Source organism: Nostoc sp. (assembly GCF_036916655.1).
Classification (GTDB): domain Bacteria; phylum Cyanobacteriota; class Cyanobacteriia; order Cyanobacteriales; family Nostocaceae; genus Nostoc.
In genome coordinates, this window is the sequence record NZ_JBALFY010000027.1 from 1 (window position 1) to 50,849 (window position 50,849).

General features: G+C 39.5%; 34 protein-coding genes, 1 pseudogene and 1 CRISPR repeat array. Of the genes and pseudogenes, 12 read left to right on the plus strand and 23 right to left on the minus strand.

The window, feature by feature from the left end:
* Positions 1–167: 167 nt before the first annotated feature.
* The 4 genes from cas1 to V7L31_RS08655 all read right to left on the minus strand — a co-directional run bounded on the left by cas1 (position 168) and on the right by V7L31_RS08655 (position 4,725).
* On the minus strand, positions 168–1,220 hold the full coding sequence (gene cas1 / locus V7L31_RS08640) for a CRISPR-associated endonuclease Cas1 (RefSeq protein ID WP_334695835.1): 1,053 nt from the start codon (positions 1,218–1,220) through the stop codon (positions 168–170).
* Between the two features lie 41 nt (positions 1,221–1,261).
* Positions 1,262–1,585: a CRISPR direct-repeat array (repeat unit 37 nt; unit sequence GTTTCAATCCCTAATAGGGATTAAGTCAGATTGCAAG).
* 869 nt (positions 1,586–2,454) lie between these two features.
* Positions 2,455–3,033, minus strand: coding sequence for a Uma2 family endonuclease (locus V7L31_RS08645; protein ID WP_334695836.1), 579 nt, complete (start codon positions 3,031–3,033; stop codon positions 2,455–2,457).
* A 500-nt stretch (positions 3,034–3,533) separates the two neighbouring features.
* The gene (locus V7L31_RS08650) at positions 3,534–3,815 is read right to left on the minus strand and encodes a hypothetical protein (RefSeq protein ID WP_334695837.1); all 282 of its coding nucleotides are present in this window, start codon (positions 3,813–3,815) and stop codon (positions 3,534–3,536) included.
* Positions 3,816–3,870: 55 nt separating this feature from the next.
* Complete coding sequence (locus tag V7L31_RS08655) at positions 3,871–4,725, minus strand: IS5 family transposase (RefSeq protein WP_334695838.1); 855 nt, start codon at positions 4,723–4,725, stop codon at positions 3,871–3,873.
* Between the two features lie 698 nt (positions 4,726–5,423).
* Between V7L31_RS08655 and V7L31_RS08660 the strand changes: the two genes are divergently transcribed.
* The 7 genes from V7L31_RS08660 to V7L31_RS08690 all read left to right on the plus strand — a co-directional run bounded on the left by V7L31_RS08660 (position 5,424) and on the right by V7L31_RS08690 (position 19,970).
* On the plus strand, positions 5,424–6,791 hold the full coding sequence (locus V7L31_RS08660) for an AAA-like domain-containing protein (protein ID WP_334695839.1): 1,368 nt from the start codon (positions 5,424–5,426) through the stop codon (positions 6,789–6,791).
* Positions 6,792–7,028: 237 nt separating this feature from the next.
* Positions 7,029–7,931, plus strand: coding sequence for a hypothetical protein (locus V7L31_RS08665; protein ID WP_334695840.1), 903 nt, complete (start codon positions 7,029–7,031; stop codon positions 7,929–7,931).
* A gap of 212 nt (positions 7,932–8,143) precedes the next feature.
* Complete coding sequence (locus V7L31_RS08670) at positions 8,144–10,414, plus strand: TOMM precursor leader peptide-binding protein (protein ID WP_334695841.1); 2,271 nt, start codon at positions 8,144–8,146, stop codon at positions 10,412–10,414.
* 24 nt (positions 10,415–10,438) lie between these two features.
* Positions 10,439–11,539: an amidohydrolase family protein gene (locus V7L31_RS08675; RefSeq protein ID WP_334695842.1), complete on the plus strand. Its 1,101-nt coding sequence runs from the start codon at positions 10,439–10,441 to the stop codon at positions 11,537–11,539.
* A gap of 112 nt (positions 11,540–11,651) precedes the next feature.
* On the plus strand, positions 11,652–17,123 hold the full coding sequence (locus V7L31_RS08680) for a trifunctional serine/threonine-protein kinase/ATP-binding protein/sensor histidine kinase (protein ID WP_334695843.1): 5,472 nt from the start codon (positions 11,652–11,654) through the stop codon (positions 17,121–17,123).
* Positions 17,124–17,394: 271 nt separating this feature from the next.
* The gene (locus V7L31_RS08685; RefSeq protein ID WP_334695844.1) at positions 17,395–17,754 is read left to right on the plus strand and encodes a response regulator; all 360 of its coding nucleotides are present in this window, start codon (positions 17,395–17,397) and stop codon (positions 17,752–17,754) included.
* A gap of 23 nt (positions 17,755–17,777) precedes the next feature.
* Complete coding sequence (locus V7L31_RS08690) at positions 17,778–19,970, plus strand: AAA-like domain-containing protein (RefSeq protein ID WP_334695845.1); 2,193 nt, start codon at positions 17,778–17,780, stop codon at positions 19,968–19,970.
* A 151-nt stretch (positions 19,971–20,121) separates the two neighbouring features.
* Here V7L31_RS08690 and V7L31_RS08695 read toward each other — a convergent pair whose 3' ends face one another.
* The 3 genes from V7L31_RS08695 to V7L31_RS08705 form a co-directional block, all read right to left on the minus strand.
* Complete coding sequence (locus tag V7L31_RS08695; RefSeq protein ID WP_334695846.1) at positions 20,122–20,451, minus strand: hypothetical protein; 330 nt, start codon at positions 20,449–20,451, stop codon at positions 20,122–20,124.
* An 80-nt stretch (positions 20,452–20,531) separates the two neighbouring features.
* Complete coding sequence (locus V7L31_RS08700) at positions 20,532–23,990, minus strand: nSTAND1 domain-containing NTPase (RefSeq protein ID WP_334695847.1); 3,459 nt, start codon at positions 23,988–23,990, stop codon at positions 20,532–20,534.
* 141 nt (positions 23,991–24,131) lie between these two features.
* Positions 24,132–24,212 (minus strand): WD40 repeat domain-containing protein, encoded by an 81-nt coding sequence (locus tag V7L31_RS08705; protein ID WP_334695868.1) that lies wholly within the window; start codon positions 24,210–24,212, stop codon positions 24,132–24,134.
* A 108-nt stretch (positions 24,213–24,320) separates the two neighbouring features.
* On the opposite strand from V7L31_RS08705, the gene V7L31_RS08710 reads away from it, so the two are divergent.
* The gene (locus V7L31_RS08710) at positions 24,321–24,470 is read left to right on the plus strand and encodes a hypothetical protein (RefSeq protein ID WP_334695848.1); all 150 of its coding nucleotides are present in this window, start codon (positions 24,321–24,323) and stop codon (positions 24,468–24,470) included.
* A gap of 118 nt (positions 24,471–24,588) precedes the next feature.
* On the opposite strand, the gene V7L31_RS08715 is transcribed toward V7L31_RS08710, so the two are convergent.
* The 12 genes from V7L31_RS08715 to V7L31_RS08770 form a co-directional block, all read right to left on the minus strand.
* Positions 24,589–24,909 (minus strand): hypothetical protein, encoded by a 321-nt coding sequence (locus V7L31_RS08715; protein ID WP_334695849.1) that lies wholly within the window; start codon positions 24,907–24,909, stop codon positions 24,589–24,591.
* A 23-nt stretch (positions 24,910–24,932) separates the two neighbouring features.
* Positions 24,933–28,250, minus strand: coding sequence for an nSTAND1 domain-containing NTPase (locus V7L31_RS08720; protein WP_334695850.1), 3,318 nt, complete (start codon positions 28,248–28,250; stop codon positions 24,933–24,935).
* Positions 28,247–29,896 (minus strand): hypothetical protein, encoded by a 1,650-nt coding sequence (locus V7L31_RS08725; protein ID WP_334695851.1) that lies wholly within the window; start codon positions 29,894–29,896, stop codon positions 28,247–28,249. The genes V7L31_RS08720 and V7L31_RS08725 overlap by 4 nt, the downstream gene beginning before the upstream one ends.
* A gap of 30 nt (positions 29,897–29,926) precedes the next feature.
* Positions 29,927–31,243 carry a hypothetical protein gene (locus V7L31_RS08730; RefSeq protein WP_334695852.1) on the minus strand — a complete coding sequence of 439 codons (1,317 nt, stop codon included), beginning with the start codon at positions 31,241–31,243 and terminating at the stop codon, positions 29,927–29,929.
* Between the two features lie 113 nt (positions 31,244–31,356).
* Positions 31,357–31,539, minus strand: coding sequence for a hypothetical protein (locus V7L31_RS08735; protein WP_334695853.1), 183 nt, complete (start codon positions 31,537–31,539; stop codon positions 31,357–31,359).
* Positions 31,540–32,129: 590 nt separating this feature from the next.
* On the minus strand, positions 32,130–32,921 hold the full coding sequence (locus V7L31_RS08740) for a GH25 family lysozyme (protein ID WP_334695854.1): 792 nt from the start codon (positions 32,919–32,921) through the stop codon (positions 32,130–32,132).
* A 307-nt stretch (positions 32,922–33,228) separates the two neighbouring features.
* Positions 33,229–35,145, minus strand: a complete 1,917-nt coding sequence (locus tag V7L31_RS08745) for a peroxidase family protein (RefSeq protein ID WP_334695855.1) — start codon at positions 35,143–35,145, stop codon at positions 33,229–33,231.
* Positions 35,146–35,239: 94 nt separating this feature from the next.
* Positions 35,240–36,262 (minus strand): WD40 repeat domain-containing protein, encoded by a 1,023-nt coding sequence (locus tag V7L31_RS08750; protein ID WP_334695856.1) that lies wholly within the window; start codon positions 36,260–36,262, stop codon positions 35,240–35,242.
* A gap of 77 nt (positions 36,263–36,339) precedes the next feature.
* Positions 36,340–36,906: a ferric reductase-like transmembrane domain-containing protein gene (locus V7L31_RS08755; protein WP_334695857.1), complete on the minus strand. Its 567-nt coding sequence runs from the start codon at positions 36,904–36,906 to the stop codon at positions 36,340–36,342.
* Positions 36,907–37,186: 280 nt separating this feature from the next.
* Entirely contained in the window at positions 37,187–37,456 is a 270-nt protein-coding gene (locus V7L31_RS08760) for a hypothetical protein (protein ID WP_334695858.1), read from the minus strand.
* A 53-nt stretch (positions 37,457–37,509) separates the two neighbouring features.
* Positions 37,510–38,388 (minus strand): carbohydrate-binding protein, encoded by an 879-nt coding sequence (locus tag V7L31_RS08765; RefSeq protein ID WP_334695859.1) that lies wholly within the window; start codon positions 38,386–38,388, stop codon positions 37,510–37,512.
* Positions 38,389–38,574: 186 nt separating this feature from the next.
* Positions 38,575–38,838, minus strand: coding sequence for a hypothetical protein (locus tag V7L31_RS08770; RefSeq protein ID WP_334695860.1), 264 nt, complete (start codon positions 38,836–38,838; stop codon positions 38,575–38,577).
* Positions 38,839–39,632: 794 nt separating this feature from the next.
* Here V7L31_RS08770 and V7L31_RS08775 point away from each other — a divergent pair.
* Both V7L31_RS08775 and V7L31_RS08780 read left to right on the plus strand, forming a co-directional pair.
* Complete coding sequence (locus V7L31_RS08775; protein ID WP_334695861.1) at positions 39,633–42,020, plus strand: CHAT domain-containing protein; 2,388 nt, start codon at positions 39,633–39,635, stop codon at positions 42,018–42,020.
* Between the two features lie 17 nt (positions 42,021–42,037).
* Entirely contained in the window at positions 42,038–44,500 is a 2,463-nt protein-coding gene (locus V7L31_RS08780; protein WP_334695862.1) for an NACHT domain-containing protein, read from the plus strand.
* Between the two features lie 236 nt (positions 44,501–44,736).
* On the opposite strand, the gene V7L31_RS08785 is transcribed toward V7L31_RS08780, so the two are convergent.
* The 4 genes from V7L31_RS08785 to V7L31_RS08800 form a co-directional block, all read right to left on the minus strand.
* Positions 44,737–44,868 (minus strand): hypothetical protein, encoded by a 132-nt coding sequence (locus V7L31_RS08785; protein ID WP_334695863.1) that lies wholly within the window; start codon positions 44,866–44,868, stop codon positions 44,737–44,739.
* 152 nt (positions 44,869–45,020) lie between these two features.
* Complete coding sequence (locus V7L31_RS08790) at positions 45,021–46,193, minus strand: hypothetical protein (RefSeq protein ID WP_334695864.1); 1,173 nt, start codon at positions 46,191–46,193, stop codon at positions 45,021–45,023.
* A 106-nt stretch (positions 46,194–46,299) separates the two neighbouring features.
* A complete protein-coding gene (locus tag V7L31_RS08795; RefSeq protein ID WP_334695865.1) occupies positions 46,300–47,922 on the minus strand; it encodes a hypothetical protein in 1,623 nt (540 codons plus the stop codon).
* Between the two features lie 179 nt (positions 47,923–48,101).
* Positions 48,102–48,470 carry a helix-turn-helix domain-containing protein gene (locus tag V7L31_RS08800; RefSeq protein ID WP_334695866.1) on the minus strand — a complete coding sequence of 123 codons (369 nt, stop codon included), beginning with the start codon at positions 48,468–48,470 and terminating at the stop codon, positions 48,102–48,104.
* Positions 48,471–49,049: 579 nt separating this feature from the next.
* On the opposite strand from V7L31_RS08800, the gene V7L31_RS08805 reads away from it, so the two are divergent.
* Together V7L31_RS08805 and V7L31_RS08810 are read left to right on the plus strand one after the other, a co-directional pair.
* Positions 49,050–50,150: an RRXRR domain-containing protein gene (locus V7L31_RS08805; protein ID WP_334695867.1), complete on the plus strand. Its 1,101-nt coding sequence runs from the start codon at positions 49,050–49,052 to the stop codon at positions 50,148–50,150.
* Positions 50,151–50,489: 339 nt separating this feature from the next.
* Positions 50,490–50,849: pseudogene (locus tag V7L31_RS08810) on the plus strand (hypothetical protein); the annotation flags it as partial.

A 50,849-nucleotide genomic window follows, 5' to 3' on the forward strand; every position in this document is an offset into this window, starting at 1 on the left:
ATTCTAGTCAATTTTCTCAATCATTAGTTCGGATGTACTAAATAGATTCGTTTCTTTGGGGTGTGACAGTTCTGGGTGCGGAATGTGGGTTTTAATGTTGGTAGAGACTGCTTGACGTTTAGAGTTTGTGAGAGTTAGAGCTATCATCTGATTTTAATAATCCTTAATTATTTGAAGTCAGGAGAGTAATATTCTTGAATCTGTCCTTGTAAATACAAGATTAATTGTTTTGCTTGGATGTAGAACAGGTCTTCATAAGTACATTTAATTTTGATTTGGGGATAGCTGATTTCCGTAGCCATCTTGACTTGATAAGCACGGGTAATTGCTTGGGCTGCAACGAGCGGCAGTGTGTTTTCATTCCAGCATTTATTAAAATCCTTCGGTGTGACATAGCCACGATTCAAAACAGTCTTCACGCAGGCGATCGCTAGGATTTGGAATTCTGTAGTTAGATCGGTGATTAGTCCCTTGGTTTGGTGATGGGTTTGATGCCAGTAACCAAGGTTAGGGTTTAGCCCCACTGAGAAAACAGCATTTTTTATTGATTCTTCTAAAAGCTTCTCGCTAAAGTTAAGCATTCGGCAAACAGGGGAATTATCATGCCGCGAAGTAAATCTCCAATCTGGGTTTATGCACTGGGGAAGCATACGATAAAATATCAGCATTCCTTGACCAATCAACCCTTGTAATGAAGCAATAGAATCGTGGTTGGTAATGCAATTACTAAGATGTAAAATATCCTTGCAAGCTTGACTAATTTCTACAGCACCATCACGCCCAGAGCGTTGTAAAAATCGCCGGAGGCGACGGAGGCGACCCCAGGTTGCACCTTGCATAATCTCGACTCTCATGGCATCGCTCATCATAGCTTGGAACTGGATGATATCTGCCCTGATTTTGTAATCTGGTTCAATCCTTGCCAGAAATTCACCAGATTGAGAAAATAAAATTACTGGAATGCGCCATCGCAGAATTTTTGTGAGCGCTGACGATTTAATTTCTGGTTCGGTTCCGATAATCGCACGAATATCCGTCAATTTAAATATGCTTTCTTGTCTACCTACAGTTATTTGTAATACCGATGTATCTGGCTCTACAAGGTGAACTCTTGCCCCCGTATCTAAATATAAAGTCGTCCCCGATTGCTTTATTATTTCTGCCAGTTTTGGACTCGGCTTTGGCACATTTGTATAAGCTTGATATTTAGTTGTCGCCATTATTAGTTTCCCAGAACTGCCACCGTCAACTTTAGCATTGAGTTTCTATTCCCAATAGGGATTAAGTCAAATTGCAAGACTAAATTAGCTTTTTTTCTTAGCTGCCATTCCCGTTTCAATCCCTAATAGGGATTAAGTCAGATTGCAAGGCTTCCTATTGAGATTATTGCTCAAGCTGAGGCGGGGTTTCAATCCCTAATAGGGATTAAGTCAGATTGCAAGGGTGTTTTTTCCCATAAGTTTCCGTTTGATATTTTTGGGTTTCAATCCCTAATAGGGATTAAGTCAGATTGCAAGTCGATACCTTTCTTATCAACCAGGATTTTAAGTTTCAATCCCTAATAGGGATTAAGTCAGATTGCAAGGGGATACAGTCTCAAACTACTGTATTTATTAGGTTTTCAAGGTTCCGATGCGCGAATAGGTTAATCATAGCATGGAGAATTTAGATTGAGTAATAAAGAAATAGCTAAAACCTAGTCTGTGTAAGGTGCGCGGGTGCTTGAGCAACTATTTTGGCTAAAACTCTTGCACTAGACGCATTTGAAACCCCTCTTCCCATTTTTGGTTTTGAACACCTACCTACCCGCACATTCCGCGAGGAAAATGATCGTGTTATGTTCACCACTGAGCCGATGAACTTTTCATCTCATAACGATATAAATAGCCCTACCTTCTGAAGTTACACTACTCTTAAAATCGATTGCTGTACTGAAATATGCTAGCGGTTACAGCGCTTTTCTTGAAAGGGTTGCCGTAGGCATCGCTACTCATTCCACTTCACTAGCCCCCTATCAACAATCGCAATCCCCCACTGCGGAAACTTCGCCAGTAGTTTCTTAATCACAATCTGCTTTCGCCGGATCTCATTCCAACACGAGAGCAAGAAGTCAAACCCGGATTCTCGCCCGAATTCGCCGCTCGATTCAGTTTCTCTCTTCTTACAGGTCGCATATTTGACTGCACAACAATCGCCTCATGCGACCACTTTTCCGGGTGTGGTACAGGTACGGCAGAACTATCACCTTCATGATCTGCTTTGACTCCTATACCCGAAACTGAGTTTTCAGTCATCAACTCAGCAGAAAGACGACTCGGTTCTATTGTTTGATCTGCGATGGCAACGAGAACACCGCAGACATCGCAGAATTTAAAGAAAATTCATTTTGGGTAACGGGCGCGGCGGAACAATTTTATTTTCCTCATTTATTCTCTGTTTCAATCCCTAATTGAGTTATTCAAATTCAGGTGGCCATAGTTCGGCTATTGCTAATTCCCAACCTGGAAGTAACTCTGGTATTGTCAATTTCTGGTTATCTTTCAAAATAACAGGTTCCTGGTTAGGGCGATAAACTGTAACTAAAAGTTTGTCAGGATCAATGAGAATACCTACCGTAGAACCAAGTTCTAGGAATAGTTTAATTTTCTCTTCCAGTGGTTTGATACGGTCACTTTTAGATTTGACCTCAACCGTGATATCGGGGACTAACTGCACAAAATCACGCTGAGTTTTCTTGAGTCGTTCTGCCCGAACAAATGAAACATCTGGAGCGCGTAAGTTTCTTTTTTCCGGGTCGCCCGTAGTCTCATCGCTTTCAATGCTTGGTAGGATAAAGCCAGCGCTCGAACCAGTAACTCTGCCTAGCTTGCGAGGCATAACCCAAATATTAAGAAACGTTAACAGGCGAGAACCAATTTCGTCTGATTCATAATCGCATGGCCCCATAACGATGATGTTTCCCTCTACTAGCTCCATCTGCCAATCGGGATTCTGTGACTGTAATTGTTCTAAGTCTTTGATTGTCAGAGACATAAGGTATAACTCGCTTTCAAGCGCGATCTCTTTCTATGATAGGCGATCGCTACCCCTCCAAATCAACCAACACCCTATCAACAACCACAATCCCTACTGCGGAAACTTCACCAGCAATTTCTTGATCACAATCTGCAACGCCGGATCATCCCAGCACTCCAGCACTCCTGCAAAAACTTAAACCCCGGATTCTGCCCCGAATTCGTCGCAACCTTAAGTTTCTGCATACGCTCCGGTCGCATATTTGACCTCTTAACAATCGCCTCATGCGACCATTTTTCAATGACGTGCGCGGCGGAACCTTCACCCTCATCAACTGTTTTGACTTCTCCACCCGAAACCGAGTTTTCAACCAGCAACATAGCAAAAGCAGCACGACCAATGTCAATACTTGTCGGTTAAGGGGAAAAGGGGAAGGGGAAAGAAAAAACCTTTAACCTTTTCCCCAAACCCAATGCCGAGTTAAAAATGATTAACCGAGCAGTATTATTTACCAGTGCTTACTTTCCAAAATCTGACTTATTTGGACCAGGTAAAACATCAGGAGTGTAGATTGGTGCTTGAGCATTTACACGTCCAACAATTGCAGTCCCTACACCACATAGAATTAGTATTGCTTGCCCAGCATCGTCAACAGTGATTTCATGAGCCTTGATATCTTTAACCGCAAGTGGAACTAATGATGCTATTCCTGCCAAGACTGCCCCCCATAATGTTTTACTTGCAAAAATACTTTTGGCAGAAGGCTTGTTAGAGTAAATTGATTGCTTAGTGTTGTTCATAATGACCTATAAACTCTTGTAAATAGACCTCTTGCAAAAAAGCTTTATGATATGATTATTGATTTGCTAAGTGAAGGCAAATTGAGTATTTTTGAAGTTCGTAATTATAAATCCCAGCGATTAAGTGGCAGCGTAATCCAAAACGTTTTCTGCGATTACGGTAGCGCTGACTCAAAATCCGAAAAACTTTTAAACGCCGATTAACATGTTCAATCGCTACTCGGCGACTTGCTAAAGCACGGTTAGATTGCTTTTGTCCCTGAGTTAACTTACCTCCTTTAGGTTTCTTTTGAGGCAAGTGACTATTAGTATGTAATTTAGAAATTCCTTGGTAGCCACTATCTTCTAAGCTTTCGGTTTCAGAATGAAAACGAACCTTGCTGTCTACAAATAACTTGTAGTCATGTTTGCGACCAGAACCGTTGACAATACAACGAATTTCTTGGGTTGTTAGGTCAATTATCAATTGAGATTTGAGAGTATGTCGTTTTTGTTTACCACTATAAAAGCGTTTTTGTCCGTGTTTCGGACGTTCAATTTGGCTTTCTGTTACATCCATCACAGCCGTTTTCGGTTTCTGTGATGAGATCAACAAGGATTTTTTTCCTCCTAAACGAAACTTCCTGGAACTGATTAATGTGCTTTCAACCCAATGTACTATTCGGCAAACCGTTGATTCTGATATTTGCCAGTCACTAGCAATGTGAAAGTAAGTTCTATATTCTCTCCAATACTGTAAGCAAACTAAAGCTTGATCTTCCAAGCCAAGCTTGTTCGGATAACCTCGTGTTTGCTTTAGACTAGCTGTATCTTGCAATACCTTGACCATCTCATCAAACGTATGTCTTTGCACTCCAACCAAACGTTTGAACTGCCGATTCGATAACTTTTTTGTGAGTTCGTATCGCATAATTAGATCGATTCAACGGGCAAAACCCCCAATCATAACACAAAATAATTTTGCAAGAGGTCTAATATATGTTTTGCCAAGAAACATGAGATGAGTTGTGCTGCATTAATCACAGTTTTGTTATATGCGTGATTAAACAGTTATCAATCGACTACCTCATATCTTGCACCTCTACGTAAAACCCCAGCTAAAGTAAAAAGGTGCGCGTTAAAGCTACCTCCTTTTTATGGGTTTTTATCGTTAAATCAAGGATTTTAGTTTTTTACTGAGTAATAAAATTACATCAAATTTTCTTGGTGCAAGATGTGAGCTACTGGATATCCTAGTTTCTACACGAGTCTCTATTTACTTTTTACTTCTGTTTATAATATAAATAAATTTTATTCAAGATAAAATCTATAAATCTCATATTAATTTCATTAATACAAGCTTTCAACCTCATATAAAACATATTATTATAATCCTTTTCAATAAATGGCTATTTTGGGAATTCGCAAACGATATCCTTATCTCGGTAAAGCTCCTTATTGCTAGCTATTCCTCACTATCTTATTAATAGTTGAGAGTGGGGACTCCCACAAAACGTTGATCTGAGGAAAAATTTCTATATCTTTAGATCGATATCAGGTTTGTGCCAAAAAACGTATTTTGATTATGGCCAGGTCAATTTATAGGTCTGAGATAAGCTTTGATCCGCTATGAACCTTGATTCTCTGATTGAGATAGTTAACCGCAAGTTGCTAGAGAGCCATAATCGCCCTCTAAATTCTACAGAACTTCTGATTTTTCGGGGTATCTGGGAATATCAGACCTATGGCAAAATTGCTGAAGAAGGTGGCTATAGTGCTGGATACTTAACTAATGTAGTTGCCCCAGAGTTATGTAAACGACTCTCCGATCTGACTGGTCAACGCGTGACTAAAAAAAACTGTCGTATATTGTTGGAATCTTATGCTGCTGCACAAACAGTATCGGTAATACAGGCTCAAAAGTACCAATTCAAAGGAATATCCTTAGAAACTAGTCAAGAGTATTCACAGCGTTCATTTCCCTATCCTAATGGTGCAATTCCACTTGATTCCCTCATTTATGTGGAACGTTCTTCCATTGAAGATCAGGTTTATAAAGAAATTAGAAAGCCAGGGGCATTGGTGCGGATTAAAGCTCCCAAAGAAATGGGTAAAACCTCACTACTGCTGAGAATTATCGACTATGCGGAATCTCAAGGCTACCGTACCGTTAGCTTAAATCTAGAACAAACCGATCAAGCAATATTGAGCGATCTGAATCGTTTTTTGCGCTGGTTGTGTGCCAATGTGACTAGTCAGCTTCAGTTAGAGCCACAACTAGATGAATATTGGGATGAGGATATTGGTAGCAAAGTTAGCTGTAGTTTGTATATCAAAAAATATTTACTAGAGCAGATAGATTCTCCTTTAGTTTTAGCGTTGGATGAGGTAAACCAGATTTTTGAGTATCCCGAAGTCGCAAAAGATTTTTTACCTCTGCTGCGTTCTTGGTATGAAGAAGGTAAAAGATTACCTATCTGGCAAAAGCTACGCCTTATCATAGTTCACTCAACTGAAATTTATGTTCCTCTGCAACTTCAGCAGTCTCCTTTTAATGTCGGCTTACCAATTAAATTAACTAGCTTCAGTTTAGAACAGGTGCAACAGTTAGCCCAGCAATATGGAATTAACTGGACCGATGAAGATGAAGCTAGACAACTTATGGATCTGGTTGGTGGGCATCCCTCATTAGTGAACATAGCACTTTACCATCTCAATCGTGGAGAGGTAAGTCTTCCACAATTACTAGAAGCTGCTCCTACTTCAACTGGGGTTTATTTTCACCATTTACAACGTCATTGGGTAACTTTACAAGAGCAGCCTGAATTAGCAAGCGCTCTTGCTACTGCGATCGATTCTACTCAACCAATACCATTAGAACCTATCATTGCTTATAAGTTAAGTAGTATGGGGCTGATAAAGCTAGATAATAACCAAGCCACACCTAGTTGTCGGTTATATCAACAGTATTTTCAGTCTAAGCTTCTGATTAAATAGAAGCCAATATTAGTATTGTGCTTTATTCATATTTCTATCAAAGATATTTCAAAATAGAAACCTATTTTTCTCATATAAAAACTCATATTTATAATACAAAGACTTTGTAAAGCTCATGATAATTAACATTATTAAAAAATGTATATTTTTTGATGTTTTATATGTGTAAAATACAAATAACGATATCATTAATCGTAGTTAAGTCAATTTGATTTGATGAGTAATCACTAGACTGTTATGAACCTACCAAACTCCTACAATATTCTCATTCCTCAAAAAAGGCTTTCTCAACTAATTGCTCAATCATGGTTAGATGAAAAGCAAATTCCTTTAGCCAATAAAAGTTTTTTGGTTGAGCAAAAAATTTTGTCTGAAGATGAAGCTGCTGTTTTTCGTATATTTATAGTAGAAACAAATCAAGTTGAAATAGACGAGATAGATAAGAAAATTTTGATGCCGGATTATCGGCCAGATCCAGAAGTATTGAAAGATCCAGATATAATAAAGTGGCTTCATAACTGGATTGAAAGTAGCCCCAAAAATTCCCCTTGGATAGCACCACCACCACCAAAATCAGGAGTAAGTATAGATATATCTCGTCCAGGAAAAGTAGTAGTCTTCGACCCAACTCAGGAAGAAGAACTAATGAATGAAAATAGCAGCGAAATCAAAACTTTACAAGTTCCCTTACTACCAAGTGTAAAAGTTTTTCAGGGTGCTATTGACAGCATGGTAGTACATGAAGGAGAAGCCGTAGATGACCAAAAAGAAGCAATAGAAATAGAAATAGAACCCTTTAATACTCTCATTCCCAATAAAAGGCTATCTCAAATTATTGCCCAATCATGGCTAGAGAATAGGGAAATTAATATCGATAAAGAATTTCTTGTTAATAATGGGATTATTTCTGAATTTGAGGCTCAATTTCAGATTGATATTCATGTTGAGCGGGATCAGCCACCGCGTGAATATAAAGGAGGAATAACACCGCAAGCAAATGGTTATAAGATAAATGTACCATATCCTAAGCGGCCTAGTAGTGAAAATTTACCCGAAGATGTTTTAAGAGAATGGGTAGAAAACGACTCTAATTCTGCTCCTTGGACACCGACAAATGAATGGATTCCTTATACCTGCTGATGTTGACATATAGTGATTTTAGGATTTATCGTCCTAAAGTTATTTAAGGGAAATTAATAGGAGTAATGAGGGAATAAAAATTATTTCCTCATATTAAAATACTTTTTATATTTTAAAAAATCAAAAAATAAATATCTTAATATTATATTTTATCGTTTATTTTTAATCCAAAAATATCAAGTACTGCATTTAATAAACTTAGGTTAAGAAATATGTTGACTCGACCAAAATTAAAGTACAGCTTTGAATATTTCAATTTTCTAAATAAAAATGATGAAAATGTATTATTGCTTTCTGAAAGGAATGCTAATTTTATCAATGGATATATATATCAAATATTAATGCCATTAATTGATGGTAAAAATACAGTTGATGAAATTGTTGACTTACTGATCCAAGAAAACTTATCTCCTACTGAAATTTATTATGCTCTGATGTTAATGGAGAAGAGGGGATATATTATTGATGCTGATGAATCCTTGCCATCTAATATAGCAATTTTCTGCGAACATTTAAACATTAATCCACATACTGCTTACCAAAGATTACAAACAAATAGAATAACAATTAAATCTTTTAGTCCTCATCTTCCTGTTGATGAATTTAAAACTGCTCTTGAATCTCTGCATATCCAAGTAACGTCCGAAGTAGGTGATATAGAAATAGTCTTAAGTGATGATTATTTGCAAGATGCTTTAGAAAGTTTAAACGAGGAAGCTTTAAAGTTAACCAAACCTTGGATGTTGGTAAAACCTCTAGGCACAATAGTTTGGATAGGGCCTATATTTATTCCCGGTAAAACAGGTTGTTGGCAATGCCTAGCTCAACGTTTGCGAAACAACAAACCTGTGGAAAGATTTATCGAAAGACATCAAGGAATTTCTACACCTTTAACTCCTCCTCTTGCTTCGCTTACTGCTACCTGCCAAACGGCCATAGGAATGGCTGCTACTGAAATTTTTAAATGGATTGTCCAGGGGGAAAATAAACGCTTGGAGGGTATGCTAGTAACCCATGATACTATTAATTTAGAAATACAAAACCATGTTTTGGTAAAGCGCCCTCAATGTCCAAGCTGTGGTAATATAACTGGATTTAATGCCGAACCATATCCGATAGTTTTAGGACATCGGCAGAAAAATTTTACATTAGATGGGGGACACCGTTGTTTTTCCCCAGAAGAAACATTCAAGAAATACCAACACCATATTAGTCCTTTAACAGGAGTAATTAGAGGACTAGGTAAAATAGATCGAAATCCCGACACTTTAATCCATACTTATGTAGCTAGGCATCACTTTGCTACGATATTTGATGATTTAAATGCTTTACGCCAAAATATTAGCGGCAGAAGTGCGGGGAAAGGAAAAACTGACCAGCAAGCGAAGGTTAGTGCTTTGTGCGAAGCTATTGAACGATATTCTGGAGTGTTTCAAGGAAATGAAAGTAGGCGCAAAGGTAGTTACCAACAACTGATAGATCGAGCTATTCATCCTAATGCCTGTATGAATTTTAGTCAAGCACAATATACCGATCGCCACAACTGGAATGTAAATTGTTCTAGCTGGTTTCAAAAAATTCCCGAACCTTTTGATGAGGATAAAGAAGTTGACTGGACACCAGTCTGGTCTTTAACCCATCAAGAATTTAAGTATTTACCAACAGCTTACTGCTATTATGATTATCCTAACTTCTTAATGCCTGATTGTTGGGCTGACTCAAATGGCTGTGCTGCTGGTAATACTATAGAAGAGGCAATCCTCCAAGGATTTATGGAATTGGTGGAGCGTGATTGTGTTGCCTTATGGTGGTACAATCGCCTTAAAAAACCACAGCTAGATTTAGACAGTTTTAATGATCCTTATTTTCAAGCTCTGAAGAAATATTACCAAACAGTTCATCGAGAATTGTGGGTTTTAGATATTACTAACGATTTAAACATCCCAACTTTTGTTGCCATCAGCCGCAGAGTAGATAGAGCGCCAGAAGATATCATCCTTGGTTTTGGGACTCATTTCGATCCGCAGATTGCCATTAGCAGAGCTTTAAGTGAAATAAACCAAATTCTTCCTAATGTCTTATTTGCCAATGCTGATGGTAGCACTAAATATCCTGCTTCTTCAGATACCCTCGCTATTAAATGGTGGCAAACAGTAACTGTAGAAAAACAATCTTATCTGCTTCCAGATAAAAGTATCACACCCAAATTATGTAATAATTATCCCCAAAATTGGAGTGAAGATTTACTAGAAGATATCATATTGTGTCAGCAAATGGTTGAGAAAAATGGTATGGAAATGCTAGTTTTGGAACAAACTCGTGCTGACATTAAACTGAGGGTAGTTAAAGTCATTATTCCGGGAATGCGCCATTGGTGGAGACGTTTAGGTTCAGGACGGTTGTATGATGTTCCTGTAAAAATGGGTTGGTTAAAACAGCCATTGAATGAAAATCAACTTAATCCTTTTCCAGTGTGGATGTAACAATTAAAATTAATTTGCAGAATTATGGTAAAAGAATATTCAATCATTGATGCAGATTCCCATGTGTTTGAACCTTTTGATATGTGGGAAAATTATTTGGAACCTGCTTATAAGAGCTTTGCACCATCGCCTGATATGAAAATTCAGGGTGAAGATATATATTATAAAGCTTCTAGTGAAGTTGTAGCTCAATGGAATAAGCAGATTATGCAAGCTCATCCAATGGCTCAACTTAATGGTTTCACTAATGAGCTTCATGTTTTAGAAACAAAAAAGATGGGAGTTGATATTTCATTTATTTACCCAACACTTGGAATGTCAATCATAGCAATTGATACGATGGAACCTAGTTTAGCTGGTGCATTTACTCGCGCTTACAACAACTGGTTATACCAAGATTTTTGCAGTTACAATCCCAAAATCTTAAAAGGAGTAGGCATGATTAATCTTCATGCTCCTGAAGAAATGGTGTCAGAGTTGTACCGCATAGCAGAATTTAATTGCAAAGCAGTCTGTTTACGTCCCAACCCAGTTAAAGGACGATTACTGAGTAACCCTGCCTACGAACCTTTTTGGACAGAATGTGAAAAACTAGGAGTAGCAGTGAGCATTCACGAAGGAACTCATAGCCGTTTACCTACTGTTGGTGCAGACAGGTTCAATACTCGTTTTGCCTTGCGTTGTTGCTCTCATCCTATGGAGCAGATGATGGCAATGCTCGCTTTAATCGAAGGAGGAGTATTAGAACGTCACCCTCAGCTGAGGGTAGGTTTTTTAGAATCTGGCTGTGGTTGGTTAATTTACTGGCTATGGCGTTTGGATGAAGAGTTTGAATGCCATTACTGGGAAGTTAAAGATAACGTCAAGATAAAGCCTTCAGAATACTTTAAACGTCAATGTTTTATTGGTTATGAGCTAGGAGAACCTGGCGTTAAGCAGGTAATTGAGTATGTTGGTGCAGATAAGTTAATTTTTGGTTCTGACTACCCTCATGTTCATTGGGGTCAAAAAGAAGGGGGAACAGGATGTTTCGACATTCAGAAAGTTCTTCAGGAGCAGTTACCCAGAGAAACTGTTAAAAAAATTCTTTGGGATAATCCTGCTCACTTTTATGGTTTGCAATAACTTTTATTTATGGTTTTGCTCATCGTCTAATTAAGCTAATATTTTAGTAAATAGTTCTGACTCACTTTGATGAGTAATTAAAGCACTGCTTCAAAATTAGTAGTTATAAATTATGAATACCATTGCTGGCTGCCAAATTATAGCCAAAATATATGAAAGCTCTAATTCTTTAGTCTATAGAGCTATACATAGTCAGAATGGTCAGCCTGTAATATTGAAAATTCTTAAAGAAGATTACCCTATTCCGTCAGAACTCATTCGGTATAAGCAAGAATATGAAATTACCCATTCTCTAAATTTAGATGCGGTAATCAAAGCCTATGACTTACACAGATATAAAAATAGTTTAGTCATGCTTTTAGAGGATTTTGGTGGGGATTCTCTAAAAATATTAATGCTTAAAAAACAGTTTACATTAACTGAGTTTTTGACACTTGCCATCAAAACTATGGAAAGCTTGAGTACTATTCATACTGCCAATATTATCCATAAAGATATTAACCCATCGAATATTGTTTTTAATCCAAAAACTGGACAACTGAAAATTATTGACTTTGGCATTTCTAGCATTTTATCAAGAGAAAACCCGATAATTCGCAATCCCGAACACCTAGAAGGAACCCTAGCTTACATTTCACCAGAACAAACTGGCAGAATGAATCGGGTGATAGATTACCGGACTGACTTTTATTCTTTAGGAGTAACTTTTTATGAGTTACTTACTCAGCAATTACCTTTTCCAACAACCGAACCTATGGAGTTGGTACATTGCCATATAGCTCAATTACCTGTACCCCCTCATATTTTAGTAGGAGAAGAGCGCTGTCCTAAAATTATTTCAAATATCGTCATGCAATTAATGGCGAAAACTTCAGAAGAAAGATATCAAAGTACTTGGGGAATAATAGCAGATTTAAAAACTTGTTTTTCACAGCTAGAGAGTTTTGAACAGATTCAAGATTTTAGTTTAAGAAGCCAAGATATCTCACATAACTTTGAAATATCGCAAAAACTCTACGGTCGAAAAAGTGAAATAGAGCAGCTATTAGCAACTTTCGAGAGAGTTAGCCAAGGGTCTACAGAAATGATTGTTGTAGCTGGTTATTCTGGTAGCGGCAAGTCAGCTTTAGTAAATGAAATTCATAAACCAATTGTCCAGAAACATGGTTATTTTATCTCTGGTAAATTTGACCAATTTCAGCGAAATATTCCATACTCTTGTCTCATACAAGCATTTCAGGAATTGATTAGGCAGCTGCTTACAGAAAATCAGACACGACTGCACGCATGGAAAAAAAGATTATTAGCAGCACTTGAAGCTAATGGTCAAGTCATTATTGATGTTATTCCAGAAGTTGAATTAATTATCGGAAAACAGCCTTCATTGCCACAGTTAAGTCCAAATGAATCCCGAAATCGATTCAACTTAGTTTTGCAAAATTTTCTGGGTGTATTTACAAAAAAAGAACACCCTCTAGTCATATTTTTAGATGATTTACAATGGGTAGATTCTGCTTCTTTGAAGTTAATTGAACTATTCATAACTAATGTCGATAGCCAATACCTTTTGATGATTGGAGCATATCGAGACAATGAAGTCGGCCCCACTCATTTGTTGCTACAAACTTTGGGGACAATTCAAAATGCTAGTATTAATATAGATAAAATCTTGCTCCAACCATTAAACTTAGGAGATGTCAAAGAATTAATTGCCGATACACTTGGCTGCTCAATAGAAGAGTCAAAACTTTTAGCAGAACTAGTATTTAATAAAACTCATGGAAATCCCTTCTTTTTAAATCAGCTACTTCAGGCTTTATATACGCAAAAAGTTTTGTTATTTAATTTCAGTAATCGTCGTTGGCAATGGAGTATTGCAGAAATCGAAAAGTTAGAGATAACTGATAATGTAGTTGATCTAATGATCGGTAAAATTGAAAGATTAGATAGGAAAGTTCAAGAAGCTCTAAAGTTAGCTGCTTGTATTGGGAATCAATTTGATTTAAATGTACTTTCTATAGTCAGTAAAAAATCTCTTGTAGATACAGCTATTGAACTTTTACCAGCTATTCAAGAAGGCTTAATTATACCTCTTAGTGAAGGGTATAAAATTCCAATTCTTTGGCGAGAACAAGGGAGCGATCGCTCAAAAATATTTTCTGCTATTATACCTGAAATTCCATCTTCTATATCTTACAAATTTTTGCACGACCGAGTTCAGCAAGCTGCCTATACTTTAATTCCAAACGAGCAAAAGCAAGAAGTTCATTTTGAAGTAGGTCAACTTCTATTAGAGAATACTGCACAAGGCAAGTTAGAAGAAAATATATTTAATATTGTTAATCATCTAAATATTAGTTTATGTTTGATTACTACTCAAGCACAGAAAGATAGACTAGCTCACCTAAATTTAATTGCTGGTAGAAAAGCTAAAAATGCAGCTGCTTACGAAACAGCTATTAAATATATAAAAATTGGCTTAGAATTGTTGCCAAAAAACAGTTGGGATTTTCAGTATGAATTGACACTGCATCTTCATGTAGAAGCTGTAGAAATACAATATATGAATACTCAATTTGACGCGGCTGAAAATCTATCTAATATTGTTTTAGAAAGAGCTAAATTTGTTCTCGATAAAGTCAGAATTTATGAGTTAAGGATTCAATCCTATATTGCTAAGATTCAAATGCAATTAGCTATAGATACTGCACGCCAAGTTTTAGCACAACTAGGAATTGAGCTACCTCAAATACCAGATGTAAATCATATTCATAAAGCACAAGAAGCTATAAAATTACTATTGCAAGACACGCATATTGAGGATTTGTCTGATTTACCAACCATGACAAATCCATATAAACTTGCAGCTGTAAGAATTTTAATGATTGTTACTACTGCGACAATTATTAGTAATCCTCTTTTATTTTCCCTAATAACATTAACTGCGGTCAATCTTTGTATTAATTATGGTAATCCACCTCAAGCTACTAGTGTTTACACTTTTTATGGCAAGCTTTTGTGTGGAATTATGCAAGATATTGATACTGGGTATAGGTTTGGTCAATTAGCTTTAAACTTATTAGAAAAATTTAATATTAAAGAATTTAAGCCACTAGTATTACATTATACAAGTGGTTTTATTCGCCACTGGAAAGAATCAATCCGTGATGGTAACATAATCGACACATTGCAGGAAGCTATTAATATAGGGCTAGATACAGGACATATAGAATATACCTCTTACGCAGCTTCCGCATATTGTTTATTTTTAATGTTTAGCGGGTATAGGCTTGAAGAATTAAACCACAAATATCAACAATATATTGATTTAAATATTAAGCTGAAACAGCAATATACAATTTTTTACATGAAAAATTGTAGAACTCTTATTGGCAATTTAATCAGTACATCTCAAACTTTGAATATTGGAGTAATTGGAAATTCTCTCACAGAAGAGCAAAAATTGCTTGAGCAGTGGACTCAAAATAAAGCTGTATGGTTACTATTTAGTGCTTATTTAGTAAAAACAATTCTATCTTATCTTTTTCAAAGATATCACGAAGCAGTTAGTCATGCTATTTTAGCAAAAAATAATTCAGAAAGTTCTGCCTCTTATATAGTTGCAGTACAACATAATTTCTACTATTCTCTTGCTCTGCTTGCTTGTTGTTTTGATGTAGGAAATAATTCCCAAAATGATTTTTTAAAACAAGTATTATTAAATCAGGAAAAAATGAAAATCTGGGCTACTCATTGCCCAGAAAATTGTCAACATAAATATGAATTGATAGAAGCAGAGAAAGCACGAGTATTAGGAAATAAGTGGGAAGCTCAAGAATTTTATGAAAAAGCTATTCAAGGAGCTAAGAAACAAGGATTCATTCATGAAGAAGCTCTAGCTTATGAACGTGCGGCAGAATTCTATCTCTCTCTTGCCAGAGAGGAGATCGGGCAGTTATATATGAAGAACGCACACCATTGTTATGCTTACTGGGGAGCAACAGCTAAAATTAAAGACTTAGAGTCCAAATACTCACATTTTTTTGTGGGAGTAACAAAACGAATGGGTGCTGAAACTATTAATACTACTTCCTCTACTACTAACAGCCATACACAAGTGTTAGATATAACAACGGTTATTAAAGCATCCCAAACTCTAGCTGATGAAATTGTTCTCAGCAAGCTGCTCAAAAAATTGATGAATATCATCATTGAAAATGCAGGCGCTCAAAAAGGTTTATTGATCCTCGATAAAAATGGTAATTTAGTTATTGAAGCTGAAGGTTTAGTTAATGCTCAAGAAGTAACTACACTACAATCAATCCCAGTAGATTCTGTTGATGCTGACACTCGAAGACATCTTTTAGCAACTACAATCGTTAACTATGTTTTTAATACACATAAAAATGTAGTTTTAGATGATGCAGTTGTTGAAGGAGAATTTACTTGCGATCCATATATTATTACTACTCAAGCTAAATCAATTCTTTGTACTCCCTTGCTTTATCAAGGTAAACTGAGCGGTATTGTATATTTAGAGAATAATTTAACAACTGGTGCATTTACTCCAGAGCGTGTCGAAGTATTAAAAATACTCTCAGTTCAGGCTGCCATTTCTATTGAAAATTCTTATCTTTACGAGCAGTTAGAAGATTATAACCGGACTTTAGAACAAAAAGTAAAAGTAAGAACTCAGGAATTACAAGAAAAAAATGAAGAGTTGGCAAGTATCCTGCAAACATTAAAAGCAACACAAGCTCAGATTATTGCCCAAGAGAAATTAGCTTCGCTGGGAGCTTTAGCAGCTGGGATTGCCCATGAAATCAAGAACCCTTTAAATTTCGTGAACAATTTTGCTGAATTATCTATTGAATTAGCTCAGGAGCTAGGGGAAGAAATTGAACATCAAAAAGACTCTTTAGATTCTCAAAGCAAAGAATATATAGAAGAAATTTTAAACGATCTCAAACAGAATGCTCAAAAAATCTATGAGCATGGCAAAAGGTCAGATAATATTGTTAGTGGAATGCTCATGCACTCACGGGGGCAAACTGGCGAGCGTCAATCGGCAGAAATTAACGCTTTGGTGGCAGAAGCTATCGACCTGGCTTATCACGGAATGCGTGCCAAGGATGCTACTTTTAAGATAACTATACAAACAGACTACGATCTCCACCTCGGTAACATAAATGTTGTACCACAAAATATTAGTCGCGCTTTAATAAATATAATTAATAATGCTTGCTACGCAGCACAGCAAAAGAAAATGCGTTTGCAGGAAAAGGCAGATTTTATCGCTGATAAATTTTCACCAACTCTCTCTGTCAGTACCAACGATTTAGGCGAGCAAGTAGAAATACATATTCATGATAACGGTGAAGGTATTCCACCGCAGATAGTAGATAAAATTTTTAATCCTTTCTTTACTACTAAGCCTACTGGTGATGGCACAGGCTTAGGGCTATCTATAAGTCATGATATTATTGTCCAGCAGCATCAGGGGAAAATTAAAGTCAATACTGAAGTCAATAATTATACTGAATTAATCATCACTTTGCCTAAGATTAGCAGTGACAAGAAATAACTTTAAAACTGATAGGGTGCTTGTAGAGACAACTCAATTTATTTTTAGGCGATCACTCAAAAACTACGCAACTAATTAGGCTTATTTTATACTCTGTACAAAACAAAAAGAAAAAATTGTATGGCTGTATAACATTCTTTTGATTAATATTAGCCTCATATTTGCATAATATCTCTAGTTTTAACGATAATATTGTATAGGTGTAGTATTTCAGTATGCTTTTGAAGCATATTTAATTCAAATTATCAAGATAAAATTTTAAATGAAGATAATGGTTGTAGATGACGAGCAAGATGTCCAACTCTTGTTTAAACAAAAATTTAGGAAAGAACTTAAAGAAAACCAAATTAAATTGTATTTTGCTTTTTCAGCAGAAGAAGCGCTAGAATCTTTACAAAATAAGCTAACTGATTGCTTAAATCTAATTGTCACGGATATTAATATGCGTGGAATGAATGGTTTAGAAATGCTTAAACTTATTAAAGAAAAATATCCAGCTTTAAAAGTATTTATCATTACTGCTTATGATGACGAGGATAATTATTTAATTGCGAAAGATTATGGTGCTGATGGCTATATTACTAAGCCAATTGAATTTAATCAATTCAAGCAAAAAATACTTAATTTATAGATACGCTGAATCAGCTAAATGCTATGTTAGCTAAAATACTAGTTGTGGATGACGAGCCTGACTTAGAACTGTTGCTTTGCCAAAAGTTCAGAAAAAAAATTCGAGAAAAGGAATTTAACTTATTTTTTGCGTGTAACGGTATTGAGGCATTAGATAAACTACAAACAGAACCAGATATAGATATAGTCTTAACTGATATCTATATGCCTAAAATGGATGGGCTAACCTTAATAACTAAACTTAATGAGTTATATCCCACGATCAAAGCGGTAATTATTTCCGCTTATAGTGATATTGATAATATCAGAGCTGCGATGAATCGTGGTGCTTTTGACTTTTTAACTAAACCAATTAACTTTCAGGATTTAGAAATTACTACTTACAAAACTCTGCAATATGTGCAGAAAATGAAAGGTATTAAAGAACAGGAAACTTTAGCACAACAGGCTCAAACAGAGTTATTAACTCGTTTACAAAAAGAAGTTACGGTACGCCAGCAGACAGAAGAAGCATTACGCGCCAGCGAGGCCAAGCTAATTCAAATTTTAGAAGCAGTCCCAGTAGGTATTTTTGTAGTTGATGGCAATGGTCAAGCCTTCTATGCCAATCAAACCGCCCAGCAAATACTTGGTAAAGGAATTATAGCAGAAACTACAGCTTCTAAATTAAGTGAAATTTATCAAGTCTATGTATCACAGAGAGAACAGTTATATCCCACAGAAAAACACCCAATTTTACGAGCATTGAATGGTGAGAGTACCACCATTGATGATATGGAAATTCGTCAGGCTGATAATATCATTCCTTTGGAGGTATCAGCTACGCCAATTTTTGATGAAAAGGGAAAAATTATTTATGCCATAGCTGCTTTTCAAGATATCACACAACGTAAACGGTCAGAAGCAGAGCGGTCGCAATTAATTTGGGAGTTAGGAATTAAAAATTTAGCTTTGCAAAATACAAAAGAAGAATTAGCACAATCTAACCAAAATTTAGAACAAAAAGTTAATGAGCGCACGCAAGAATTAACACAAACATTGGCAATTCTCAAAGCTACACAAGCAGAACTTATATTTGAAAATGCACTGCTCAGAAATGCCGAACAAGCCTCTAATTTTGATTATCAAGTTGGGGGAAGCTTACCTATGGATGCACCAACTTACGTGGTGCGCTCCGCAGATCGTTATCTTTATAAAGCGTTACAAAATGGAGAGTTTTGTTATATTTTAAATGCTCGACAAATGGGCAAATCAAGCTTGATGGTACGCATGATACACCATTTTCAACAAGAAGGATTTAGCTGTGCAGCAATTGATATTACTCGTTTGGGTAGTGAAAATATTACTCCTACTCAATGGTATAAAGGATTAATAGTGGAATTATGGCATAATTTTGATTTGTTAGGTAAGGTTAATTTTAAAACTTGGTGGGATGAGCAAAAAGATTTATCACTTATTCAATGTTTAGCTCGGTTTATTGAAGATATATTACTCAAGCAGGTTAATAACAAAAATATTTTTATTTTTATTGATGAAATTGATAGTGTTTTAGCGTTAAATTTCCCTGTTAATGATTTTTTTGCGTTAATTCGTTTTTGTTATAATCAACGCAGCCTTAACCCCGAATATCGGCGTTTGACCTTTGCTGTATTTGGTGTAGCAACACCATCAGATTTAATTAATGATTATCAAAGAACACCATTTAATATTGGGAAGATAATTCAATTAAATGGCTTTCAATTACACGAAGCTCAACCTTTACTGCAAGGATTAACACCAAAAGTTAGCAATCCTCAGTTAGTGCTAAAAGAAGTATTAGCTTGGACAAATGGACAACCTTTTTTAACTCAAAAGCTTTGTAAAATTATCCGTGGTTATACATCGGAAATACCGTCAAAGTCCGAAGCAGTTTGGATGGAGAATATGGTGCAATCGCATATTATTGACAATTGGGAATCTCAAGATGAGCCAGAACATTTGCGAACAATCCGCGATCGCATCCTCAAGAATACTCTCTACCCTGTTGGATTACTAGAACTATATCAGCAAATTCTCCATCATAGGCAGGTGGGTGTTGTTGATAGTCCAGAAGAGAAGGAGTTGCTGTTGTCGGGGTTAGTAGTTAAGCAACAGGGTGTTTTGAAGGTTCATAATCGGATTTATGAACTTATATTTGATAGTAGTTGGGTTGAGGATTGTATTGGAAAATTTATTTGAAGAATGGTGACTTGCTTTACTAGGTATTATTTATATAGTTTCAATTTTTCAAAGCTGTTCTAAATTGCATTTACATAATCAAACAAAGCAATATCCTTTCTCCACAAGACTTCGATGAAATTTGATTATTCAATTTTTATATATTTTTTAATTATGCTGGTGGCTTTATCCAATTACTACCCTTAATTGATACTATATTTGCCTTATCAGAATCAATTTCTAACTTGAATAAACCTAGCTTGGGATTGTCATATTCTTTATAAAGTGGATTATGAAAAGCAACAGGAAATTCTTCTGGTTTAGAATCATCCGGTTTAAAAATTTTAACATTAACACCAGTATTATCATGGTCGATTTCTAATGAAATATCAACAATAATGCGAGCCTCACTACATGTTCGTTCTTCCTTGCCTTTGATTGGTACATTAGGCGCTTCTATCAATGGTAATAATTCTTTTTTTTCATTTTTATTTAAATCCATATTCACATCTCCTTTTTTTGAAATTATTCTAAGTTATTAATAATTAACAATAAGATCAAGATAAATTTTATATTAGCTTCTTAATTAGCAGCACAGCGTATCCCAATGTAAGGATCACCAATATCCCAATTTCCGCTTCCTCGCACAGTAATACGTTTTAGTCGAATTTTAATACTACCTCCTCGAATAATTACTTCTGATTCATTAGAACTAGAAGATGGTAAAACCCATTCCTGTACGTTACCAACTAAATCGTACACTTCTTCACTAGTAACATCGTCTGTCTTCTGATATATAGATTCAATACTTTTAGTCCTAATTCCTGAATCCACGTTTACATTTTTCTTTTCTATAGAATCTTTGCCCCAAGGCCATAATCTGCCTTCCGTACCGCGTGCTGCTCTTTCCCATTCGTCTTCAGATGGCAAGCGTCCCCCTAGCCATTCACAAAATTTCTTGGCTTGATTTGCTGTAATTCCTACAACTGGATAATCTAACGTTTTATTATTCTCGTAAAGCTCTGGGGCAGTAGCTGGTTTATCGCATCTTCCAGCTTCTACACACAAGCTATACTGGCGATTTGAAACTTCATACTTTTGAATTTTAAAATTTGGTAGATAAATATAATGTTCTGGTTGTTGTCCATCTCCTAGTTGTCGCTCATTTGTACCGATAACAGCACGACCTTGTGGAATAAATACCATCGGGTTCAGAGATGCAGCTTGCCAGCGTAAGAATAATGGACGCAGAAGTAAACCTGTAGTAAGTAGAGCCAGAATAGCCATCACACCAGATAGCAATTGCCAGCCGCGCCGTGCTTGTTTTTCTCGTTGTAGTTCTCGCTGTTGCCTTTGCTCTTGCTCTAAAGCCGATCGCTCTCTCAAATCCACACAAGCACTGATATAATTAGCCTCAAGCTGATTCAAAAATCCAGCTTTCTTTAATAACGCCTCAGCATCTTCTAACCTCCCACCTCGATGTACTAAATAATTTTCGTCTTTTTGTTCCTCCCACTCCAAAGCAGCTTGACGGATAGTTTCACGCAGTTGTAAATCAGTACGATTTTCATTCAACCAATCAATTAATTTTGGCCAGTAGCGGATTAAGGCTTCATGGGCAACTTCCACTTCTTCTTGATTTGTAGACTCATCTACACTCGTCACTACGAGTCGCGCACCTTCCCCAGCTAACCGCTGCACAAGATTTTTAGTTGTCGCCAACTCACCATTTACAGGTACTAACTCCTCTAACCCAACACGCCTTCGCGTATCCCGGCGTTGCTCACCTTGTACACCTTCTTCATCCAAGCGGGTTAGGCGCACAAATATATTCTTGATTTGCTCTCGTTCTTCTGGTTTTGAACGATTATAAACATCATCGGCAGTTTGAGAAATTGCCTTTTTCACACCGCCAATGACCTCATACTCTACACAACGCAGCCATCTGCCGTGTCGTCGTTTCCACAACTCTAGCAGTGCGTGTTGCAGCAGTGGCATAGCACCTGGCTCACCTTGGACATCATCTAAAATACTGTTACTCAAACCAGCTTCAAAACGTAACCCCACTTGAGTAGCTTGCATTTCCATTGCTTTCCGCAATTCTGAAACGTTCATCGGCGCAATTAATTTTTGCCTCGCTTCCATCAACTCTTTGAGTTTGTGGTAAATAGCACATTCTCCCCAAAAGTCTGCTCGCATCGTAATTACAACTTTCTGCTGCTGACTCAGACTTAACACTTGCTCGATAAAGGTGAGGCGTTGAGCTTCATCATTACAGAGGGTGAACAGTTCCTCAAACTGGTCAATTACTAGGATTATGGATTGACCTAACCCCCTAACCCCCTTCCCTTGAAGGGAAGGGGGAACATTCAAAGCCTCTGTCTCAGTAGGGGAGAGGTTTGGAGAGGGGTTTTCTAAATAAGGTGATAGACTTATTTGCAGTTGTTCGTTGGGATTGCTACTTGGGGTCATGTAAGCGATCGCCAAATCTGACTGCTGTTGCTGTAAAGCGGGAATCAGCCCAGCTAGTACCAATGAAGATTTGCCACTCCCAGAAGCTCCTAACACAGCTAAAAAGTTGTGTTCACTCAGCCTTTGTTGCAGTTGGGCAATTAATTCATCACGCCCAAAGAAGAACTCGCGGTTTTCTTGTCGGAACGGGTACAAGCCCAAAAAGGGACAGCGAGAATCATAGATCGGTGGTTGCCGATCTAATGCCAGGGCATGAAAGCTGATGTCTAAGGCTTCATCACAGAGATTGTTGACTTCAGTTAAAGCCTGCTCTCGTTCTTGATGCGCTTGCTTGCTCAAGGCGGCGACATCTGCGCCCATAATGTTTTTGAGCTTCTGTGCTTGCTCTTCAAATGGATGGGAGAGTACAGGCGATCGCTCTAACAGCAATTTTTCCAGACGTTCCAACCCATACTCAATTTCGGAGTTAGTCAGTTCCCGGTCGAGTTGGTCGCTGAATAGAGGTCTTGCACCTAAACGACTGAACAAAGCCGGGACAGTAATATCACCGCGCTCGGCTAGAGTCGCTGTAGCTTCATGCAGTGCTATATCAACCTCTCCCGATGCTTTAAGTTGCCGATAAAAGTTTTCTGCTAATATCTGGGCTGTTTTAATTGTTACCTTATCGGTCATTGCCACTACCGCAGGCATACCCAAATCCCGCACCAAGCGTTGGGCTAATCCTCCTAATGAGCCTTCTGTTTCGGGACTGGCACTTTCGCAAGCAGACAAAAAGGCAAAATGCGGTAATCCTCTAGCTCCCCGTAACGGTTCTAGCCGTTCTAGCAGGCGTGTTGCTGTTACTGGCTCAACTGTATTATCAGCTTTTGCCCAGTAGAGGACGGTTTCGCCATCATCTATCAACTTTCCGTGACAGACAAAATGCAGTATGGTGTACTGCTTTGTCCGGTCAGTGAGTTGAGAACACAGTGCATCTAGGGTCGGGGGAGCGATCGCACCTTCTACAGTTGCCAATACATCAGTCGGGATATTTCCTAAAGCAGTTCGCACACTGTCAACCGTAGCCTTGATATCAAAAGAAGCTAAATTATACCTTTTTACATCCGAAGGGCTGGCTACCAATACCAACGCTCGCAAATCACGCCGTCCAATTGGGGGAAAACGGCGATCGGTAATTGCAGGAATGTAGAAAGAAAAAGGCGATCGCTGTTCCAGAGCTAACAACTGCCAATCACCATCAATCGGGGCGCATAGCCTTTCCCAACGCCAAAATTTTAGTTCGCTGTCTGCGGCTTCAATAAACAGCAGAACCCGCAGTGAGTCTTCACTTTCGCGCAAAGCACTAACAAAAGCATCACGTATTTGACCCTGAAACAACGCTTTGCCCAAAACTTCGCCATAGTCTTTCGGTCTTGCTAACAAGCTAATTAATTGCTGAACATCCTCTGGAGTTATTACCAGAGTTCCTTCACTGCGAATTGGTAGCAGTTCACCTGGGCGACTGTGTTCTGCAACAATCGGCCAGCGATCGCCTGATTTACGTTGAATGGTAATCTCAAAGGTGTTCATTGCTGAAATAGTTTAATTTTTTTTGATGTTATCGCACAGATGGCGATCGCTTTTACTAACATTAGCACTGGGGTTGTTCAAATAGTCGTGCATCCAATCGCACCCGTAAGTAAGTAGCCGTTCAAGATTTAAATCTTCCTCCTAATTCCACAGAATCACAGTCCGATCAGAGCTTGCTGAAGCAATGGTTTTTTCATCAAGGCTTAACGCCACTGCATACACCTGATAGTTCTGCTACCTTCAGTAGCGCTAAAAGAAGTATTAGCATACACTAATGGTCAGCCTTTTTTAACTCAAACACTGTGTAAACTATTACATGGTTGTAAATCTGTGATTCCCGCCAACTCTAAAGCAGATTGGCTGGCAAACTTGGTGCGATCGCATAGGGTGAAGTCTCTTGGACTAATCTCCGTAGCTCCTTCACTCATTGACATCTATTGGGTTTTAGTCCGCGATCGCCCCCGTGGTCGATTAGTTTAGACCTAAATTAGACCTCTTGCAAAAGTCAAAAAATCAAGAATGTCATATTGAGCGGAACGCAGTGGAGAGAAGAATCTTACAAGATGTTTAGCTCCGCTCAATATGACAATTTAAGCATTTATGCAAGAGGTATATTCATACAATTCATACGATTTTTGCGACCTTGAAATGATAAAGTAGCTTCTTTACTATTATTTCTTTGAGAAGCAATAAATTTTATTTGGTACTTAGCATTATTCTTTTCTAAATTAGCAATATTTAAATGCTGTGGCTGCCCTGCACTTATATTTTGTAGGCTAGCTTTGATTGTTGAATTACTAACTTCAATAAGTTGAACTGTGACTTCTCCCTGATCTACTGTTATTTCGATGTAATCGATATCGGAGATATCAATATCACGATTCACTGTTTTTCCAAATTCTACGATAATGGAGGGCATTTTTTAGTTTCCTACAAAATTTGTTATTTTCTATTGATTAATGTATCATCTTTTTTTGATTTAGCACAACGGAAACCTGTGTCTTTAGAGACAGAATCTGGTGAAGCAATCTGACGAGAAGTATTTTTTTCTCCTACTATTCTTAAAGTTAATTCCTGGTTTGATGTTGAGACTTCAGAATCTATATGCCAGGGTTTTATAGATACTTGAAAATTTAATGGTTTAATAAAATAAGATGAAGTCCACTCCCAAAAGGGAGCAGATGAAAAACTTTGATAATTACGTGCAGCTTTTTCCCATTCTAACTCAGTTGGCAAGCGTCTTCCTAACCAATGACAATAGTCATTGGCTTGAAAAGCTGTAACTCCAACCACTACTACTTTGTCTAGATTATCTTTGTCAAGATATAATTGTGGCTGTTTTACTGGTTTAGAGCAAGCTCCATAACTAACACATAAACCATACTGATGATTAGACACTTGATGCTTTTCAATCTCAAAATCATCAAGATTTATTTGTCTTATTGATATTTCATTACCATGAGGATTCTCTGCCCCAAAGTTAAATTTACCTGCTGGAATCTTTACAGTTTCTCCTAAAGAAGATGCGTCTAACTGTAATTTTTCACGATGAGCAAAGGAGATGATGAAAGCGGCAGTAATGATAATCATAACACCAGCTAGGTATTGCCAACCAAGCCGTGCTTGTTTCTCTCGCTGTAGTTCTCGCTGTTGCATTTGCTCTCGTTCTAAAACCGATCGCTCTCTCAATTCCACACAAGCACTTACATAGTTAGCCTCTAGCTGATTCAAAAATCTAGGCTGCTTCAATAAAGCCTCAGCATCTTCTAACCTCCCACCTCGATGCACTAAACAACTCTCGTCTTTTTGTTCCTTTTCCCACTCCAAAGCAGCCTGACGGATAGTTTCACGCAGTTGTAAATAAGTCCGATTTTCATTTAACCAATCAAGTAATTTTGGCCAGTAGCGGATTAAAGCTTCATGGGCAACTTCCACTTCTTCTCGATTTGTAGACTCATCCACACTGGTAACTACAAGTCGCGCACCTTCCCCAGCCAATCGCTGCACCAGATTTTTAGTTAGCACCAACTCACTACCTACAGGTACTAATTCCTCTAACCCAACTCGTCGTCGCGTATCCCGGCGTTTCTCACCTTGCAAAGTATCTTCATCCAGACGAGTTAAACGCACAAATATATTCTTAACTTGCTCTTGTTCCTGGGGTGACAAATCATTATAAACATCATCGGCAGTTTCAGCGATCGCCTTTTTCACACCACCAATGGCCTGATACTCCACACAACGTAACCATCTTCCTTCTCGCCGCTTCCACAACTCAAACAGTGCGTGTTGCAGTAGTGGCATTGCCCCTGGTTCTCCTTGGACTTCATCTAAAATGGAATTGCTCAAACCAGCTTCAAAGCGCAAACCTACCTTTGCTGCTTGCATTTCCATTGCTCGACGTAACTGGGCTGAATCCATAGGCGCAATTAGTTCTTGTCTAGCCTGCATCATTTCCCTGAGTTTGGGATAAGACGCACACTCTCCCCAAAAGTCTGCCCGCATAGTAATCATCACTTTTTGATGCTGGCTAAGACTGATTAATTGGTTGATGAATTGTTGTCTTTGCGCTTCATCACTACAGAGAGTGAACAGTTCTTCAAACTGGTCTATCACCAAGACAAAATTTTGGTCTTGAAATTTTGATAGACTTGTTTGCAGTAGAGCAACTGGTTGACTGCTTGGAGTCATGTAAGCCATCTGGAGATTTGGCTGCTGCCTTTCTAATGCAGGGATTAATCCCGCCAGTACCACGGATGATTTACCACTACCAGAAGCCCCTAACACAGGTAAAAAATTGTCTTGCGCCAGTTTTTCTTGTAGCTGTGCAATCAACTGCTCCCGCCCAAAGAAAAACTCACAGTCTTCTAAACGGAAAGGATACAATCCTCGAAAAGGACAGCGTGAGTCATAGACTGGTGGTTCCGTACCCAATGCCAAAGCTGGAAAACTCAAATCCAAGACTTCACTAGATATCTTATTGATTACATCTAAAGCCTGCTGCTGTTCTTGCAGCGCCTCCCTGGTATCAGTACCCAATGTTCTATTCAAGACTGCTATTTGCTGATGCAACTCATCGGATAGTACAGGCGCACGTTCTGTTAGTAATTTTTCTAAATAATCTAAACCATACTTGATTTCCTGAGATGTGAGGGGGCGGTCTGGAGTATCGCTAAATAGCGATCGCCCTCCTAGACGGCTAAAAAGTGCTGGAACAGTTATGTCATATCTATCCTGCAATCCAGCTGTAGCTTCGCTCAATGCTAAATCTACATTGCCATGTACTCTCAATTTTTCATAAAAAGTTGTAGCTAAAGCTTGAGCAGTTTTTATACTAACTTTATCCGTCATTGCCACGACGGCAGGTATACCCAATTCTCTGACTAACCGTTGTGCTAGTCCGCCCATTGCGCCTGTTGCTTCTACTGTATTACTGGCACTTTCGCAAGTGGACAAAAAAGCAAAATGCGGGGCGCGGCGTAAGTTAGTCAGCTTGTCAATCAAGGTAGTGCCATTGACTGGTGCAACTTGATTATCATCGATTGCCAAATAAAGTGCAGTTTCTTTATTAGATAACAACTTACCGTGGCAGACAAAGTGGATTAAAGTATAGTATTTTTCATTACTAGTAAGGCACTGCATCAGTGCGTCCAAAGTGGGCAGCCCTATTGCTCCATCAACTTTTGCTAGCACGTCAGTTGGAATGTCCCCAAGGGCAGCTTTAACACTAGCCACCGCAGCTTCGACATCAAAATCGTCTAGCTGAAATTTTCCTAATCCAGATGGGCTAGCAGCTACAACCAGCGCCTGCAAGTCCCGCCGCCCAATGGCAGGGAAAAGCTGCTCTGTAATTGTGGGAATGTAGAGAGAAAAAGGTGTCCTTTGATTGAGACATAAAAAATCCCAATCTCCATCTAAAGGAGAGCAGAGTTTTTGCCACTGTAATTCCTTGAGGTCGTCGGCTTCGATGTATAGTAGTACATGAAGATATTTCTCAGTGTTTTTGCTATCTTCAAGACTTGTTAAGGCTTGAATGAAAGCATCACGTATACCATCATTAAATAGTGTTTTACCTAATATTGTGCCGTACTTCCTTGGCTGGGAGCTTAATGCTCTGAGTATCACAAGATCATCTTCACTATTGATGTTAAGGATACCTTGACGGCGGATAGGAACGAGTTGACCAGGTTTGGTATGTTCGACAACTACAGGCCAGCTATCTTGATATTTACGTTGGATTGTAATTTCAAAGATATTCATAATTTCAACGCCTGAAGTAAATTATTTACGGCTAACACAGTTGCTTGAATTTGTTCAACTTCAGAGGCAGGAGCTTGCTGGACTTTTTCTAAAAATGTCTCTAAAGATTTAATTAAATCCAACTTCGCTGGCTGTAATACAGATACTTCTGGTGTCGCAATTGCAGCTGGCAAAGTAACTTTTTCAATGATTGGTCGCTCCACAGCGTTTCCATCACCAACGGCTAATCGTACTGCGGGGTCGCCAATAATTGTGTAGCTCCGAGCATCGTTGTTCGCTGTCCACATAGTAGCTATCGCTGAGTCATCAGCGATCGCACCAAATTTAATTTCTTCTAGTTGACTGCTGAGATCGGAAGAAAGTTCTGCATAACGCTGGTTGAAAAACTCCATAGCCGATCCCACAGGATGCCCTTCCATCAATCTCTTTAAAGCACTTTGAAAGACTTGCAACTGCGCCCCAGCCCTCTCCCACATAAACGAATATCCCCAGGCTCGTTCCACATGACCAACTACAGCCAATGCCCCTCCCTGCGGATGACTCAGCAAGCGCCGTGGTAAACCAGCCACAAAAGCACGAGGAGCAATATTTGACCTTTCATTGGCGGCTTTATTATGGGCGAAGTCATCGAATTTAGGCGTGCCAGCACCATAGCAAGCAAAATGAATGGCGATCAATCCCAGCAAGCGATCGCTGACACTAATATCATCCGCAGAAAAATAAAAGTCTTCAGGAATTTTTTCTCTCCACTGGAGTGGCCCTGGCCATTCTTGGCAGAGCAATGCTCCTTGGTGGCGTTCTTGTCGCGGATCGCCATTGGGAAAACCCATACCGTGACTAGCTGTAAATAACAAGCTAGGAGTTTCAGCGCCACCTAATAATTGTCTCAGTCGAGCTTTTGTGGCTTCATCTTTGAGGACAGTTTGGATATTCCAGCTTGCTTGGTCTTGGGCTATCCATTCAGCTAGGGGTTTAATTAATTGGTCAGCACTGAGTTGAGTTGCTCGATCGCCACTGTTTTGCACGCCGAAAAAGCTAGCAGTGCGGGGTAACGAGAACTTACCTGTTTCTGCTTCGACAACGCTACGAGCATACTGAGCATATTCTTCTAAAGTCTCAAAATAAATCCGACCTACCGCATACTGCACATCAAGTTGGTACTGAAAGCTATAGGGAATAGTTTCTGGATCACCGACAATGAGTAGGTAGTAAGGCATATTATTAGGGTCAGCAGGTCCTGGCCCGACTTGATGACGCGCCAAAAACTTATTTTTTGTCTCGCCCGAACGATAAGCTTTTACATTAATATACTCTTGATAATACTGTTCTTTTTTTTGTGTCGCCTGCTGTTGACGTAGTTCCAACAATGGACTCAGGGCTTCTCTAATTGCTGGGTCAGCACCATAAGCAAAAATAACTCCCCAACCAGTTTCTGCTAAGTTTTTCGGGTCTACTCCCTCTATGGGTGCAAATTCTGGGTCTAAACCTTTAATGTTTAAATTTTTCCTTTGTAATTCGCTTAAAAGTTCTAAGTCTATTTCTTCACCCTGAGCAATTTGAGAAACTTGCATTGGTGTTAGGGGTGGAAGCAAATACTTACCAGTTGCCCCATCAATTCCATTAAAAAATAGCGATTCTTCGTTCATAAATTGGCTATTCCTTGATTTTCGATTGACTTAACTAGCGAGTACAGCTTGCCACACAGCATGAGCTACTTCTGGTTTAGCTATATCATTGTGAGCGCCAACAAAAATTCCATCATGGGTATCACATATATATTGAGTACTATCTAAATTATAAATTTTACCTGTTGTAAAAGGGTACGCTTCATTCACAGAAAGCATCTTCATATTTACAATTTCCAAACCTGGACCACGTACCCCAAAAGTGCCTAGTGCGCCAAACTTAGGAAGCTCGACAGTTTCAAAAACTATTTGGTGGCGTATACCCGCAGCTAAGGGATACATCTTACCAAGAGCTGCATCTAGTTCAGTTTGTGTAGTAACAATCGGGCCGGATACTTTATTCTCAGCAACTACAGAATGAAAGTAACCCGGACGACCTGGTAAAACTGTAATATCTGCACAGTAAGACCACAGCGATAAGGCACCTTGTACTAAAGCTACAGAATTAACTGGACGGACTAAAGTGTTGTGGTCCCTGGGTCCTGCTAACATAGCGGAAACAACAATACATCCAAAACTGTGACCCATGAGGTGAAATCGCACGGTATTTGCAGTTGCTTTTTGCAGTTGTGCTAGTAACTCGAAGCCGCCAGTTTCACCAATTTGACGCGCTCTGTCTTTCATTTTCCAAAAAGAGAGGACTCGCAGGGGCATCAGAATTCCACTCAAGTTGAATTGACCAAAATCAACTGGTTCTGCTTTGGCAGCTTCAAATATACCTTCTGGATCGAAAGATAAGCGATCGCTCCCTGGGGCTGCTCCTTCACCATCATTACCTAAGCCTGATTCCTGATTTAAAACTTCGTAAGCTTGACGTACCTCTGATGGCATATAGTCAGGCGCAATATCTTCCATCGCTGCTTGGAAAATTGTATGAAGTGCCTGTCGGGAAGTATCTGTGTCAGCAATTCTCTGAGCATACTGCTCAATCAAGCTCTCTAATGGAGAAGTAGATGTTGAATCAAAAGAAACTGGACTACTAAGTTCTTCATTACCCCAAGGCAAACTCGGCCAATATAAACCAATTAATAGTGGGCGAAATTCCGATCTTGCTTGTTCGATTTGTGCAATATCATTTAAATTATTGTGCATTGCACCTATCCATTTATTATATTGCTGTCGCGCTCCAGTTACATCACTCATCCATCCATGACTAAATATAAAGACATCTGTGATTGGCTGACCAGACAAGATATCTAATATCTTTTGGCTCATTTTACCTTGAGGCTCATCACGTTCATTAGCAACAGCATCAAATGCGACTAAATAGTACTGTAATGATGTTCCAGGTATTGTTTCAATTGACATATAAAACCTCAAAAAACTAATATTTATTTAATTTAAATTAGTACTAATCGAGCTTCCATTGAAATTATAAAGGGGATAATTCACAAAAATTTTGCTATTCATCCCCTACAATTCTATAATCCAATTGCACCTACTACAACTTCTTTATCTGGATTAACTTTAATATATTTCAGTACAATCTGAACACCTATTTCATGCTGACGAACAGCAATCTGATAGTGGTCTGGATTAAGGTCTTTGTTGTTCTCTTTAATAAAATCAAAGAGGTTTACTAAGTTAAACTGTGTATTAGCCATTTGATTCGACTCCATATTGATAAATAACCAAAAATTATTGGAATCCAATATTGTTTTGGTTTTTTGCTTTTCTATACTTTATAATAGTTTTATTTTTGTGCAAACGAAATCTATAAAACTAATATTTTTTCTGATAAACTCCATATAAAAACTCATGCTCAACTAAGTTTAAGCCTTGTATAACGCAATACAATTCAGCTAAGGCTAAAAATTAAATCCGCCCTAGGTTAGATTTAGTTCCTAAACCTAACCTACACTTCTTCTTAACTGAACCGTATCGTTATATAGCAATCCAAATTGAATAGCAAGAAAACACGTAGGTTTAACATCAAGCTTAAAAGTCAAATTTTATGCATCTCTGGAAATAATACATAAGCAATTACAAACTATTTAAACCAGAAGCCTTTGAGCTTTTCGTAGTGCCATTCGATTTTGGGAGATTTAATTTAAAAACGAAACGGGCAATAGAGGATAGGGAACGCCGTTCCCTATCCTCTATTATTAAGCTATTAGCCCAGAAAATAGATTTCCTGTTAAGTTGATTGGCAAGTGCGAAATCTGATGCAAAACTTATCGTGCTTAAATTCGCTCTAAATCCACAATAAAGTCACCCAAGTTTTTATTCCAACAATCCCATCTGCTTGCAATCCTTTGGATGTTTGAAAACTAATAACAGCAGATTCAACTTGGTCAGAGAAATGACCATCAACAACACCAGTATATAACCCAATATCTGTAAGTTGCTGTTGTAATTGCTTGACTCTCAACCCAGAATCCCCTTGTTGCAATTCTTTGAACCGGTTCAAATCAGCTATACCACTGACACCAGGTACACCAGGTACATTTTCTTGAAATTGGTGGATGAGATATTCTCCTTGCCAAGGGCTAGGAATTGTCGGAGGGTGGGTTGTATAATGTGCAATCCATAGTTGGTAAGCAGCAAAATCAGAAGGATTACCAAGTTCTTCCCAGAAACCAGGGGAAGTATAAATGATAGGCTTGATTACTTTTCCTGTCTGTTGTTTTAGTTCGTTTTCTACTTCTGCTAACCATTTTTTGGCTGCGTTAATCACACTTTTTCGATCTACTTCATCATCTACCTCTATATCTAAAACAGGTGGTAGGTCTCCAGGTTCCAAATTACCTACAGTGCTTAAGAATTCATGTGCTTGTTTAACAGGATCAGATTTCTGTGGGTGAAAGAAATGATAAGCACCTCGGATAACACCAGCAGCTTTCATATTTTGCCAGTGATGTGCAAAAGCAGAATCTTTTACAGTAACACCTTCTGTCGCTTTGACAAATGCAAAAGTCTTGCCAGAATTCTTTACGGCTGTCCAATCTACTCTACCATCTTGACCAGCTACATCAATACCAATCATAAAATTCCTCTTTTGTTTCAAAAATTGACTAGTTCTTTAAGAAAGCATTAGAGAAGTACATAAGGAATTTATTTGTTATTAATTATTCAAAGCATCCTTTTAACTTAAAAATACAAAAAATTAATAATTTATCAGACTTTGAAAGTCTCTAAATTTCTTAAATTTCCTGCGTTTTATAGCTAGTGACGTTTGAATATATCAAAACAAAACCTTCTACTCTCTAACTCCTCTCTTATATAAAAGGTAGTAAGATTCGCTACTAGTCACAAGCAAGCAAAAACAGATTGCATAATTATCATTTTTACCATCAGCAAGAAGCTGAGTTTTTATGGGTGCTGGTGCTGGTTGGAGGTGGCTCGATCTTTTGACCAGCAAATTTAAGTAGGTTAGCAAAGATAACTGTCTTATCACCACCTAAAATTGGCTGCCAATCTTTAGGTACTTTATTAATATAAGATTCTGGATCAGAATCTAAAAGTCCATAAAATACCTCGGCTACAATCCGACCACCTACCCAACCTAGCTTAGTTTTAGCGCCAACACCATTTAGTAAGTCTACTTCGGAAAAACTTTTTCCCACACCAAAGTGATCTACTAAAGGAGCTTGAGCCTCAGCTAAGATGTAGAACCAGAGTGGGGTGTCGTTTTGTAGACTCTCAGCAATTGGCTCAAACTTGAACAGTGCATCCCCCGCCGAATTTTTACCCGCTGGTTGTCGTACACTGAGTTGATCTGATGTGAGAGGGATAGCCTGAGTAAAACCTTTGTCCTGTAAAGCTTTGACAATCTGTTGCCCACCTTGTACTCTGTAGTTGTTGCCTCGTAATAAATTAAGCAGTGCCAGGGATGGACGTGGTGGTACTACTTTTGTGTCTGGCAAGGTGTCAGGGCTGATTGTATCCTCAACTTCTTTAATCACCCCTCCAACATTCTGGCTTGTTGGCAATACAGGGGACGGTAAAACGCCAAGTGGATCAACCAAGTTGGAATCAATTTTGTAAGCTAGTTGTAAGCGTACTTCTGATCTTTCTGTATTATCAGCAGGACTTTCACGAGGCTCATTGGGTAACACTCCTGGACTTGTAAGCGGGAAAAAGCGCGCCCAATTATCAATGACATGATGACTCGGTAGTGGCTCGAATCCTAACAAACTGTCATCGTCTGGGTTGTCATTATCGCTACCCGGGAAAATGCTAAAGCGTTTATCATTGTTGAGACGATAACCAAAGCGTACTCCAGAATGTCCAAAGCGGTAAGCTGCTACTACAAATTCGCGGGGTAAATTCTCGCGTTTGTCTTCTGTGTAAAGAGCATAGTTTTGGGCGCGTTGGTCACGAGTTTTGTCTTTTAGACCTTCTAGAACATCCGCGTTAACAATGCGCGGCAAAAAGTCTTCTATCACTATCTTTTGATAAGCCCAGCGTACTTCGTTTTGTGCTGCTTCAAACAAAGCAGTACCCGTCAGTTTCTGATCGTCTTGCAGTCTGTAATTGTTTTGTTTGAGCTTTGCTACTACTGCATTATGATACTTGACAAAAGACAATTGGATTTGACTGATAATCGAGTTTTCATCATTACGTTTGTCACCAATAATCGCGCGACCATTGGGGCTACGCAGTAGGTCTTGATCTGCCTGATTTTTAAAGTCTGAAACTAGCTTTGTATTACTGGCGGTAGGTTCAACCTGATTTTCAGTACCGTTTTTATATAAAAGAGTAGCCCCATCCTCAGCGTACAAAAAAGGTTGAGCATCAGGCCCGTCACCGTATAAGGAATCCAAATCAAAGCGTGGAGTCCTTAAGTTAGTTGGCAGACGATCTTGAGAACCAATATCTGCTGGGTTCAAAGATGATGTGTTATCAAAGGTTAGATCGTGATCGATAAATTGACCCAAGTATGTATAACCTGCTGGTAACAGCAAATTTTCTTCAGGATCAGGACCATCTTTCACGGTATCTGGCTCTGACTTTATGCTGTTAGCAAGTTCTAGCAGTTCATGGGTCGCATAGCTTTTTGCTCTTAAAGGCAGTAAATGTGTAAATGCTTGTTCTCGTGTGCCGACGGAACCGTGACCAAATCCACTCATATAATGCTCCAAAATTAAGGTAAAGTTAATTGATTGAATGACTATTGCGTTAAAGCAATCTGCACTTGAGATTTCGATAAACTTATCAAAAGAAAGTGATTTTGACAGCAAAGACATTTTTGTAAGCAGAGATGGCATAGCCTAGTTGTCAAATTAATGTCGGCTAGGATGTATCCCTGTCTTTCATCAGATTTCCTCCTTATAGATTTGTTTACTTTCTGAAAGCTTCTTGTCACTCTTTAGGAAGAGACCAGAGTTTGATGGTTTTGTCGGCACTGCTGCTGGCTATCATGTTTCCATGCGGTCTGAAAACTACTGACCGCACGCCTCGCTCATGTCCTATCAAATTCTCCAAGAGTTTGCCTTCAGGCAACCCCCATAACTTGATAGTGCTATCATTGCTACCACTAGCTAATCTCTTGCCATCAGGACTGAAAGCCACTGACCACACAACTCCTTCATGTCCAATTAGGGAGTGCAACAATTTACCAGTGGGCATTTGCCAGAGTTTGACTGTCCTATCAGCACTGCCACTCGCGATCTGCCGTCCATCAGGGCTAAAAGCCACTGAGCGCACGGCTTGTGAATGACCATTCAGGGTTTGTAGAACAGCACCATCCATGATTCGCCAAATTTTGAGTGTGCCACCCTCATTGCCACTAGCTAAAGTCTGCCCATCGGGACTAAAAGCAACAGTTCTTACCCACTTTCCATCCAAGAACTGATGCACTTGTACGCCAGTCTGCATGTTCCAGATGCGGATGGTTGTGTCAGCACTACCACTGGCTAACCACTTTCCGTTGGGGCTGATGGCTACAGCTTCTACATCATCTGTATGGCCATCTAGGGTACGAAGCAGTTGCCCCGTCTCTAAATTCCAGAGTTTAATACGGTTATCCCAACTGCCACTAGCGAGCAGCTTGCTATCTGGACTGATGGCAAGGCTTACTACTGCATCGCCGTGTCCTTCTAAAGTATAGAGTAAGGTGTTACTAGGCAAATCCCAAATTTTAATTTTTTTATCGTAACTGCCACTGGCGAGGAAGCGTCCATCAGGGCTGATTGCCAATGCGTAAACCCAAGTTGAATTTCCTTGGACAGAACGTAAGGGTTGAGCGGTTGCAACAGAGACAGTAGCAACACTAGCATTTCGGAAGTGGAAGAATAGGTTAACACAACTGCTACTACCAACCAAGATCGTTAGGGTGCTGATTGCCAATGCTGAAGATTTCCAGGTAAATTGTTTCGATCTCATGACAGGACATTCCTTGTGCGAGTGGGAGAATAATCTGACTTGCACCCACTGCGTAACGGTGTCGTAGACTAGCGGTACTATAGAGTAATTTTTTCTGGAATTTGAGATGAGAACGCTTTTCCTTTCGCTTTTTGTTGTTTATTCCGATGTTCAATCCAGCGTCGCATCAGAAATAAAAGGGTTGTCGTGACAATCCCTACTAGCCCAATCGGGGTTAAATAGCTCCAATGCTCTAACATTTTGTCCCAAATGTGCCAAGTGAGCAGGAACATAGCTAAGTAAGTCAGGGTATGTAATCGCTTCCAATTTTTTTTCAGTCTTTTGACACTCCAGTCATTAGAAGTAATTGCCAATAAGGTAAAAATTATGAAGGTAGATATACCTTGGATATAAATCCAATAGGTATTGGGATCTAAAAAATCAAGGTCTCTCTTTTTCATTAAGAGGAAACCGTGAAGCAAAGCCAAGCAGAAAGCCAGAATACCGATAAGTCGTCGATATTTTAACAGCCATTTGGGAAGGTTCGCTTGTTTAGTTTGAGGAAAAATGATTCTGAGATTCGTGGGCATTAAGGTGAGAATATAAGCTCCTAAAGCTAGAAATCCCAGGCTGTTTTCTAACGGTGCTGTATCGATTGCTGCCATGACCAATCGTCCTTAATTTTTCAAGAAAAGCCACTTTTTTATAAGTTAAATATTTCCTACACCCACATCAGCAAGTCAGGTCAAAGCTTACCAGCGTAAGACTGGTATATTTATCTAACTCCACTGCTAATTGAGTTAAAGCCTGAGATTTACTGACTTATTTCTGACTTGTGACTACTTTTGTTATGACTTTTATCATATAAAAATTAAACAGTCGTCATGAGAGGATGTTTGTAAAGCCTGGGTACTTCTGTACAACTATCTATGCCTAATTAGATATTTATGCAGTTTTGCAAAAACTGGGGTCAAATTTGTAGGGCAGCAGAAGTGGATTTGCGAGAATCAGGGTAAACGCTTCACTAGCCCCAGCATGATCTTCTGAAAGGGAATCTCGCGCTTCAATTTCTGCTGTACTTACACCCGAAGTCTTTATAAATGGCAATGCTTCGTCCCGTACAATCCGCAACATTTCCTCAGAGTTGGTGAGGTTTTTGAAATAAGACCAGCGACAACGCTGCTGATCTGCTGAAAAAAAGGGGTTACTAACCAATACTTCTCAATACTGATTAATTCTTAACCGAGAAGTATTGTATCAGGCATCATTTAAAGAGGTTGCCATAATGCTGGCGTATTTGGTGGAGTCCAATTTGGATCAACAGAATCATGTTCCTGAAGGCACTTATATTGTTTGCTGTTATATGTCACTAAGTCGCCTATATTGTAGTGTTTGCTGATCTCCCATGTAGAATTTGGAGTTGGGCTTGGAGTTGGACTTGGAGTTGGATTTGGAGTTGGACTTGGTGGGCTTGGAATTGGGTTCGGAATTGAAGCAGAGCTAGTTTGTGACCATTGGATAAACCCTTTTGTATTTAATCCAATTTTTTGGAAGTAATCTGTGGCATTTTGATATAGATTAGCCTGCACAATGCTAGGAATAATTGCGGCATTTGTATTTGCATAATCTGCCCACTTTACGCCCATATTCTCTGTAAAGTCATTCTGAGTCTCTGTTCCTTGAGTATAGAGTTGTGGCGAAAGATAATCTATATTTTTATCTGCAAAGAAAGCAGCCATAAGCTGTTGTGCATCACTAATTCCGTAAGGAGCAGTGTGACTAATAGTTACCAAAACCTTTAGGTTATTATTCTTACTAGCTACAAAAGCTTCCTGAAATCTGCTACTAAGCCCTGTATCACCTTCTTCAATATCAAAAGCAATTCCTTGATAGCTGGAAAATTTCCCACTATTAATTGCAGTGATAATTGTATCAATTTTACTGCTAGTAAAGCGACCATTTTCATTCCTCCCACCGAGAGAAATGTAAGATTCTCCTAGTAGTTGATTTTTGATTTTGGCACTTTCCTGTAATGCTGTATCTGGCTCTAACCATCCACTAAAGGCAACACTCAAGGTTGAGTCACTGGGTACAGTATCTTCTTTCCAAGTCCATTTCCAAAAACCTTTTACTTCAAATTCTGACATTGTAATCTCCTTGAAATAATTTAGTGTTCAAAAAACCTAGAGTCTCAGAGTCAAATATTCACTTAAGGTTGAACAAGGCTAACTCATGTTTTAAAAAATAAATCAGAACTTAAAATCTAGTGCAATTGTTTTTGACTTCTGAATTATAAGTTCCATAGCTAGCGCTCTAGAGAAATTAGGGTCGTATCAATTCGGTTGGGCTTCTATATTCACGTTAATAGATTGCTCTCCTAACAATCCACCCTTACTACCTGATACTTCAATAAGTTTCCATGCAATGCGTTGATCTGAAGTGTCTATACTTAAAGCTTTTAATGCTTGATTAATAGCATCATTAAGAGCGGATTGAAAATTCCCTACTTCGGAGGTTCCTTGAAATTGTTGGATGTTTATATTAATCATGATTTCTTTAAAAACAAGATAGTTGTTCATTGATTTAATATTAAACATTTTTTATTAAATCTAAAATCTATAAAGCTCATATAATTCCATCAATATAGCTTTTAAAGACTCATATAAAAACTCATCTCTAAGTCCAAAAATTAACGTAAATTAAGTGAGTTCTATCTATATAGAAATATATTTTTATAAAAAATATGACTTACTTGGATCGCCCTGCTACCCCCTGAATACTAGAGCAAACGCATCTAAATTACTTTTGATCACAACGAAGCTTAAGAAACAACGAAAAAATCTTTCCTTTCGCGTTTGATTATTTTTAAAGCCCCAAAGCGATGCCTGCGGCGGGCTTTGCCTACGCCTAATTTCTTCGCAATAAGTAAAGGTTAATGACATTATTTTTAGCTCTATTGAGAATAGACTTTACTTATTGACATAATGCGGTCGCCCTACCCTGAACGCTTACCGTTGGGAAGGAAACAGAAATCTAAATAGTGAGGCTTGAAGACTACCGTAAATCTATTGAGCCTGCTAATATATGCTTAAGTACAGTATAATAAGCTATATTATTATTAAATAAAATTTTTAAGACTAACACCTATACAAGCATTATCGGCATTCTAATAGACATGAACACTCTATGAGAGCTTTGTGGGTAAGTTAAGTATGCAACCTGACATTATGTATGAGTTTTTATATGAGTCTTTCTATGAGTTTTTAGCTTTCTCAAATTTCAAATCTAAGTTAGTATTGTTAAGTTAATTTTCTCAATCTGGTTATTGAAGTCTATAAATATTAATTATTCTTTTAAATAACCAAAACTGTTGTAATTATAAAAAGTATAGATGACTGAACAAATTTTATATTTTAATGGAATTAATGGTGCAACAGGAGAATATTTACCATCTCCAAGTACCGTTCAACAAATTGCCCAAATCGCCCAAGGCGAAACTTTCAGTAACCCATCTGATTTAATCCAACTACAACAGCTTTATCAGAAATCTCCAGAGAACGCTAGAGGGCTCATAGAAGGTAAAGACCCTAAGACCTTGGCACAGGCAGGCTGGGGAGTTATTTTCGCCTATAAATATCAAGATAGTTCTGGTTATCAAGCTCAAGATATTAGAGAAGCCTTGGGCGAATTACTAGAACATCGCCGCCGACAAGCTACACAACAAGACTCGCGCTATTACCAGGAATACATTGGGGAGAAAGCATATCGGAATGAGGAATCAAAACAACAGTTTTTAGAACGGCAAGGAGTCGCACCAGGGCCTGTTAACCCAGAAAAAATGCCCTACTACTTATTAATTGTTGGCGACCCCTTGAGTATTCCTTATCAATTTCAGTATCAGTTAGATGTGCAGTATGCAGTCGGCAGAATTTACTTTGATACTTTAGAAGAATATGCCCAGTATGCACATAATGTAGTTAAAGTTGAGACTGGTGAAGTTCGTTTGCCTAAAAACATTTACTTGTTTGGCACACATAATCAAGATGACAAAGCCACAGAACTGAGTGCCGAACGTCTGGTCAAGCCGTTATCACAATGGTTAGCTCATGACCAGCCCAATTGGTCGGTGCAGACAATTGTGGGCGAATCAGCTACCAAAGCCAGATTCAGCCAAATTCTAAGTGAAACTCAAACACCTGCACTGTTGTTCACTGCGACTCATGGTGTCCGCTTTCCCAATAATCATCCACTTCAGTTACAGCACCAAGGAGCGCTTTTATGCCAAGACTGGCCAGGGCCATCTCATTGGAAAGGAGAACTAGACCCGCAAACACATTATTTTTGTGCAGATGATGTAGATAATGATGCCAATTTACTGGGGTTAATAGCATTTCACTTTGCTTGTTACAGTGCGGGAACGCCACAGGTGGATGATTTTACTGCGCGAAGTGGGGCGCAAAACACAGATATTGCCCCTTATGCTTTCGTAGCTCAACTGCCTAAGCGTTTACTGAGTCGAGGAGCTTTAGCTGTAGTTGGGCATATTGAACGGACTTGGGGTTGTTCTTTTGTCTGGAAAGAGTTAGAGCAGCAACTAGAAACTTTTGAGTCAGCCTTCAAGCGGCTGATGGAAGGTCATCCAGTAGGTTCAGCCCTAGAATTTTTTAATCAGCGTTATGCAGAACTCGCTTGTGACCTCAATGTGGAGTTAGAGCAAATTAAGTACAAGCAATCTGTTTATGATTGGAAGATAGCAAGTTTGTGGACAGCGAAAAATGATGCCCGCAATTACGCCATCATTGGAGATCCGGCTGTACGTCTGATGGTGGCAACTAATCCCATTGCCAATGCCCAACAGCCCACCATACGCCAGAAGATTACGCTTGATTCACTCCAGTTAGCAAACTGTGAAAACCCAACTAGTACAGAATTAAATTTATCCAAATACAGTCAGCATGAATTTCTTAGCCACCAGCTAGAGCATGATTTTAAAAAGATGAAAAAAAAGATTTTAATTTTATCTGCCAATCCGAAAAACACTGATAAGTTGCGTCTGGATGAGGAAATGCGAGAAATTCAAGCAGGTTTGGAACGCTCCAAAAACCGAGATAAGTTTGAAATTATCACTAAATTGGCAGTACGTACCAATGATTTGCGCCAGGCATTATTGGATTGTGAACCACAAATTGTCCATTTTTCAGGACATGGTGTCGGTACTGCAAATACAGGTCTGAATAATAATCAAAAACAAACAAGTCAGGGTGAAATTGTCAGCCTAGATTCACAGCCTAATGGCATAGTGTTGGAAGATGAATTAGGGCAAGTACAACTGGTCGGTACAAAAGCACTTACAGAACTGTTTGAGTTATTTAAAGATAAGATTGACTGCATTTTGCTCAACGCCTGCTATTCCCAAAACCAAGCAAAAGCTATTTACCAACATATTAACTGCGTTATTGGCATGAATCTTGCCATTCCAGATAATACTGCTATTAAGTTCTCAGTAGGATTTTATGATGCTATCGGTGCTGGTAGAACTTATGCAGATGCTTTTAAATTTGGTTGTAACAACATTAACCTTAATAATATTCCTGGTAGTTTAATTCCTGTTATTAACATCCGAGATTCTTCTAAAACTTTATTCCAGCCTCAAGATTTACTTGAAAAACCCAATCCTCAAGAATCTATAGATAGTAAGTTTAATGTTCAAATTACAGGGGGTAAAGTTCAAGGGTTGACACAGCAAAATACTGGAACTATAAGTCAAAACTTCAATTAATCAAAAAGGGTTATAAAATGACTGACAATAATTTTGCTAATCGTGTTGAGATATTTGGTGGTAAGGTTCAAGGATTTATCCAAGAGAATTATGGAACTGTCACTCAAAACTTTATAATACAAGTATCTAAATTATATAGCAGCCAAGCTGTGACAGAAAAAGAATTGAATTCTGAGGAGTACCGACAGAGGACAGTATTGCTTAGTAAAGTCAAAGAGTACTGGATCAAAGGGGTTTTAGAGAAGTCTTTGTTTACTGAAGCAATGATTGAACTTGGATTGGAAGAGCGATCAGACATAATAGAGCGTCCGTTTATTGGTTTTGAGGAACTATCAGAAAAATCCAGAAAAATTCTGCCTACAGGGACAGATGCAACAGAGTTTTTTAACCAAATAGGAGACGGACGAACTCTATTAATTTTAGGGGAACCTGGTTCGGGTAAAACTATTACCCTCCTAAAACTGGCACAGAATTTAATTGCTCGCGCTGAAGAAGATATAAGGCGGTTGATTCCAATTGTATTTAATTTATCTTCTTGGAAAATTAAGCGACAAAAGATTGCGGATTGGCTCATAGAAGAACTCTGGAGCAAATATGGAGTATCTAAGGCTGTTGGTAAAGATTTGATTGAAAAGCAACAACTTATTATGCTGCTGGATGGTTTGGACGAGGTCAAGGCTGAACATCGAGAAGCTTGTGTCCAAGCCATCAACCAGTTTATGGTAGATAATGGGCAGACTGAGGTGGTGGTGTGTAGCCGCATTAAAGAATACGAAGCCCTCTCTACCCAATTGCGATTGCGAGGTGCAATCTTGATCCGTTCTCTGACTCCTGAGCAGATTAACCAATATTTTGATAAGGCTGGCGAGCAATTGCAAGCAGTGAAAACCTTGCTCCAGGAAGATAATGCACTGCAAGAGTTAGCCAAGTCCCCTCTGACACTTAGCGTGATGAGTTTAGCGTATCGAGGCAAGAAAGTTGAAGAATTGCATCAGATTGGCTCATTGGAAGAACGCCGTCAACATCTATTCGATTCTTATATTGAACGGATGTTCAAGCAGGAAAAAACTGGTAAGCCCAGCGGATATAAATATCGATATGAAAATCAGCAAACTAAAAAGTGGCTAACTTGGTTGGCACAACGCATGACGAAGGAATCACAAACTGTATTTCTTATTGAACAATTGCAACCTAGATGGTTGAAAACGAAATCAGAAAAAATACTCTATGTACTAGCTGTTGTCCTGTTTATATTTTTGGTTTTAAATAGTTGGAATTTTTACCTCGATTATCTATCCCAAGTAAACCCTTCTGTGATCTTAGAAGAAAAGAAATTATCAGAGTCTCAATTAACTAATTTTAAAGAGATTTTTGCTAGAATTGAAAGGCTTAGGCTGATATTTATTTTCCTTTTGTTGACTATTGTAATGTCATGGAAATTAATAATAAATAAACCTTTTTTTCTGTGTACATGGGTTAAAAAAGTATATATTAACTTTGTCAAAAAGATGTTTTTTGTTAAATATCTTGTTCCTTTATACGAATTGTATAAATTACAATATGATCTTTTATTCCGCAACTATTTAGTTCCAGATATAGAACCAATTGAAGCTGTAAATTGGTCATTTAGGAACGCATTAAAAACTTTGAAAAGTAATTTGATAGCATTTTTTGTTTGCTCAACAATTTTTGTTATAATTCCGTTTGGAATAATATACCTGGTAGGATTATTATTCCTAATTTGGAACGGGCAAATATCAAATGGTTTATTGTTAACCCTGCTTTTTGTGGTGATAGTCCCCTTGCTTTCTGTGATGTCCGGCTTGTTGTCTGCGATAGTGAATGGACCTACTGTTTTTGTGTTCAGTAGCATTGATATAAAAAAATCTGTAGAAAAGACTGTAGTTCCTAATCAGGGAATTAAGAGGTCAGCAAAAAGTATTATTCCTCTTAGTTTCATGGGATTAGTTTTAGGGTTTTTAAGCCTTTATCAATCCACTGCTTTTCAAAGCATTTACGGTACGATGTTTACTATGCTGCTTCATCACAAAATACTTCCTGTCCATATACCTATGCCTATAGGAATCGTGACAAAGATATTAACATGGGTTTTACTGTTTGCACTTCTAGCGGGCGGAGCTTGTATTAAACACGTTATTTTGCGAATTATCCTTTGCTGGAAAGGGTATATGCCTTGGAATTATGCTTCTTTTCTTGATTACGCATCTGAGCGAATTTTCTTGCGAAAAGTAGGTGGCAGCTACATCTTTATTCATCGAATATTGCAGGAGTATTTCGCATTTAGGGAAACAGCTTTGCAAAGTTCAGGCTTTTACGCACCTATTCAAGAAATTCCAGTACAACCCTCTTCTCCACAAGTTCAAAATCACCTTGTTTGTACCAATTGTGGTCATCATAATTCTGCTAATAACAACTTTTGTATCAAGTGCGGAACTAAATTGAATCAACCACATATTTAATCCGAGAAGGCGAACGCGTACAAGCAGATGGTTATGCCATCGCATCGTTGATTGACTCTTCCTCTAAAGTTGCTATGAGAGGCTTTGCTTATGCTGAGAGTCGGCTTGTTAGTTGCTGACGATGTTGGGTTTGGCAAAATCTATAAAAAAGGCGATCTCGCTACACAATTGGGCTAGAACGTGTAATGGGTACACTACTTGGGTGTTGATTTTGTTCGATAAACGCTCAAATATCTTCATGCAGTTTCTGTATCGTCATTTGAGGCAGAAAACAGAATTCTTCTTTTGGTGAGCATGGATTGAGCAAAAACTTGAGATGTCCAATCTTCAACATTCAAAAAGCGAACTGTCTCTACTGCTTCTTTCACAAGACTTTCAACTCTCGTCAATCGCCTTATTGACATTTCACGATTTTCGGCAGATTCACAACTTTACTCTCCCACCCCAAACCGCCGCATCATCTCCGCCAACGCCACCGCCTCACCATCCGGCGTGTACACAGTTTCCCCCGACATCGCAATCACAATTCTCTAATCGCAATCTCCCACTGCGGAAACTTCGCCAACAACTTCTTGATCACAATCTGCAAAGCAGGATCATCATTCCAACACTCCTGCAAGTACTCAAATCCCGGATTCTGCCCCGAATTTCCCGCAACTTTGAGTTTCTGCATCCGCTCCGGTCGCACATTTGACCTTGCAACAATCGCCTCATGCGACCATTTTTCTGTGACGGGCGCGGCGGAAGCTTCACCCTCATAAACTGTTTCGACTTCTACGCCTGAAACTGAATTTTCAACCAACAACGAAGCGGGATTACTTGCTTCTGCTTCCTCCTGTGTTTGATTAGCGATCGCTTCCTTGGAAGAAAATTCATTTTGTGCAACGGGCGCGGCGAAATCAGTGCCTTCATGACAGCCCTTCGCTTCAACGCTACAATTCTGCTTTTCAGCTAACAACGGAGCAGGTTGACTTGGTGCAGCATCCACAAGCGTTAGCGTCGTACAGTCCGTTACCGCAGGGAACTCTTCTTCCAACTCTTCCACGCTTTGAACAGACTGAGGCGACGCGCCCCTCAAGGGCGCGTGAGCCGTCTCCTCCTTACGCGAAATCTGTGTAAGCGTGTCAGAGATACAGCTAACGAACTCTTTTGAAGAGTTCGTTAGCTGTTCCTGAGTAGTTCGTGAGGTTTCCTGGAATCCTTGCTCTGATGGACTTTGACCTAAAATAAGTGCTTTGTACAAAGCACCTATTTCTTCAGAGCCAGCATCAATCTCTGTATTTTCAGCATTTGGTTCTCGTTTTTTAACATCTGCTTCCTCGTTTTCAGCATTAGGTTTCTCCCAAAATTCCTTCATTCGACTGCCGTGCAAATTCCGCACCATCCAACCGACTGTTTCGCGTCCATCCTGTATTGACTTGTCTGGTTTGAAAATGAATAGCCCACTTTCAGCTAGAATTTTCTTTGCACAGATAAAACTGCTGTAACCCAAAGCTGTAGATAAAGGCATCCACCGAGAACCGTAGGGGTCAGCCGTCCAGCACTCCTGCCACAATTGCGTCACTGATGGCTTTTGTTGCGATGCCCACAACAAATCTTCTATGGGAATAATCACGTGAAGCCGCTTATACGGTGATTGTGGTTTATTAGCAACAGCCTTTTTGGACTTGGGACGGGTAATAGTTGCAGTCATCTTTCAATCTCCTGTTTATGTTGGCGCATGGAAATTTCCCCTACTGTGATTGCAGGGTTTGGTACTTGTATTTAGTTGTCTAAAAAGTCACTGGCTCACTGAAAACCTATTGAGGTTGCCAAAACCGCAACTCATCTCGGAAATACCTGTCAGTCTTTTTTGATTGCTCCTTCCAACAATCCCAGGCAACCACCACTTCCTCGCCCAAATCCTCTACAACTTCACCCTTCTCTACATACAAAGTACGGTAGGGGTCAGCGTGGGCAACGATAGAGCCAACTTGAATAGTTGGCGGTTCGGTAGATGCTTTCTGGAGAGCAGCAATTAATTCTGTTTCTTCATCGGTCAATTCTGCCCAGTAATCTTGTTTAATCACTTCGTACTCTTGGGCAACATTCCAAAACTCCTGCCAAGTACACCCAGGTTTAGCTAGCATTGCCCTAATGTCACTCACTGCCTGGGGTAGCATTTCCAGTTGTTCGGCTCGATATGCGATGCCTTCAGCAACGTCTTCTACGAACGCAGAAGGTGTCGGTTCACTTCCCAGAATTATGGCCGCAGCTTCCAGTGCTTGGGTGTTGTTCATGGCACTAGCGAGATTCTTCAACGCCATGCCCATGAGCCGCAGACATTCTTGGGCATTCTCTTTGGGCGGTTCGACTGCTAGCGATCGCAAATCAATTGTCTTCTCCAGTGCAAGCTTGACCTGTTTATTCAACACTTTAGTTGCTTGCTGGGTCATGGTATTTCCCCACTGCTGTTGAGGAGGTTCTTGTACTGCGTTTTCCAAATCTTGAATACGCTGCTTGAGTTGTTGATTCTCAGCCTCCAATTTCCTTAGCCCCTCCATCTCCAAGAGCCGTTGCTGTAACTGGATATTTTCTTCTTTCTGTTGTTTAAAGAGTTGTTGCAGAGATTGGATTTGCTCTTGCACTTGTTCTTCGGCTTTGGCTGTGACCTCTGTTTGCAAACCAATCCTCAATTCCTGCTCTAGACGCTCTAACTCTTGCTGGTGTTGCTCTTTGATTTGGGCGATCGCTTCGGTATATTCTGCGGGGTAAATGCGTTCTCTGGGAAAGGGAACGCTAGCGGCATCTAGATCCGCATTGTTAACCAACAGCCTTTCGCCATCAGCAAAAGTAACAATCTGCTGCCAATGATTTGGTGCGTCTGCTGAGATCACTCCCGACTCTCCATAGCGAGGATGTGACTGTTGTGAAACTGTGACTTTAGCAGATTCAGGAACCACTGGTTCTTCAATTTTGGGAACCATTGGTTCCTGAATAGATTGCTTTTTGCGTGGAAGTTGAGGAACCACTTTTTGGGCGGCAGCAGCAAAGCCTGATTCACCAGGGGAGGCGTTATCTTTCAGAGCGATCGCTACAGCTTGTTTTAGTTTCTCTGGTTCCTTGACTAGCCGCAGCAGTGGACGAGCTTGGCGCTCATTTTTGATGTGTCCGCCCAATTCACCAACTGCGTCTATGACCTTTTTGGCTCCTAGCAGTTGGTTGATTCGTCGGTATCCACCCCAGGCGTATAACTCACGCTGGCAGTATTCTGAAAAGTTTTTATAGCCAGCTTGCAGGTAAAGCTGCTGTTCGCGCATTTGGAGGATTTCATCTACTGCTTGCCACTCGAACCTATCGATGGCAGTGAAGGTTTCCTGAATGCTGGTGTTGAGATTGCTGTAATCGAGTGCTGTTGTTTGTTCTCTATCTAGTGTCAGCATATCTATTGCCCACTATGGTAAATGCTTGAAAGTGAGGTGTTGCAGTTTAACCAAAGTGAACAAGAGCAGCTGATTTGGAGGGTTTTTCCAAAAATGTGTCAGCATTATAATTAGCTCACTTTGTGATCAACGGATTGAGCAGGCGATCGCATAGCTTTGGTCGGCGGCGGTCGCTTTTACTAGGCAGCAGTTGATAACGAAGTATTTTCTATTTCAGTTTTAGAAGCTGTTATACGAGATTTTTTTTGCTGGGTTGGTGCTTTGGCTCCTTTGATTTCATAATTCTCGTCAACAACTGGGTTTGGCCCTCTGGCATAGCTAATTAAGTCAGAGGGGGTAATCTCTCCCTCCAAGTCTTGTGCCAGCCTATTTAAGCATTCACAAAGATTGTTTAAAATCTCACCATCCAACCGTGGCATAGTTCTAGCGTTTCGTAAATTCGATACGGAGTTAGCACTAACCCCCATTTCTGCGGCAAGGTCACGGGCTTTAATGTTATGCCTTGCCATTACTTCTTTTAACTTCCACTTAATCAAGGCTTGATTCATAATTCTACACCTTAAGCTTACTTCTATCCTTACTTTACCACAAATATTCAAGCTATAAACTGTATAAATCAAAAAATAAACTTTATAAATCCAGTTTTGAACTTGATAAATCCAGCTTTAAACTTTATATTATTAATCATAAGGGGAAAGCAAAAGTGAACTGCCTACCTCCAAGAGTTAAAAGAGTTTCCATATCTGAACTTTGACAGCAATCCAGAGTGACCGCTTGATGAGTAACCAAGGCACTGGCGCAACCAGAGAAGGTGATGGGTACACAGCCGGGAAATGGATTTGCACTGAATAAGAAATTACCAGCAGGACGACGGACGGCAGGTCAACTACCCTACCCTAAACCCTAGCGCTCCGCGCCACGGGTTTTGAGGATGGGGCTTGGAACAGCCAGGTTCTAACAAAGCGTTGCACTAGCCCAACGAGCCAACAAAATAGCACAGACTTCCGAGCGTTTCCCTAACTCGGATTGCCTCTAAACCGACTGCTTATCGGTGCTTTTAGAAAGGACATCTATCTTGATGGTGGGCGAAGGGACTTTCTCACTTAGCGATAAGGATTATCTCCAAAATGCGCGTTTCAGTTCTCAATCCAGACGGTTCTCCTGCTATGCCCACCAAACCCAGCCGTACTCGTCGCTGGCTCAAAGCGGGCAAGGCAAAAGTCGTTCACAACGACCTGAATCTGTTTTGCGTTCAGCTAATTTGCGAGCCATCAGGCTACGAGGTTCAAGACATCGCACTCGGCATCGACCCCGGCAAGATGTTCACGGGTATTGGAGTTCAGTCATCTAGGTTTACGCTGTTCACCGCGCATCTCATCCTGCCCTTCCAGGCAATTACAAAGAAGATGAATGGTCGCCGAATTCTGCGTCGTGCCAGACGTGCCAGACGTATCAACCGCAAAGTGGCATTCCATCTCAGAGCGCATCGCCAGAAGCGCTTCTCGAATCGAAGGCAGGGTAAATTGCCGCCTTCGATTCGAGCCAGCAGGCAGATGGAATTGCGGGTTACGAAAGAGCTAATCAAACTCTTCCCCGTCTCTGACATCCGCTATGAGGTCGTCAAAGCCAGAACTGAAAAGGGTAAAGGACGCGGCTTTTCTCCGGTGATGGTTGGACAGAAATTCATGCTTCAGTGGCTAGAAGAACTCTGCCCGACTATTTCTCAGGAAGGGTGGCAAACTTCGACGCTTAGGCAGCAATTAGGGCTGGCTAAAGACAAGGGTGACAAGTCAAAGCAGATTCCTGAAACTCATGCCAATGACGGCATTGCGCTGGCGGCTAGTCACTTTATGTCATACCAGTCGTTTCAATCTAGCAATGGGCGAGGTCATCACTGGCAAGGTCAAGTCACTGTCACAAAATCAGTGTTTCGGGTCATCAGCCGTCCCAATCTTTACCGTCGTCAATTGCACTTTGAGAATCCGGTCAGTGGTGTGACCGGAAACCGTAAGCGCAAGGGTGGCACCATTACGCCCTTTGGGTTCAGGTCTGGTGATTTGGTTAGAGCAAAGAAGTCGGGAAAGACTGTTCTGGGCTGGATTGGTGGGTACAGCGAAGCTACAAAAGTTGTCAGCGTTTATGACATTAATTGGAGACGATATGGACAATTCAAAGCCTCAAAAGTCAAACTATTGCAGCGCAGTACTAGACTCTGCCTGTCGAGATAGAAGAGAGTGGGCGACTCCGTGCCTCCGTCACCCGTCGCTATCCCTCCCCACCTTGCTTACTGCAAGGGCGCTTCGCTGCTTCTCCGTTCCCTGAAGGTAGGGACTCCCGCGAATATATTGAAGCGTTTGAAGTCGTACACGTCGCCTGATACGCTGTATCTCCTGTTTTGGTATCACTCAAGTGCCACTGGCTTTGAGCCACAAATATATGGCTACGCCAAATCTTTTTGAGAGCGTTGTGCTAAACCACAACGTTCTTTGCACACATAACAAAGGCAATCGCTAGGTCTGGACAACTTCTGCGATCGCCTTTTATCCAACTGAATGGAGATCAATATTATGCCTTATACAACACATACACAGCAAGCAATTCTTAGTTCTTCTGTTGATGAGCAAGCCCTAGCTCAAGCAGAACTGTACACCCACCTCGAATCCCAAGCCGAAGCTGTAGCCCCAACCCAAGACCCCCTGACATCTCGTGACCGTCGCATCATTGGCGAGATTATCGAAGTCCAACCCGAATCAATTCGCACAATCTGGATTGAAGGTGGAATCACAGTATGGGTGCAATTCTTTAATAGCGGACGGCTACCCTTTGATAGGGACTGGTTCGCTACAAGAGTTGCAGAGGTAAAAGCGACTCTGCTAGAGACACCCCTGGAACGCAACGAGCGGTTGAGCGAGGAACTAGAAAAAGCC

Bases quoted from the DNA above. Each gene is read 5' to 3' on its own strand.
- cas1 (WP_334695835.1), bottom strand. From the start codon at position 1,220: ATGGCGACAACTAAATATCAAGCTTATACAAATGTGCCAAAGCCGAGT.
- V7L31_RS08645 (WP_334695836.1), bottom strand. From the start codon at position 3,033: ATGTCTCTGACAATCAAAGACTTAGAACAATTACAGTCACAGAATCCC.
- V7L31_RS08650 (WP_334695837.1), bottom strand. From the start codon at position 3,815: ATGAACAACACTAAGCAATCAATTTACTCTAACAAGCCTTCTGCCAAA.
- V7L31_RS08655 (WP_334695838.1), bottom strand. From the start codon at position 4,725: ATGCGATACGAACTCACAAAAAAGTTATCGAATCGGCAGTTCAAACGT.
- V7L31_RS08660 (WP_334695839.1), top strand. From the start codon at position 5,424: ATGAACCTTGATTCTCTGATTGAGATAGTTAACCGCAAGTTGCTAGAG.
- V7L31_RS08665 (WP_334695840.1), top strand. From the start codon at position 7,029: ATGAACCTACCAAACTCCTACAATATTCTCATTCCTCAAAAAAGGCTT.
- V7L31_RS08670 (WP_334695841.1), top strand. From the start codon at position 8,144: ATGTTGACTCGACCAAAATTAAAGTACAGCTTTGAATATTTCAATTTT.
- V7L31_RS08675 (WP_334695842.1), top strand. From the start codon at position 10,439: ATGGTAAAAGAATATTCAATCATTGATGCAGATTCCCATGTGTTTGAA.
- V7L31_RS08680 (WP_334695843.1), top strand. From the start codon at position 11,652: ATGAATACCATTGCTGGCTGCCAAATTATAGCCAAAATATATGAAAGC.
- V7L31_RS08685 (WP_334695844.1), top strand. From the start codon at position 17,395: ATGGTTGTAGATGACGAGCAAGATGTCCAACTCTTGTTTAAACAAAAA.
- V7L31_RS08690 (WP_334695845.1), top strand. From the start codon at position 17,778: ATGTTAGCTAAAATACTAGTTGTGGATGACGAGCCTGACTTAGAACTG.
- V7L31_RS08695 (WP_334695846.1), bottom strand. From the start codon at position 20,451: ATGGATTTAAATAAAAATGAAAAAAAAGAATTATTACCATTGATAGAA.
- V7L31_RS08700 (WP_334695847.1), bottom strand. From the start codon at position 23,990: ATGAACACCTTTGAGATTACCATTCAACGTAAATCAGGCGATCGCTGG.
- V7L31_RS08715 (WP_334695849.1), bottom strand. From the start codon at position 24,909: ATGCCCTCCATTATCGTAGAATTTGGAAAAACAGTGAATCGTGATATT.
- V7L31_RS08720 (WP_334695850.1), bottom strand. From the start codon at position 28,250: ATGAATATCTTTGAAATTACAATCCAACGTAAATATCAAGATAGCTGG.
- V7L31_RS08725 (WP_334695851.1), bottom strand. From the start codon at position 29,896: ATGAACGAAGAATCGCTATTTTTTAATGGAATTGATGGGGCAACTGGT.
- V7L31_RS08730 (WP_334695852.1), bottom strand. From the start codon at position 31,243: ATGTCAATTGAAACAATACCTGGAACATCATTACAGTACTATTTAGTC.
- V7L31_RS08735 (WP_334695853.1), bottom strand. From the start codon at position 31,539: ATGGCTAATACACAGTTTAACTTAGTAAACCTCTTTGATTTTATTAAA.
- V7L31_RS08740 (WP_334695854.1), bottom strand. From the start codon at position 32,921: ATGATTGGTATTGATGTAGCTGGTCAAGATGGTAGAGTAGATTGGACA.
- V7L31_RS08745 (WP_334695855.1), bottom strand. From the start codon at position 35,145: ATGCCATCTCTGCTTACAAAAATGTCTTTGCTGTCAAAATCACTTTCT.
- V7L31_RS08750 (WP_334695856.1), bottom strand. From the start codon at position 36,262: ATGAGATCGAAACAATTTACCTGGAAATCTTCAGCATTGGCAATCAGC.
- V7L31_RS08755 (WP_334695857.1), bottom strand. From the start codon at position 36,906: ATGGCAGCAATCGATACAGCACCGTTAGAAAACAGCCTGGGATTTCTA.
- V7L31_RS08765 (WP_334695859.1), bottom strand. From the start codon at position 38,388: ATGTCAGAATTTGAAGTAAAAGGTTTTTGGAAATGGACTTGGAAAGAA.
- V7L31_RS08770 (WP_334695860.1), bottom strand. From the start codon at position 38,838: ATGTTTAATATTAAATCAATGAACAACTATCTTGTTTTTAAAGAAATC.
- V7L31_RS08775 (WP_334695861.1), top strand. From the start codon at position 39,633: ATGACTGAACAAATTTTATATTTTAATGGAATTAATGGTGCAACAGGA.
- V7L31_RS08780 (WP_334695862.1), top strand. From the start codon at position 42,038: ATGACTGACAATAATTTTGCTAATCGTGTTGAGATATTTGGTGGTAAG.
- V7L31_RS08790 (WP_334695864.1), bottom strand. From the start codon at position 46,193: ATGACTGCAACTATTACCCGTCCCAAGTCCAAAAAGGCTGTTGCTAAT.
- V7L31_RS08795 (WP_334695865.1), bottom strand. From the start codon at position 47,922: ATGCTGACACTAGATAGAGAACAAACAACAGCACTCGATTACAGCAAT.
- V7L31_RS08800 (WP_334695866.1), bottom strand. From the start codon at position 48,470: ATGAATCAAGCCTTGATTAAGTGGAAGTTAAAAGAAGTAATGGCAAGG.
- V7L31_RS08805 (WP_334695867.1), top strand. From the start codon at position 49,050: ATGCGCGTTTCAGTTCTCAATCCAGACGGTTCTCCTGCTATGCCCACC.